Source organism: Acidovorax sp. GW460-11-11-14-LB4 (genome assembly GCF_059423685.1).
Window position 1 is genome coordinate 1 of record NZ_JBWKYJ010000013.1, and the last position, 54,116, is coordinate 54,116.

A 54,116-nucleotide genomic window follows, 5' to 3' on the forward strand; every position below is an offset into this window, starting at 1 on the left:
CACCGCCCCCTGCAGCACCGGCAGCCACGGCGCCCGCCGCTGCTCCGGTGGTTACAAGCCCTGCATTGCCCCCCGTGGCGCCCCCGATTTCCGTTGCTGCACCTGCGCCGGTTGCACCACCCACGCCCGCCACACCACCGGCTGCGCCAGTGGCAGCATCTGCAACCTCGGCTGCGCCCACTGCCCCGGCGCCTGAGCGCAAAGGCTGGCTGGACCGCCTCAAGGCGGGCCTGCGCAAGACCGGCAGCAGCATTGCCACCGTCTTCACCGGCACGCAGATTGACGACGCGCTGTATGAGGAGCTGGAAGAGGCCCTGCTGATGGCCGACACCGGCGTGAAAGCCACCACACACCTGCTGACGGACCTCAAGCGCCGCGTGAAGGACAGCAAGACCACCGACCCTGCGGCAGTCAAGGGCCTGCTGGCCGACGCGCTGGCCGACCTGCTGCGCCCGCTCGAAAAAGCCCTGGTGATTGGCGAGCACACCCCCACCGTGATCATGGTGGCTGGCGTGAACGGCGCGGGCAAGACCACCTCCATCGGCAAGCTCACCAAGCACCTGGCGGGTGAAGGCGCCGCCGTGCTGCTGGCCGCCGCCGACACCTTCCGCGCCGCTGCCCGCGAGCAGCTGGGCGTGTGGGCCGACCGCAACACGGTCGAGATCGTGAGCCAGGAAGGCGGCGACCCTGCCGCCGTGAGCTTTGATGCCGTAACCGCCGGCAAGGCGCGCGGCAAGGATGTGGTGCTGGTGGACACCGCCGGCCGCCTGCCCACACAGCTGCACCTGATGGAGGAGCTGAAAAAGATCCGCCGCGTGGTCACCAAGGCCGACGCCACGGCCCCGCACGAGGTGCTGCTGGTGATCGACGGCAACACCGGCCAGAACGCGCTGGCCCAGGTGCGTGCGTTTGACGATGCGCTGCAGCTCACCGGCCTGATCGTCACCAAACTGGACGGCACGGCCAAGGGCGGCGTGCTGGCCGCCATCGCGCAGGAACGCCCCATCCCGGTGTATTTCATCGGTGTGGGCGAAAAGCTCGAAGACCTGGAAACCTTCAATGCCCGCGAATTTGCCCAGGCCTTGCTGAGCTGAGCCTCACGATCTGCGTTCAACCATGGTGTGAAATGGCCCCATCCGGGGCCATTTACACGTTTACGGATCGCAGCGTTTCCTCCATCATGGGTTTCCCCTTGGAAAGCACGGAGGCCCATGTTCATTGAGCTGGTCAAAGGCGTTGCGCTGCTGCTGGCGCTGTGCTTTCTGCATGGGTTCAACATCCGGGTCTGGCGCCAGCACCCGTGGGTGGGCCAGGTTTTTTCGGGGCTGATCTTCGGCGGGATCTGCGTGGTGGGCATGCTCACCCCAGTGGTGCTGATGCCGGGCGTGATCTTTGACGCGCGCTCGGTGGTGCTGAGCATGGCCGGCCTGTTTGGCGGCCCACTGGTGGCGGGCATTGCGGCGCTGATGGCGGCCACCGGGCGCCTGTGGCTGGGGGGCGCGGGTGCCGAGGTGGGGCTGATGGTGATCGCGCTGTGCACGGCCATGGGGCTGGTGTACCGCGAGGGCCGCGCCCGGGGGCGGCTGGGGGTGGAGCCCGTCCCCCTCGCGCTGTTCGGGCTGCTGCTGCACACGGCGGTGATCGCACTGTTTCAGCTGCTGCCCGCCGAGGCCGTGCAGCGCATCAACCAGACGCTGGCCCTGCCCTATCTGCTGACCTTCACCCCCGCCACGGTGGTTCTGGGCCTGCTGCTGCACGATGTGGAGCAACGCATGGCCACCGAGCGTGCACTCACTGGCACGGCAGCCCGCCTGCATGCCATCACGCAGGCCATCCCCGATGTGCTGCTGGTGCTGGATGCCCAGGGCCGGTATGTCGAGGTGCTGTCCCCCAACGACTCCGCCCTGGTGGCCAGCGCCCCCGTGCTGGTGGGCCAGCGGCTGCACGATGTGCTGCCCGCCGAGCAGGCCGAACGGTTCATGCAGCTCATCCGGGACACGCTGCAGTCTGGCCAGACCCACAGCGTGGAGTATGAAATGCAGACCTTGTCCGGGCTGCGCCAGTTTGAGGGGCGCACCCAGCCCCTGGGCGTGCAGGTGGGCGGCCAGGCGGCTGTGGTGTTTCTGGCCCGAGACATCACCAAGCGCAAGCAGGCAGAAAGTGCTTTGCGAGAGTCCGAGCTGCGCTTTCGCTCGCTGCTGCGCAATATTCCGTCCATCTCAGTGCAGGGCTACCTGCAGGACGGCACCACCAGCTACTGGAACCAGGCGTCCGAACAACTGTACGGCTACACGGCCGAAGAAGCCCTGGGCGGCAACCTGCTCGACCTCATCATCCCGCCGCCCATGCGCGACGATGTGCGGGCGCACATGCAGCACATGTTCGCCACCGGCGAGGTGATCCCGGCGGGCGAGCTGCAACTGCAGCGCAAGGACGGCACGCCGGTGCATGTGTTCTCCAGCCACGCCTACATCCAGGTGCCGGGCCACCCGCCCGAGATGTTCTGCATCGACATCGACATCTCGGGCCGCAAGGCCGCCGAGGACGAGGCACGCTACCTGGCGTTCTACGACGCACTCACGCAACTGCCCAACCGCCGCCTGCTGGTGGACCGACTGCAGCAGGTGCTGGTCAACGGTGCGCGCTCGGGCCTCACCACGGCCGTGCTGTTTGTGGACCTGGACAACTTCAAGACCCTGAACGACACCCGGGGCCACGAGGTGGGCGACCTGCTGCTCAAGGACGTTGCCCAGCGCCTGCGCAGCTGTGTGCGCGAGCAGGACACCGTGGCCCGCCTCGGAGGTGACGAGTTTGTGGTGGTGCTGCAGAACCTGAGCAGTGACGCCCCCGAGGCCGCCGCGCAGGCGCGCACGCTGGGCGAGCTGATCCTGGCGCAATTGCGCCAGCCCTACGAGCTGGCGGGGCACGAACACCACTTCACCGCCAGCATCGGCGTGACCCTGCTCAATCACCAGCGCGACTCGGTGGACGAGGTGCTCAAGCAGGCCGACATGGCCATGTACCGTGCCAAGGACGCCGGGCGCAACACACTGCGCTTTTTTGACCCCGACATGCAGCAGGCCGTGAACCGCCGCGCCCGGCTGGAAACCGAGCTGCACAACGGCCTGCGGCGCGCGCAGTTCCTGCTGCTGTACCAGCCGCAGGTGGACAGCCAGGGGCGCGTGACCGGCGCAGAGGCCCTGGTGCGCTGGCAGCATCCGGTCCAGGGCATGGTGCCGCCGTCGGAGTTCATTCCGCTGGCGGAAGAATCGGGCCTCATCCTGCCACTGGGGCACTGGGTCATGGAAACCGCCCTGCGCCAGCAGGCCCGCTGGCAACAAGACCCGCAGTTTGCGCAGCTGAGCCTTGCCATCAACGTGAGCGCACGCCAGTTTCTGCAAGACGACTTTGTGGCCCAGGTGCTGGCGCTGGTGCAGCAGACCGGCGCCAACCCCGCGCAGATCAAACTGGAGCTGACCGAAAGCCTGCTGCTGGACAACGTGGACAGCGTGATCGCCACCATGCGCGCCCTCAAGGCCCATGGCCTGGGGTTTTCGCTGGACGACTTTGGCACGGGCTACTCGTCGCTCAGCTACCTCAAGCGCCTGCCACTGGACCAGATCAAGATCGACCAGGGCTTTGTGCGCGACGTGCTGCTGGACGCCAGCGACGCGGCCATCGCCCGCTCCATCATCGCGCTGGCAGGCAGCCTGGGCCTGTCCGTGATCGCCGAGGGGGTGGAGACCACCGCCCACTACCAATTTCTTTTGGCCCATGGCTGCCAGGCTTTTCAGGGCTACCTGTTTGGCCGCCCGCTGACGCTCGAAGACTTTGAAAGCCGGGTGCGGCAAGAGGTGTAGCTGGGGGGCGGAGACTGCCACCACGCCAGCCATCGGGTACCCGGCGAAAGGAAACAAGAAAAAGGGCAAGGCAACATTCAAGTTCTCTTTCCATGGCGTCGATATCTCTGTGTGGAAGCCCTGGAGGTGTCCCATGAAGATTGAATCGTCCGCCCTGCAGATGCAGGCCCAGCACGTTGCCAGCCGCGTGCACACCCAAAGCAGCCGCTTTGAAGCCTGGGTCGGCGAGCGCCGCCCCACCAGCGCCCCTGGCCTTACCCGAGCGAGCCCGGCCGTGCAAATTTCCAGCGCTGCACGCGTGGCCCGCGCCGCCCAGGAGGCCATCGACCCCACCCATGCCGCAGATGCCGCGCCCGGCAGCAGCCCCAGCGACGGCCTGACACCCCAGCTCGCCATGATCCGCGACCTGATTGCCCGCATGACGGGCGTGCAGGTGCGGGTGTACACCGGCCAGACGGATCCCGCACTCTCCCCACCCGCCAGCCGCCCCGCGACAACGCCGACCGCCGATGCAGGCCGTCCCCGTGCCGGGTGGGGCCTGCTGGTGGAGCAGCGCGAAGTGGTCGTAGAAACCGAAAGCACCCAGTTTGCCGCCCAGGGCATCGTGCGCACCGCCGACGGGCGGGAAATCCGCTTCAGCCTGCAGCTGGATATGCAGCGCAGCTACCGCCAGGAATCATCGTTCAGCCTGCGCCTGGGCGACGCTGTGGCGGTAGACCCGCTGGTCATCAACTTCGACGGCTCGGCCGCGCAGTTGCAGGACCTGCGCTTTGCGTTCGACCTGGACAGCGACGGCCAGACCGACAATGTGCCCCTGCTCTCAGGCAACCGGGGCTACCTGGCCCTGGACCTGAACCACAACAGCCGCATCGACAACGGCCGGGAGCTGTTCGGCCCCGGCACCGGCAACGGCTTTGCCGAACTGGCCGCCTATGACAGCGACGGCAACGGCTGGATTGACGAGGCGGACCCGGTCTTTCAGCAGCTGCAGGTGTGGACTCCATCGGCGGATGGCGCCGAGGGCGCCGAGGGCGCCGGCAGCCTGCGCACCTTGGCCGACGTGGGCGTGGGCGTGGGCGCACTCTCCACCAACGCCGTCGCCACCCCTTTTGCCCTGCGCGCCGCCGACAACGCCAGCCTGGGCACCGTGCGCTCCACCAGCGCCTACCTGCGGGAAAACGGCAGCGTGGGCACAGTGCAGCAGGTGGATCTGACCGTCTGACGGTATTGCAGCGCCAGCCCGTTACTATAATTTTTATAGCTTCACAGGCATGAAACACTAGCGCTTGATGGCAATTTAACTTAAAAAAAGTCCAACGGTATCAATGAGCAACCCGACGGGAACTCCGGGCTTAGCACTCAATCAGAGAGAGTGCTAATATCATGGCTTAGAGGAAAGGATTCCCGGAATGAACATTCAATCTGGAACCGCGACGATGTCTCTGGCGCCCGCCAATCCCTGGGCGCTGGTGCCCCCCTTGGGCAATCTGGACGCCTACATTTCGGCCGTCAACCGCCTGCCGCTGCTCACGCACGAAGAAGAGCAGACCTACGCACGCCAGCTCAAGGACAACAACGATCTGGACGCCGCCGGCCGGCTGGTGATGTCGCACCTGCGCCTCGTGGTTTCGATTGCACGCCAGTACCTGGGCTACGGACTGCCCCATGGCGACCTGATCCAGGAAGGCAATGTGGGCCTGATGAAGGCCGTCAAGCGCTTCGACCCCGACCAGGGCGTACGCCTGGTGAGCTACGCCATGCACTGGATCAAGGCCGAGATCCACGAATACATCCTGAAGAACTGGCGCATGGTCAAGGTGGCGACCACCAAAGCGCAGCGCAAGCTGTTCTTCAACCTGCGCTCCATGAAGCAGGGCTTCAAGGCCGATGCCTCAGCCGCCGATGCCGCCACGCACCGCGACACCCTGTCGGACCATGAGATCGACGCCGTGGCCGCGCAGCTCAATGTGAAGCGCGAAGAAGTCATCGAAATGGAAACCCGCATGGCGGGTGGCGACGTATTGCTGGACCCGGCCCCCGCCGACGATGGCGAGCAGGCGTTTGGCCCCATTGCCTACCTGGCCGATGCATCGCACGAGCCCACGGCCATGATCGAGTCGCGCCAACGTGACGCCCTGGCTACCGACGGCATTGCCAACGCACTGGCCAGCCTGGACGACCGCAGCCGCCGCATCGTGGAAGAGCGCTGGCTCAAGGTCAATGACGACGGCAGCGGCGGCATGACGCTGCACGACCTGGCGGCGGTGTACGGCGTGAGCGCCGAGCGCATTCGCCAGATCGAAGTGGCTGCCATGAAGAAGATGAAAAAGGCCCTGGCCGAATACGCCTGACCGGTCCGGGCAGCGGGGTTAATATCCCCTGCTGCAGAAGTTGCCTCGCGGGGCCCCAGTTCTGGGGCCCCGCGTCGTTTGGGCCCCCGAATATTCTTCAAGGAGATTGCACCCCATGCCCTCACGTCCCGCCTTTCCTGGCCGTGTTTCCCGCCGTGCTTCGCTGTTGATCGCGCTGGCTGCCGCATCCCCCTGGGCCCTGGCGCAAAGCGCCGGCAAGGCTGCTGCCACTGCGCCCGCGCCGCTGGCCTGGCCCACCAAGCCGCTGAAGATCATCGTGGGCTTTCCTGCGGGCTCGTCGCCGGACCTGACGGCACGCACGTTCTCGGAGCCCCTGTCCAAGGCCCTGGGCCAGCCCGTGATTGTGGACAACAAGGTGGGCGCAGGCGGCAACATTGGCGCCGACGCAGTGGCCAAGGCCCGTGACGATCACACCATCGGGCTGATGATCAACGGCAACATGACGATTGCCAAGCTGCTGAACCCGGCGGTTCCGTATGACCCGATCAAGGACCTGGCACCGCTGAGCCTGATCGGCACCTCACCGCTGATTCTGACTGCACCCGTCAACCAGCCCGGCGTGGCCGCCAACAGCAGTGCCCGCGACTTCTTCGTGGCAGCACGCAATGGTGGTGACAAGTGGAGCTACGGCACGCCAGGCGTGGGCACGGTGGGCCACATCGGCACCGAGCTGCTCAAGGCGCGCAGCAACATCAACCCCGTGCATGTGCCCTACCCTGGCTATCCGCAGGTGGCCAACGCGATGCTGGGCGGCCAGCTGCAGATGGCGCTGCTGCCCCCGGCGCTGGCGCAGGCCCAGGTGCGTGCGGGCAAGCTGCGCGCGATCGGAGTGACCTCCTCCGGGCGCAGCCCGCTGGCACCTGAGGTGCCGAGCTTGGCCGAGGCAGGCATCAGCAACTTCAACCTGGAAATCTGGAACGCCTTCGCAGCGCCTTCCACCATGCCCAAGCCCATCCAGGCCAAGCTGGCCGCTCTGATCAGCGAGATCGCCCGCAGCGAAGACGTGCGCAGCAAACTATTTCAGCAGGGGTGGCAGACGGTGGGATCGTCTCCCGAAGGCCTGGCCAACCGCATAAAGGCCGACACCAATCTGCTGGGCGGCGTGATTGCGATGCGGGGCATCAAGGCCGAATAAGGCCCGAGAGCACCAGAGCTAGTGCGGGGCCGCGCAGTGCCTCGCATAACGGCGGCCTGGCACAGGCCCCGGGTCACTCAGGGGCTGGGGGCTCAGCCCCCGGCCTCGGCCAACAACACCTTCACATCGGCCGCCAGGGCCTGTGCGCCGCTGCCATAGCGGTTGTAGACCCGCAGGCGCCCTGAGGGGTCGTACACGTAGCTACCTGCAGAGTGGTCCATGGTGTAGCTGGTGGGCGTCTTGCCATCGACTTTCTTGTAATAGATCTTGAAGTCCTTGGCGACGGCGGCCAGCTGCTCGGGTGTGCCGTACAGCGCCAAGAAGCTCGGGTCGAAGTTGGCCATGTAGGCCTTGAGCACTTCGGGCGTGTCGCGCTCCGGGTCCACCGTTACAAAAATGCCCTGCAGACGGCCTGCGTCCTTGCCCAGCATCTGCTTGACCTCGGCCAGCTCCTGCATCGACGTGGGACACACGTCGGGGCACTGGGTGTAGCCGAAGAACACCACCACCACTTTGCCGGCAAAGTCCTTGATGTGGCGTGGCTGGCCGTTGTGGTCGGTCAGTGGAATGTCGCGGGCGTACTCAGCGCCGGTGACGTCCACGCCGCGGAATTCGGCCTTTTTCTCGGAACACGCACTCAGGAGGCCTGTAGCGCATATGGATATTGCACCAGCCGCTATCAATTGAAGAGCTTTTCGTTTCTGCATGGAGATCATCACAGCACATAGTGGTCCACTAGCAGTGCAGCAAACAGCACGCTCAGGTGGATAAGGGAGAAGCGGAAGGTCTTGCGGGCCAGAGCGTCCGAATAATTGCGCCACAGCGCGAACGCGTACCCGCAGAAACCCAGACTGAGGAGCACGGCGGCAACCAGATAAATCCAGGAACTCATGCCGTAGATGAAAGGCATCATGCACCCGGCCAGCAGGATCAGCGTGTACAAGAACACCTGCAACCGCGTGAACTCGTTGCCGTGCGTGACCGGCAGCATGGGCAGGCCAGACTTGCGGTAGTCCTCCACCCGGTACAAGGCCAACGCCCAGAAATGCGGTGGCGTCCACAAAAAGATGATGAGGAAGAGGATAAGCGCCTCGGGCCCTACATCGTTGGTCATGGCCGCCCAACCCAGCACCGGTGGCATGGCCCCCGAGGCGCCGCCAATGACGATGTTCTGGGGCGTCAAGGGCTTGAGGATCACGGTGTAGACCACCGCGTAACCCACAAAGGTGGCAAAGGTGAGCCACATGGTCAGCGGGTTGATCCAGACATACAGCAGCAGGGAGCCGGCGGCACAGAGTACGGCCGAGAACAGCAGGGTCTGCGCGTTGGACAGCTCGCCCTTGGCCGTGGGCCGCCAGGCGGTGCGCTTCATTTTGGCGTCAATGCCTTGCTCGACGATGCAATTGAACGCGGCTGCAGCACCAGCCACCAGCCACACGCCCAGGCAGGCCAGCGCCATGTGGCCCAGTTGCGCAGCGTTGGGCAGGCCGGGCACAGCCAGCACCATGCCGATCAGCGCACAAAAGACGATGAGCTGCACCACGCGGGGCTTGGTCAGCGCATAAAACTGCTGGAACCGCGAGGGCGGCGCAGCAACGGCGGAGGGGGCAACACTCATGCAGATACTCTCGATGCGCCCGTGGGCGCGGAAAACTCTCGGGGCGCGGGCGCTGCGCGGCTGGACACCAGGGCCCAAGTCAACACCACCACCAAAGCTGCGGCACCGCCGGTATGCAGCACCGCCGCCACCAGCGGCCAGTCCAGCACCACGTTGGACAAACCCGTCACCAGTTGCAGCAAGGCCAGCCCGCCGATCCACCGCGCCTGCGTGGGCAACACGCCACTGCGATGAAAGCGCCAGGCCACCAGGCCCAGCGCCAGTAGCACCACATAGGCCATCAGGCGGTGCACGTAGTGAATGGCGGTGAGCGCTGCAAAGCTGATGTGGCTGCCGTCTTGCAACAGGCCCAGCTTGCGCCAGATCTGGAAGCCTTGCGCAAAGTCCATGGCTGGCCACCAGCTGCCCTGGCAGGTGGGGAAGGTAGTGCATGCCAGCACCGCGTAGTTGGTGCTGACCCAGCCACCCAGCACCACCTGCAGGGCCAGCAGCAGCGCGGTCACCACCAGCCCCCAGCGCAGCGCGGGGGACAGGGCCGCCGGTGAGCGCCCCTGGGCACTGTGGGTGTGTCGTACCGCCTGCACACACAACAGGGCCAGCAGCACCAGGCCACCGATCAGGTGGAGGGTGACGATGGCGGGAAAGAGCTTCATGGTCACCGTGAGCGCGCCAAACGCACCCTGCAGGCACACCCACAACAAGGTCACCGTAGGCCACCAGGGACTGAGCGGAGGCGCCTGCCCGCCATCGCGCTGGGCGCGCCGCAGCTGCACCCAGGAGGAGACAGTGATGACGATGATCAGCACCCCCACCCCCGTGGCGAGGTAACGGTGGATCATCTCGATCCAGGCCTTGCCGTGGGTCACCGGGCCGGTGGGCATGGCCTGCTGGGCGGCTGATATCTCGGCGCGGGCGCCCACCGGGCTGGCACTGCCATAGCAGCCGGGCCAGTCGGGACAACCGAGGCCCGAGTCGGTCAGGCGCGTGAAAGCGCCAAACAGCACCAGATCAAACGTGAGGAACAGCGTGAGCACCGTGAGCGCCTGCAGGCGCCGCATGGGAGAGCTGCGGCGGTTACGCGCCCACACCCAGACCAGCGGCCCCAGGGCGATCACCAGGCCGAGCAGCATCAGCTCGAGCACTGGAGCCAGGTCGTAAATCGGTTGGGTATCGGTCATGGCTTGACCGGCCGCCCCGGCTCATCCCACGAAGAAGAAGCGCGCAGCAGACGCTCCAGATCACGCTTGGCCTTAGCGGCGCCACCGGTGTCCATGGCGGCCGGAAAACGCATCATCCAGTTGCCCATCGGGTCCACCACATAGAGGTGGTCCGCCAGCTGCTGGCCCGGGGCAGGCTCCAGCCAGGCCTTGAGCGCGCCCGGGTCCACCCGCAACACGGTGGCCTGTTGCAGGGCGGGAGTGAGGGCGGCCGGAGGCAAAGCGTTGTCGTTGATCAGCCAGACCCAGTCCACACGGTCCTTTTCCTTGCCCAGGCTCTCGCGCAGCTGGCGCTGCAGGTACAGGTGCTTCTGGCAGGCCGGATCACAGTCGCCCCCCGCCACGCTCACCAGCAACCATTGGCCTTTGAGGGCCTCCAGCCGGGCGGCCCCACCATCGAGCGTGGAGGCCGTGAGCGCAGGCACTGTGCGCTGGGGATTGATCAACTCCCCGTAATTGCGCCGCCCCTCCGGACGGATCACGTAGTAAGTGAAGTACGAGGCAACCACCGGCGCCGCGCAGATCAGCAGCACGCCCAGCATCTTCCAGCGCCCATGGCGCGCACGCTGCACGGTGGCGACCGCATCCCCCGCCTCGGGCAAGGTGTGCACGGTCAGCCCCAGCGGGTGCTCTGCACGGGCGCCCGCCTGTGAATCAGGCGGCAGGCTGGCTGCGCGGGCGAATGAACCGTCGGACGATTTGGAACCAGACATAAAGGAGTGCTATCAGGCCGCAGAGCCCGAACCATTGAAATGCGTAACCGTAGTGTTTTTCGACGCCTGCGCCGACCACAGGCCAGTCGCGTTGCAGGCCATCGCCCGCGTCGCCTGCCGGACCTGTCTGCAACACCGTAAGGGGGGAGAGCGCCAGACCGGTTTCGGTACGGAACGCTGCCAAGTCGAGATTTTGCCGGATGCGGGAAGACCCCTGTGCGCTATTGCCCCCTTGGAACTCATACAGCCGCGAGGGCGCCAGGACCACGCGGCCTTGAACGCGCACCTCGGTATCAGCCGGCGTGGTCACGGAAGGCAGCTGGGTGCGGTCCTGAAAATTGCGCCCCACCCATCCGCGCTGCACCAGCACCACCCCAACACCCCCGCCAGAAAGCTGGAGTGGCGTGAGCACAAAAAACCCAGGGCGCCCCTGCATCTGCCGATTGTCCAGATATACCGTGTGCTCAGGCCACCAGCGCCCCTGCAGCACCACAGCACGGTGTACGAGGGCCTGTTGCGCCTCGGGTGTCTGGTTAGTCAGGTCTGTCAGCGTGCGTCCATCAATGGCCGGCAAGGTGGCGCGCGCATCCAGCATCGCCTGCAGTGATTCTTTCTGGGCGGCTCGCGACAATTGCCAGCGCCCTAAAGAGGCGGTGACCAGCATGCCCACCACCGCAGCCAGGGTAATGAGCCAAAAACGCAGGTCCACAGGACGACGAAGGGGGGTCACAGGATAATGCGCTCCATGAAATACCTCGTAGTGCTGGCGTTCCTCGCCATTTTGGCCAGCCTGGCATCGGCCCTGTTCTTCATGATGCGCAATGGGCGCGACGACAAGAGCAAGGGCAACCACATGGCCAAGGCGCTGGCGGTGCGTGTGGGGCTGTCCATCGTGCTGTTTTTGTGCATTCTGCTGGCCTGGCAGCTGGGATACATCCAGCCCACCGGGCTGCCCGCCACCCGTTGACCCAGGGGCTTGATCCGCCAACCGGAGAACCTGAGCCCATCAAAGGCCACCACTGGCCAGCACGCAGAGGGTGGAACAAAAAAAGCGCCGCGAGGCGCTTTTTTGATGGCTTCGGGGTCTGACTTACATCCAGTAGACCAGCACGTACAGGCCCAGCCACACCACGTCCACAAAGTGCCAGTACCAGGCAGCCCCTTCAAAGCCAAAGTGCTTGTCGGCCGTGAAGTGGCCTTTTTGCAAGCGCAGCGTGATCACCAGCAGCATCAGCATACCCAGGAACACGTGGAAGCCGTGGAACCCGGTAAGCATGAAGAACGTGGAGCCGAACACACCCGAGCTGAGCTTGAGGTTCAGGTCGGTGTACAGGTGGTAGTACTCATAACCTTGCACCAGCAGGAACACGAAACCCAGCAGCACCGTGGCCCACATGAAGCCGATGGTCTTGCCACGCTGGTTTTCACGCAGGGCGTGGTGGGCAATGGTCAGCGTCACGCCGGAGGTCAGCAGCAGCGCTGTGTTGATCGTGGGCAGCCAGAAGGGGCCCACCGTCTGGAAGGGCTCGATGATGCCGGCCGGCGAAGCGGTGGCGCCAGCGGCGAGGCTGGGCCAGACGGCCTTGAAATCGGGCCAGAGCAGCGCATTGTCCAGGCTGCCCAAAGCAGGCACCGAGTGGGAGCGTGCCCACCACAGGGCTGTGAAGAACGCGCCGAAGAACATCACCTCGGAGAAGATGAACCAGCTCATGCTCCAGCGGTACGACAGATCGATCTTGTGACCGTACAGGCCACCTTCGCTCTCACGCACTGCGTCGCCGAACCACTGGTACAGCGTGAACAGCCACCACACCAGCCCCACGGCCAGAGAATATTTACCCCAGTCGTGGCCATTGATCCACTGGCCTGCGCCGAGGATCACAAAGAACAGACCGGCCGCGGCCATCACCGGGTGGCGGGACTCGGCGGGCACATAGTAGTACGGGGTTCCGCCGTGGGTTGATGCACTCATTTCAGCTCCTGATTCTCAAAATCTTTGTTTTCAGTATTTGTTCGCACGAACCAGCCAACACACACTCACACAATCCAGTTCACCAGCCCGATCAGACCAATGACGAGCAAGAAAACCGCGATCAATCCCACCACGATGATGTGAATCGGATTGAGCTTTTCGACATCTTGCTGGTACTCGCTGCCTTTGCGCAAGCCAATCAGCGACCATGCCACTGCACGCACTGTGCGCAGCAACGAGCCCTTGCGTTGCGAGGGCTTGACGTCTGCCGATGGCTCCAGGGGCGCACTCATGACCCGGCTCCTTGCATGCCTGCAGAGCTGGGCGCGGGCAGCACCACCGCCGCCGTCGATTCGGGAGCTGCCGGTGTCTTGCCGCCCACCTCGAAGAAGGTGTACGACAGCGTGATCGTGGTGACGTCTTTGGACAATTTCGGATCAATCACGAACGCCACGGGCCAGGTTTTCTTTTCACCCGGCTCCAGGGTGTACTGATTGAAGCAAAAACATTCCAGCTTGTTGAAATGCGCAGCGGCCTGCCGGGGCGCGTAACTGGGGATGGCCTGAGCGGCCATGCGACGGTTCTGCACGTTCTGGAACTCGTACATCACCGTCGTCAGTTCACCAGGGTGCACCTGCACAGAACGCTGCGCTGGCTTGAAGTCCCAGGGACCACGCGAGTTCGCGTCGAACTCCACGGTGATGGTGCGCGCCTTGTCCACCTGGGTGTTGGCGGGTACGCGTACATCCTTGCCAGCCACACCGTTGCCAGGCACCTGCCGCTCGGACAGCGACAGGATGTTGATGCCCGTCATCTCGCAGATGTGCTTGTAGATCGGGATCAGCACGTAGCCGAAGGCGAACATGCCGGCCGCAATCACGACCAGCTTGCCGACCATCTTGGCGTTTTCGCGGTGCAGGCTCATGGGGTGGGCCAGTGGCTTCAGCGGGACAGCAACACCACCTTGACCATGAACCCGACAAAGAACACCACCGCCACGGACGCCAGAATCAGCGCCAGCCGCAGGTTGCTCTTTTTTTGCTCGGGGGTCATGGACATGGTGTTCAGCCAATCACGCGGGTTGCAGTGGCGTCCAGTTTGGGAGGATTCTCAAACGTGTGGAAAGGCGCGGGGGAAGGAACTTCCCACTCCAGGCCCTCGGCACCGTCCCATGGCTTGGCGGGGGCCTTGGCGCCGTTGCCACGCATGGCAGGCACAACGACCGCCAGGAAGAAGTACACCTGCATCAGACCGAAGCCAAACGCACCCACCGAGGCAATCGCGTTGAAGTCAGCAAACTGCATGGGGTAGTCGGCATAACGACGGGGCATGCCAGCCAGGCCCAGGAAGTGCATCGGGAAGAAGGTGATGTTGAAGGTGATCAGCGAACCCCAGAAATGGATCTGGCCACGGGTTTCGGAATACATCACGCCGGTCCACTTGGGCAGCCAGTAGTACACGCCAGCAAACATGGAGAACAACGAACCTGCCACCAGCACGTAGTGGAAGTGGGCCACCACGTAGTAGGTGTCCTGCAGCTGGATGTCGATGGGCGCCATGGCCAGGATCAGGCCGGTGAAACCGCCCATGGTGAACACGAAGATGAAGCCCACGGCAAAAAGCATGGGGGTTTCAAACGTCATAGAGCCGCGCCACATCGTGGCGATCCAGTTGAAGATCTTCACGGCCGTGGGCACGGAGATCAACATCGTGGCGTACATGAAGAACAGCTGGCCAGTCACAGGCATGCCGGTCGTGAACATGTGGTGGGCCCACACGATGAACGACAGGATCGCGATGGACGAGGTGGCGTACACCATGGAGGCATAGCCAAACAGCTTCTTGCGGCTGAACGCGGGCACGATCTGGCTGATGATGCCGAAGGCCGGCAAGATCATGATGTACACCTCGGGGTGCCCGAAGAACCAGAAGATGTGCTGGTACATCACCGGGTCACCACCACCGGCGGGGTTGAAGAAGCTGGTGCCGAAGTGGCGGTCCGTCAGCGTCATGGTGATGGCACCGGCCAGCACAGGCATCACAGCGATCAGCAGGTAAGCGGTGATGAGCCAAGTCCAGGCGAACATGGGCATCTTCATCAGCGTCATGCCGGGGGCGCGCATGTTCAGGATGGTCACGATGATGTTGATCGAGCCCATGATGGACGAGGCACCCAGGATGTGCATCGCGAAAATGCCGGCATCCATGGAAGGGCCCATCTGCAGCGTCAGCGGTGCGTACAGCGTCCAGCCCGCAGCGGGAGCGCCACCGGGCATGAAGAACGAGCTGACCAGCATCAACGCGGCAGGAATCATCAGCCAGAAGCTGAAGTTGTTCATGCGCGCAAAGGCCATGTCGGACGCGCCGATCTGGAGCGGGATCATCCAGTTCGCAAAGCCCACGAAGGCCGGCATGATCGCGCCGAACACCATGATGAGGCCGTGCATGGTGGTGAGCTGGTTGAACAGCTCGGGGTTCACCAGTTGCAGGCCGGGCTGGAACAGCTCGGCGCGGATCAGCAGGGCCAGGATGCCACCGACCATCAGCATGGTAAACGAGAACAGCAGGTACAGCGTACCGATGTCTTTGTGGTTGGTGGCAAACACCCAGCGGCGCCAGCCGGTGGGGCCATGGTGGTCGTGGCCGTCGTGTGCGTGGTCGCCAGCGTGCCCGTGGTTGTCGAGTACTGCGCTCATGGTGAATTCCTCAATACGATGGGGCGATGATTACTTGCCACGCTGGGCCACAACTTCAGCTGGCTGCACCAGCTGGCCGGTCTTGTTGGACCAGTTGTTCTTGGTATAGGTGACCACGGCGGCGATGTCGGTGTCGCTCAGCTGTGCCCATGCAGGCATGGCGCCGTTGTTCTGACCCTTGAGCAGCACCTGGATCTGCTTTGCATGATCGGCATCCAGCACCACGGCAGCGCCATCGAGTGGCTTGATGGGGCCAGCGCCCTTGCCATTGGCCTGGTGGCAGGCAGCACAGTTGGCCGCATACACCTTCTCGCCGCGCTTTAGGATGTCGTCCAGTGCCCACACCTTCGTGGGGTCGTCCAGCTTGGCTGCGGCCTTCTTCTTTTGTTCGGCCACCCAGGCGGTGTAGTCCTCGGCGGACACGACCTTCACGTGGATGGGCATGTAGGCGTGCTCCTTGCCGCACAGCTCGGCGCACTGGCCGTAGTAGTCGCCGATCTTCTCGGCGCGGAACCAAGTGTCACGCACGAAACCAGGGATCGCGTCCTGCTTGATGCCGAAGGCAGGCACCATGAAGGCGTGGATCACGTCGTTGGCCGTAGTGATGATGCGGATCTTCTTGTTGACCGGCACCACCATGGGGTTGTCCACCTTGAGCAGGTAGTTGGCGGGGGCGTCCTTGACGTTGCCGCTGTCGGACATCACGCGGTGGCTGCTGTCCAGCGTGGAGATAAACGCCAGGCCTTCGCCTTCGCCCGTGATGTAGTCATAACCCCACTTCCACTGGTAGCCCGTGGTCTTGATAGTGAGGTCGGCGTTGGTGGTGTCCTTCTGGGCCACCAGCACCTTGGTGGCGGGCAAGGCCATCAGGATCACGATGATGAAAGGAACAATGGTCCACACCACTTCAACCGTCACCGACTCGTGGAAGTTGGCAGCCTTCGCGCCTTTGGAGCGGCGATGCTTCCAGATCGAGTAGAACATCACGGAGAACACTGCAACAAAGATCACCGTGCAGATGATCAGCATCATCCAGTGCAGAAAGTGCTGCTCTTCTGCGATCTTAGTGACGGGCGGCGCCAGGTTCAGCTGGTTGACTGCAGGGCCGCCAGGCAGGTCCTGAACGGCATGGGCTGCGGAGCCCACCCATGCACCGGCAATCAGCAGCAGAGAAGCCAGCTTGTTGGAAATGCTCTTCATAGTTCTCACTTACTTCTAAGCCTCAATTTAACCAATCCCTTTCGCGCGCCTGCGTGGGGTCAGGCAGCGCGCAAGGCCATGCGGATCTCCGATGCCAAGGCCGGTCGGAGCTCTGGGCGCACATAGCGCCCCACCTCCACCGAACGGCCCTGCGCAGACAGCGTGATCAGCGAATGGTCTCCCGTCTTGGGCTCTACGCGAACCCGGCTCCGGTCAAACTCCGCGCGCTCCAGCCTGCCTGCTGTCTCCAGCTCCACCACAAGGCGTGAGCCCTGCAATGAAATCCTCTCGCCATCCGCCGCATGGCGACCGTACATGGCGAATGCAATCCCTACTGCCACGATTTCGAGCCAGGCGAAGGGCATCACCAGGTGGGCGCCGAGCATCCAGAAGAATGTCGCGATCCCCAGGGACACCACACACAGCGACAGGTACATCCAGCCCAATTGCGTCGGCGTGACCGAACAATTGCGAACCAGACGCCAGTCAATGCGCTGACCCGACACCGTGGCAAAACGAAAAACCAAGCCCGTCACCGTGAGTGCTCACAAGACTGCCGGCTGCAGCACACGTTGCGCCTTGGGCACAACAGGCACAGCCTGCCAAATTGCGCGGGAAGATGCCCGAAATCTCAATAACCAAGAATTGTAGCGTGCCTTGTTCCAAGTCATTGACACGCCGTTACAGGTTAGTTCTCAGTGCCGCCCTTGCGCAACATGGCACGCATGTCCTGCAGCGACACCGCGCTGCTGGAACTGACGCGCACCCGGGGTGCAGGCTTGAAGGCATGGCCATAGATGATTTCAAAAGTCAGTGCCAACTGACCATTCTGGCCCGGATCGGCCAGACGCTCAGACAGCACTTGGTAGAGCTTGTCGCGCCAGCGCCGTCCGCGCAATGAGGGAAAGCGATCAGGGTGCAAATTGACACCCAGCTCGCGCAGCTCCTGAACCAACCGCTCGGGCGTGGCAAATGTGAGCGTGATGCGCTCCATGTCCATGACCGGCTCTGCAAAACCTGCGTGCACCAGCATGTCGCCCCAGTCGTGCATGTCGGTAAAGGCATGGCCCGCAGGCGGCCAGCCCAAGACGGCGTACACGCCATGAAGTTCGCGCAGCGTGTCCGGTCCGAGACACGAGAACATCAGATAACCGTCCACCGCCAGGGCGCGATGCCAGCGGCCAATCAGGTCTTGCGGGTCGGCCGCCATGTGCAGCGCCATGTTGGACCACAACATCTGCACACTGGCATCGGCCGGAGGCCCCATTTGCAGGGCCCCAGCACCCCAGCGGGCGGGGTTCCACCAGGGCTTGGCCAATGCCTGCCTCGCAACGGGTTCGCAATGCGCGCTGGTTTCGTACACCTGGCAGCGCGCCTGCGGGTAGCGAGCACTCACCAGGGCATGCGCCTGCAGACCGCCACGCACTGGGTCCCAGTGGCACCAAGACTCTGGGGCCTGGCGAATCCACTGCAGTCGGTCCTCCATGCGGCGCGCCACTTCTTCGTGCAGCCAGGGGGATGCAGCCGGGGCTGCGGCATGCCAGCGGGCGGCGGCAACAGGATCAATGGTGGGGGGACGCTCGGAGGACATGGGCGGTGCAGAAGGACGCGCGAGTATATTGATTCATGCTCTTTTTGGGTTTGCCAGGGATTTCACGCCGCCTCCACGCCTGGGCGGACAAAGTGCCCAGCCAGTGCGCCGTGTGCCACGCATGGCCATCGCAGCGTGTCTGCAGCGCCTGCGTGATGCGGTTCGCCCAGCCCGCCACGCGTTGCCGGCGATGTGCACTTCGGGTGCCCGCAGGGGTTGACGTTTGCGGCGCCTGCCTGCAGAACCCGCCCAGCTTCGACGCCTGCATTGCCGCCGTGGACTACGCCTACCCCTGGACCGACGCCCTGACGCAGTTCAAGTTTCGCGGCGATCCGGGGTGGGCCAGGGCCTTGGTCACCCTCATGCGCAGCACGCCCTGGATGGAGCCGGCGCTGGACGCGGCCGACCGGGTACTGGCGGTGCCCCTGTCCACCGAGCGCCTGCGCGAGCGGGGCTTCAACCAGGCGGCCCTGCTGGCGAGGCAGCTGGCTGGTGCCAAGGCAGACTGCCACACACTGTTGCGCCTGCACGCCACCGAGGCACAAAGCGGCCTGCCCAGGGCGCAGCGGCTGCGCAACCTGCGTGGCGCCTTCGCCGTTGAACCCGCCCACGCAGCCAGCCTGCGCGGCCAGCGGGTGGTACTGATCGACGACGTGATGACCACGGGCGCCACCCTGCATGCTGCTACGTTGGCACTGCGCGAGGCGGGTGTCGCGCACGTCACAGCCGCTGTGCTGTCGCGCACGGAGCTGGACTGAAAAGCACCAGACAGGTAGCGAACAGGAACCGAGGAGGTAGCGCACACCTACCAAAGGGATACTTTTGATTACGAGCGGTTGCTCAACTCACAGGTCCAACGATGACAATGGCGGTCATGTTCCATATCGTCCTCGTCGAACCCGAGATCCCGCCCAACACCGGTAATGTGATTCGCCTGGCGGCCAACACCGGGTGTTCGCTGCATCTGATCGAGCCTCTGGGGTTCTCGATGGAAGACCGCCAGATGCGGCGGGCAGGGCTGGATTACCACGAATACGCCAGCGTGCAGGTCCATGCGGGCTGGACGGCCTTTCTGCGAGACACCCAGCCGGACCCGACCCGCATGTTTGCGATGACCACGCATGGCTCACAACCCGTGCACTCCACGTGCTTCCTGCCCGGCGACTGGATGGTGTTTGGCGCTGAAACGCGGGGACTCCCCCCCGAGTTGCGCGAAAGCTTCCCCCCGGCGCAGCGCCTGCGCCTGCCCATGGTGCCGGGTCAGCGCAGCCTCAATTTGTCCAACGCGGTGGCGGTGACCGTGTTCGAGGCCTGGCGCCAGAACAGCTTTGCCATGCCCGACGGGCAGGTCATGGTCGAGCCCGAAGGCACGATCATCAGCGGGTTCGCGCAGCTCAACTGAGCTGGCCGGACTTTTCCGCCATGGCACGGGGCACATGTTCGGTCAGGAAGTCCAGAAACACCCGCGTGCGCGCGGGCAGCATGCGGCCCGAGGGCAGCGCCGCATAGATCGTGTAGCGCGAAAAGATCCAGCCGGGCAGGATGTGGACCAGTTCGCCGCGGGCCAGGTGCTCCTCGGCCAGCAGGCGCGACGTGACAGCCACGCCCGCCCCGTCCACAGCGGCACGCATCAGCAGCTCGGTGCTGACGGACTGCAACACCGCCGGTGCGTCCACTTCTTCATCCGGCACGTCTGCCCGCAGCGACTGCAGACGCAGCTTGCGGCCGGGCCCCGACTGCAGGCGCACAGGCGCGCTCGAGTCGCGCAGATAGTCATGGTGCACCAGGTCTTGCGGCTCACGCGGAATGCCCCGGCGCTCCAGGTAGTCGGGGGACGCCACCACAATCGCCTCCCCCTGCACCAGGGGGCGCGCGACGATGTTGGCGTCAAAGTCCTCGCCCGCAACCATGATGGTCACATCGAACTCATCCACACGGCTGGAGGCATAGGCGTCCATGCTGATGTCCAGCATGAGCTTGGGGTAGTAGGCATGCCACACCGCCACCATGGGTGCCAGAAAGTTGGTGGCGAGCACTGGTGCCGCCACGATGCGGATGGTGCCGCGCAGATCTCGCGTGCTGGCAGCGGCAGCGGCCTCGGCATCATCGATCTCGTGCAGGATGGCGCGCACCCGCTGCAGGTACGACTCCCCCGCGTCGGTGAGCGCCAGCTTGCGGGTGGTGCGCTGCAGCAGGCGCGTGCCCAGGTGCTGCTCCAGCTCGGCCACCATGCGGGTGACCACGGGGGGCGACATGTCCATGGCGCGGGCGGCGGCGGCAAAGCCGCCCTCCTCCACCACGCGCTCGAAAATTTTCATGGCTTGCAGGCGGTCCATGGTTCAGACCTCCTGCCCGCTGGTGGCCCGGCTCAGGCCGGGGCGCCGAAGTTGCGCGCCAGCGATTCGGCCACGCACACCGGCTTGTCGCTGCCCTCGCGCTCCACCGTCACCAGCCAGGTCATCTGCATGCCATCGGGCGCCACGGGCTCGGCAGCCTGCAGCGTGAGGCGCGCGCGCAAGCGGCTGCCCACCGGCACCGGCGCCGTGAAGCGCACCTTGTTGAGCCCGTAGTTCACGCCCATGCGTGCCCCCTCGATGGTGAGGCCCACTTCGAAGAACTTGGGAATCAGCGACAGCGTGAGAAACCCGTGCGCAATGGGTGCGCCAAACGGCCCAGCCTTGGCACGCTCCGGGTCCACGTGGATCCACTGGTGGTCGCCCGTGGCCTCGGCGAACAGGTTGACCTGTTCCTGCGTGATGGTGATCCAGTCGGTCACAGCGACCTCTTGACCTACGCAGGCGCTGACTTCGGAATAAGAGCGGAAGATTTTCATCGTTGCAATGTAGCCCCGCGCTCCGGCGCGCCTTGTCTGCCGGGTGACAGGTGTTTTCCCGGGGGAGTGGATGTACGTCGTGCTTCACGCTGTCCTTCAAGAATTGAGCCAAGTGCAGATCCCTTGCCACTGCTCCAGGTCGCGCGCAACGCGGCCAGGGGCCACGTCAAACAGCGTGAGTCCGTGCGCTGCCAGGTGGATGTAGTTTTGCGTGTCGCGCAGATAGCCCAGCACCGGAAACCCCAGGCTGTCCACAAAGTGGTGCAGCTGCTCGGCCGCCTTGGTGCGCGCATCCACCCGCATGCCGACGATGCCCACGGGCACCCCGGCGGCGTGGCGGTGCTCGGCCAGCTGGTCCAGAAAGGCCCGCGTGGCAAAGATGTCGAACACGCTGGGCTGCAGCGGCACGATGACCTTGTCGGCCAGCTTGAGCACGTCGTTCAGGCGCCAGCCGTGCAGGCCGGCAGGCGTGTCCAGCACCGCGTGCGTCGTGCCCTTGGGCGGGCGGCTGATCACGTCCGAGCTGGTGTCCCAGCTGCCGATGGGGCGTGCAGCGGGCGGGCGCAGGCCCAGCCATAGCCGGGCGGACTGCTGCCGGTCGGTGTCGCCCAGGATCACGGGATGCCCCTGGCTGGCAAAGTAGCCCGCGATGTTGGTGGACAGCGTGGACTTGCCCACGCCGCCCTTCGGGTTGGCGACAACAACTACTGGCATGACAAGCTCCTTGGAATCTGCAGGTCCATGAAAATACAAGCCAAATCAGCCTCAAGCGCAATATCTATATACGCTAGCAGCTATCAAATCAGAAGCACCCTCTGACACCCCAGCGGTGCCGCAGCCGCCTCAGGCGTGCTGACCGCCGCGCTTGACGAAGAACAGCCCCGCCCCCACCGCCATCAGCAAACCGCCGAACACGCGGTTCTGCGCCCGCACGGCCCGCGCACTGCGCATCAGACGGCGCAGGGCACTGGCCCCCGCAGCGTAGCCGTGCATGACCACCACGTCCACCGTCACGGTAGTGGCGGCCATCACCAGCAGCTGCGTCCACAGCGGGCGCGTGTCGGTCATGAACTGGGGCAACACGGCCACCATGAAGATGATGCCCTTGGGGTTGGTGGCGTTGGTCAGAAAGCCGGAGAGGCAGCGTTTTTGCCAAGTGCCCGCCGACTCGGTCTCATCCCCTTGCACCGGCGATTTGTCGCCAGCCCGCCACTGGCAGAAGCCCACATAGATCAGGTAACAAGCGCCCAGCACCTTGACGATGCTGAATGCCACCTCGGACGCCAGCAGCAGCGAGCCCACGCCCGCCCCGGCGATCAGCAAAATCAGCAGCAGCCCCAGCTGCAGGCCCAGGATGGTGGCGCCCGTCTTGCGCACACCGAACGACAGACCATGGCTCATCGACAACACAGCCCCCGAGCCCGGCGACACCGCAATCAGGCAAGACGCCGCAAAAAAAGCCAGCCAAGTCTGCAAATCCATGGGTCACCGTGCCTGTGTGCGAAGAAGGGCCCGCATCTTAGCAACGCGGGGCTCCATGCACCATGATCTGCATAAAAACAGGCTCAGGCGCTAGATAATCATGCCTTAATAGCTATCAAATAAATAGCGCCACAGATCCAACCCACGGCACCCAACCCAACGCCTTGCAGCGGTGCCAGAATCTGCCACACCCGCCCCGCTCCCCGGGGGCGCGGTGTTCTGCCTCCCCACGACGACCCCCAAGCGCACGCCCATCCATGGAACACGCCCCCACCTGGCTCACCTACGGTTTCCTGTACCTCACCGCTGCCGTGCTGGCCGTGCCCATTGCCAAGGCGCTGGGCCTGGGCGCCATCATTGGCTACCTGGCGGCGGGCATCGCCATCGGGCCCTGGGGCCTGGGGCTGGTCAGCAACGTACAGGACATCCTGCACTTTGCCGAGTTTGGCGTGGTGCTCATGCTGTTCCTGGTCGGGCTGGAACTGCAACCCAGCCGCCTGTGGGCGCTGCGCCGCCCCATCTTCGGCACCGGCACCGCCCAGGTGCTGGGCTGCGCGGCTGTGCTATTTGCGCTGGGTGCGCTGGCGGGCCTGCCCTGGCGCGTGAGCCTGGTGGGCGCTTTAGGCCTGGCGCTGTCGTCCACGGCGATTGCGCTGCAGGTGCTGGCCGAGCGCAACCTGATGCGCACCAGCAGCGGCCAGGCAGGTTTTTCGATCCTGCTGTTCCAGGACGTGGCCGCCATCCCCATCCTGGCCCTGCTGCCCGTGCTGGGCGCCGCCGCTGGCGAAGGCGCGGGCCACACGCCGGGCGAGATGGTGCTGGAGGTGCTGAAGATCGTCGGCGTGATCGCCGCCATCATCCTCGGCGGGCGCCTGCTGCTGCGCCCCGTGCTGCGCTGGATCGCCAAGAGCAACACCCCCGAGATCTTCACCGCTGCCGCGCTGCTGTTGGTGGTGGGCATCGCCTACCTGATGGTGCTGGTGGGCTTGTCGATGGCGCTGGGCGCCTTTCTCGCCGGCGTGCTCCTGGCCGACAGCGAATACCGCCGCGAGCTGGAGGCCGACATCGAGCCCTTCAAGGGCCTGCTGCTCGGGCTGTTCTTCATCGCCGTGGGCATGAGCATCGACTTCGGCGTGATCCTGCGCTCGCCCGGCCTCATGGCCGCCATCCTGGTCGGTTTTCTGGCGGCCAAGGCCGTGGTCATCTACGCCCTGGCCAAGGTGGTGGAGATTCCCTACCAGGAGCGCCCTGTCTTCACCCTGCTGCTGGCCCAGGGCGGCGAGTTTGCGTTTGTGGTGTTCCAGGCCGCGGCCGGCGCCAACGTGTTCCCGGCCGAGACTGCCTCGCTGCTGATCGGGGCCGTGGCGCTGTCGATGCTGATCAGCCCGCTGCTGCTGGTGCTGCTGGACCGCGTGCTGCTGCGCCGCTATGCCCAGCTCAAGACCGCCACGCCCCAGGCCGAGGAAATCTCCGAGCCGCAAGAGGCACCCATCATCATCGCGGGCTTCGGCCGCTATGGGCAGATCGTCTCGCGCGTGCTGCTGGCCCAGGGCATCCCCACCACCGTGCTGGACCACAGCGTGGACATGCTGGAAGTGGCGCGCACCTTCGGCTACCGCGTGTTCTACGGCGACGCCACGCGGCTCGACCTGCTGCGCATCGCCGGGGCCGAACATGCGCGCATCCTGGTGGTGGCCGTGGACGATGCCGAGCAGTCCCTGCAGATCGCCAAGCTGGCGCGCGAACACTTCCCGCACCTGCAGGTCGTGGCCCGCGCGCGCGATGTGACGCACTGGAACAAGCTGCGCGACCTGGGCGTGACGCTGGTCCAGCGTGAGCTGTTCGAGTCCAGCCTGCAAAGCGCCCACACCGTGCTGGAGCTGATGGGCCTGCCACCCGCGCAAGCCACCGCCATCACCCAGCGTTTTCGCACCCACAACATCGCCCTGGCCGACCGCATGTACCCGCACCACAAGGACCGCGCCAAGTTCATCGCCGTGGCGCGCGAAGGCCGCAACCAGTTTGCGGAACAGATGGCGCGTGAGCGGCAGGAGAGTGCGGCGCTGGGCGAGGAAAGTGGCGCGTATCCGGGGTATGGCGGCGTGGCAGACGGGGCTGACGGCGACACGGCCACCAGCTCCAGGGAGCTTGAAAAGAAAGGCCACTAACGGTTGCTTGCCCACCGCTGGTAGCTACGTAGTCGATAGCAAATCCGAAACTGGAGGGGTAGTGCCCCCGTCTTCACGAGACGCCGTGAACCGCACCATGGAGCTGCGCGCAAAACAGTTATCGCGTCACTTTGTTGACACGACCAGTCACGCGCCAGTATCTAGGCAAGGGCTCATGGCATCGCCCTGTGGCGATCCCGAAAAATGACCACGCTTCAGTGCAGCTCCCACCATTGCTGAGCCTTGGCTCGGTCAAATGCCGGAAGAATCGCCTTTTTGATCGGAGCACCTGCCAAAGCAGGAAACTTCGCGCGGAAGGCCGGCTCGTCGACATCGAACCTGTCGGTAATGGCGATATCGAATGTGCCACCGGAAGCACCGGCAACAGCTTGGTCGATCAAAGGAATCGACGGCCCGGCCTTGAATTCGTTGCCCTGGCGTTCTCGAACCGTCGCCGCGATGTGCCCCAGATAGAACACTCCGTTGCCGCTGACTTCAAGAGGGGAATGCATGGGCGCGAAGAACATGGCGTTGATGGGAAAAGAACTCGCCAAACTCGTGAGTCCCCGAATTTCATATTGCCCGGGATCCAGTGCCAGCCTCAACAGGTAACTGTTTCCAGACTCGGCTGAGCCGGCTTCTTGCCTGGCTTTTTCGTCCATCGTGAAGTTCAGGCGGTCAGCCGCTTCTTTCGCCCCTGGTTTCTCGACATGAACCACCAGTAGCTTTGGCTGATGGGAGGTTCGGTAGGAATTTTTGATCGTGGCGGTGAGGAGAAAGATGGGTTTGCTTTTTTCGGTCAGCCGCTCTGTATCGTCCTGAAACGCCATATTTGTCCGGGTGGCACATCCGCTGAGAACAAAAGCGAGCGTAAAAACTAAGAGCAACAGAAATCGATTTTTCATGGTTTGAGGTAGCGTCATGGAAAGATTCCCGCCACGGCCGCACGCACGGCTGGCAATGTAGCGGAGCGGCGAGCTTACGGTTTACGAACGCTGGAAATACCCGGAAGACAGCATTTTTTTCTGAGCGGCGAACCAATGCCCCTCTCTTGGGTCATTTCCCAGCGCCTGCTCAACGCCCCGACGGATGACCACCCGGGTGTCAAACCGTACAAAACGATCAAGGCATTCAGGCGCGCTGTTGGCGTTGGTGCACGAGCAGCAATCCTCTGGATCCAGCAGGCGGTTATCCCAAACCCTTGTGAAAAGAGCGGCGCAAAACCCAGCTGCCAAACGCTGGACACCAGTCCACTGAATTCGGAAAAGACTGACATATCGCAGTCCTCACATCGCGACTCAAAAGAACGATAATAATTCTCAATACAATTCAGCACTGCCAGCCAGCGTCCCGAAAAGCCACGCGAGCCAGCGCCTTCAGCGTTTGTCCGCCTTTCTCTCCATCGGGACCTCCATGTCTTCTCTGCCTTCGCGCGCGGCGCTTTCACCGCGTTCCTCGCATACCTGCCTTTGTTCCATCCCGTCCTGTTTCGCCACCTTTAGTCCCAGGGCCGGGCTGTTTGCCCTGACCCCGCTGGCCCTGTGCCTTGCCCAGGCCGCCATGGCGCAGCAGGCCAGCACACCGGCCGCCGACACGGCAGTGACCGCGCCCCAGCTCCAAGAAGTCCGCATCAACGCCAGCACCGAAAAAGACATGGGCTTTGCACCCGTGGAGGCCCAAACCGCCAGCAAGGCGCCCATGCGGCGGCTGGAGACGCCGCAGTCCGTCAGCGTGGTCACGCGAGAGCAGATGGAATCGCGGCAGATCACCAATGTGCAGCAAGCGCTGCAGACCGTGGCGGGGGTCAGCCCGGTCAACTTTGGGCGCCGGGGGTTTGACGACCTGAATATCCGGGGCTTTCGCTCCACCGAGTCCATCCTGGTCGATGGCCTGGTGCAAAGCCCGGGCATGTGGGCCAAGCTGCAGCCTTATGGCTACGAGCGCTTCGAGGTGCTCAAGGGCTCGGCCTCGGTGCTCTATGGCCAGGTGCAGCCGGGCGGCATCGTCAACGCGGTGAGCAAGCGGCCCAAGAAGGAGGCGATCAACGAGGTGGGTGTGGAAGTGGGCAGCTTCGGCCAGCGCACGCTGCAGGCCGACATCAACCGGCCACTGTCCGAATCGGGCAAGACGGCGCTTCGCATCAATGCGCAGGTGTCCAACGCCGACGACCCCACGCAGTTCGTCTACCGCAAGGACCGGTGGTTTGCGCCCTCCCTGTCCATCGACCTGGGCGCGCAGACCGACCTGGTGCTGTTTGCCACCTACAGCCAGAGCGAGTGGATGCGCCAGCAGGGCATCACGCCTTACGGCACGGTGCTGCCCAACCGCAATGGCACGTTGTCACGCACGATGTTCACGGGCGATCCGAGCTTCGGTGTGTATGACGTGGAAAGCACCACGGTGGGCTACACGCTGGAGCACAAGATGTCGGAGGCCATAACCTTCCGCCAGAACGTGCGCTACGAGACCGAGAAGGGCACAGGCAACTTTGTCTCCAACCAGGCGCTGCAGGCCAACCAGCGGCTGCAGAACCGCCAGGCCTCGCGCCAGTACATGGACTACGACCTGCTGGCCACCGACACCTCGCTGCTGTCGCGCTTTGAAGCGCTGGGCGTAAAGCACCAGCTGGTGACGGGCCTGGATGTGCGCAGCGGCACCAGCCTGCTGGCCAGCCGCACCTGCCGCATCGGCGCGCTGGACTTGTTTGCGCCCGTGTACGGCATGCAGGCCACCTGCCCCGAGGCGCTGACCAGCGATGCGCCTTCCAAGCTCACCGTGGCGGGCCTGTATGCGCAGGACCAGATCAAGTTTGGCCAGGGCTGGACGGCCCTGGTAGGCCTGCGCCGCGATTGGTCCACCAACGACACCAACAACCGCGTGGCCAACACGCAGACGCGCCAGAAGGACAACGCCACCACGCTGTCGGCCGGCCTGGTGTACGAGTTCAAGCCGGGCTGGGCTGCGTATGGCAGCTATGGCGAGTCCTTCCTGCCCCAGTCGGGCCTGACGTTTGGTGGATCGAACTTCGTGCCCGAAACCGGCAAGCAGTGGGAGGCGGGCGTGAAGTACGAGGCCCCCGGTGGCCAGATCACCGGCGCGCTCGCCGTGTTCGACCTGGTGCGCCAGAACGTGACCACCGCCGACCCGGTGAACACGGGCTTCAGCGTGCAGACCGGCGAGCAGCGCGCACGCGGGCTGGAGCTGGAGCTGGGCGCCGACCTGAAGAACGGCTGGAAGATCACCAGCGCCTACACCTACACACAAAGCAAGGTCACGCGCGATAACAACGCGGCGATTGTGGGCCTGCCGCTCAACCTCACGCCGCGCCACACCCTCACGGCCTGGGCCACCTACAAACTGCCGCAGTACCAGCGGGTGACGCTGGGCCTGGGCGGACGTTATGTGAGCGAGCAGATCGGCTCGTACCCCTTCACGCTGCCGTCGTACTTTGTGGCCGATGCGTCCGTCAGCTACGTGGGCGAGAACTACCGCGTGACGGCGGGCGTGAAGAACGTGTTCAACAAGGCGTACTACGACGGCGCGATCAACGCCAACGTGGTCTCGCCCTCGCTGCCGCGCAACTTCAGCCTGGGTGTGACGTACTTCTTCTGACGCAGCGCCCCCACCCCGCCGCCCACACGCCATGACCAGCCAGCGCACGCTCAACCGCCTCTTCACCCTGCACTCCTGGGCGGGCATCGTCACGGGGCTGCTGATGTTCATCGTGTGCTTTTCGGGCGCGGTGGTGGTGTTCAAGAACGAGATCGACCTCTGGGCCAACCCTTCACTGGCAAAGCTGCCACGCTCTGAAAAGCCGGCCTCGCTCGACGCGGTGCTCACGCAGCTGCAGACCCGCTACCCAAGCGCGACGGTGGAGACCATCGCGCTGCCCGATGCCGTCAACCCCAGCTACTTCGCGTTCGTGCGCGAGCGCGGAGCCCCGGCCAACACGCGCACCAAGGTGGCCTTGCGCTCCGACACCGGCACGGTGGTGGGCCCGGTGGACAGCCAGCTCGGCCAGTACCTGCGCATGCTGCATGTGTTTTTGTTCTTCGGGCCGCGCTGGATCGTGGGGTTCCTCGGCGCGGCGATGCTGGTGCTGATTGCCACCGGCATCGTCATCCACCGCAAGATCCTGGCCGAGCTGTTCACCCAGCGCTGGGGCCGCAGCTTTCGCGTGGTGATGTCGGACCTGCACAAGTCCGCCGGCATCTGGGGGCTGGGCTTTCACATCCTGATCGCCACCACCGGCGCGTGGATGGGCCTGGCGCCGCTGTTCGAGCAGGGCTACAAGTTCATCACAACCCCTGCCGCAATGGCGCCCTCTCAGCCCGCGCGCAAGGCCGAGGGCAGCGAGCCTGCCCCCATGCAGTCGCTGGATGCGATGTATGCCACCGCGCAGCAGGCCGTGCCGGGGCTGGAGGCGCGCTATGTGTCGCTGCGCCGCTGGGGCACGGGCACCGCCGAGGCGGGTTTCACCGGCAACCTGAGCGGCCACCTGGCCAGCACCGCGCGGGTGGACATCCATGCCGTCACGGGCGTTCCCAAGAAGGTGCACGACCCACGCACGGCGGGCTTCTGGTCGCTGGTCAACAGCCTGATGGAGCCGCTGCACTTTGGCGACTTTGGCGGGCTGACGCTCAAGTGGCTGTATTTTTTTCTGGGCATGACCCCGGCGTTTTTGTCGATCTCGGGCACGCTGATCTGGCTGGATGCGCGCCAGCAGCGCAGGCGCGAGGCCGACGCGGCGCATCCGGCGTCCGCAGGCAACGCCATCGCGGCGGGCTGACGGGCACCCCCCCCCACCTTCCACACCACACCCACCATGCAACGTTTCTTTCTGGCCCTGCATGCCACCGTGCCCGCCGCGCTCCTCGTGGCGGTGTTCGTACACCTGTGGGGACCTGCGGGCTTGGCCCCGCTGGCGCAGCGGCCCGTGTGGACCGTGTGGGTGCTCATTGCCGTGTGGCTGCTGATGTCGGCCCTGGCCGCGTGGGCGCTGCGCACGCTGGCGCTATGGCGGGTGGCGCTGGGCAGCACTGGGGCACTGTTGGCGGTGGCAGCGCTCACCGGCCTGGCACTCGGTAGCGCCCTGGCACCTGCCATGGCCCTGGGCCTTGTGGTCACGGGTCTGGCCTGTGCGGGCGTGGCGGCGTTCATGGGCCCGCAGCGGGTGCAGCAGGTTCATCGGCGCCGGGGGAGTCGCCCGTCCATTGCTGCTATAGCGGCGGCACCACGGCATGTGGTGTCCCACACGGGCCGCCCCTGGCCCCTGGCACCGCTGGCGCACCTGCCCTTCTGGCTTTGCGCGGCGCTGGCGGTGGAGTCATTCCGTCTGGCGCACATCGTGGCGGTTGAGCCCGCTCGATCGGCCGGCATGCTGGGCCTGCTGCTGTCGTTTTTTGTCGGGTTGCCTGCGGCCACGGTGCGCACCTGGGCGCCTCGCACCAGCGCCCTGCTGTGGCTGCTGGCAGGGCTGGCCTGTGCCGGCCTGGCAGCCAAGGCTGGGCTGCGGCAAGGTTGGGTGGCCGCCATGCTCTGCACGGCAGCAGCCTGCAGCAGCGTGCGGCCGCTGCACCACCGGCTGGGGGCCCGGGGCCTGGGCCATCGCAGCCGCACCCGTCACACCCCGCGCCACCCACAGCCCTCGGAGACCGCATGAACGAACTGCTGGGCATTGCCGCCGCCTTGGCCTCGCTGGTGGCACTGGCCTGCTGGGCCCGCACAGTGCCCACCCGTGCGTGGGGCGATGACACACCCACGGGTGCGGCGCGATGGTGCGCCAAGGCGGTGGCGCTGGGCACCTTGCTGTTGCAGACCACCACCGCCAGCCTGGCTGCTGGCTGGGTCGCCGGTGTGGCCCTGGTGCTGGCCGCATGGATGGTGCTGGGCTGGTTGCTGGTGCTGGCCATGAACCTGTGGCCCCAGGCCAGCCAGCGCTGGGCACTGCGGCTGGGGTGGCTGGGCCTGGGCGGATGTGTGCTGGCGCTGGTGGCCTGCGCATTGGGCGAGGGCCTGCTGCGCTGAGTGGACGCAGGCGAGTGCTACACCGGGACCTGACGGGGCCTACCGGGCATACACAACGCCCATCTGCACATTTCTTGCTCAAAATGCACTCAAGCGCTAATGATTCATGCCTCATTAGCTATCAAATAGATAGCGATTAACCCCCCATGGAATCGCCAGCGGCCACGGCACAATCGTCGCCATGGATTCGCTGATCATCAACGCCCCCTGGGTGCACACCCTGCGCTTTGTGCTGGAAGTGGCCGCCACCGTGGCTTTCGCACTGTCGGGCGTGATGGCCGCCGCGCGCAAGCGGCTGGATGCTGTGGGGGTGTGCGTGGTGGCCTTTGTGGCTGCGTTCGGCGGCGGCACGCTGCGCGACCTGTTGCTGGACCAGCGGCCCTTTTTCTGGATTCGCCACACCGAGTTTGTGTGGGGCATTCTGGCGCTGTGCATTGGCGCCATGCTGTTCATGCGCCAGCGGCACTTTGAGCCCACCGAACGCGCCATGCTGCTGCCCGATGCCATCGGCCTGGGCCTGTTTGCCGCTGTGGGCGTGGACATTGCCACCGCCATTGGCATGCCACCCATCATCAGCGTGATGATGGGCGTGACCACCGGAGTGTTTGGCGGTGTGCTGCGCGACGTGCTGTGCAACGAGGTGCCCCAGGCCTTCAGCGACCACCGGCCCTATGCGCTGTGCGCGTTTGCGGGCGGCTGGGCCGACGTGGCCCTGCGCCAGATGCAGGCTCCCGACTGGGCACCGCTGGTGGTCTGCGTGCTGCTCACCGCCGGGCTGCGCGGGCTGGCGGTGTGGCGCAACTGGGAGCTGCCTGCGTGGCGGGTGTGATGGGGGCATCGGCCCCCTCCCGCGCAGGGCTGGCACGCCTGTGACAGCATCGGGTGCCCGAGGCCCGCACACTGGCCTCCGTCCGATTGCAGGAGACACACAACAATGACCACCGCACCCACGCCCGCACACCTGCGTGCCACGGCCCTTATCGACAGCGACGCACCTTCGATCCAGGCCTTTGCTGCCCAACACGCGCACGGCGCCACCGACCGCGAACGCGCGGTGGCCCTGTACCTGGCCGTGCGCGATGGTTTCCGCTACGACCCCTACCGCATCGACCTGTCGCCCCAGGGTATGACGGCCAGCACCGTGCTGGCCAACGGCTACGGCTGGTGCGTGCCCAAGGCCGCGCTGCTGACGGCCGTGTGCCGTGCGGCGGGCATCCCGGCGCGCATGGGGTTTGCCGATGTGCGCAACCACCTGAGCACCGAGCGCATGCGCGAGACCATGAAGACCGACCTCTTCATCTGGCATGGCTACACCGACATCTGGCTGGACGGCGCCTGGCGCAAGGCCACACCCGCCTTCAACATCGAGCTGTGCGAGCGCTTTGGCCTGCTGCCGCTGGAGTTCGACGGCGAGAACGATTCCATCTACCACCCGTTCGACCAATCGGGTGCACGCCACATGGAATACGTGCACCAGCGCGGCGCGTTTGACGACATGCCGCTCGCGCAGATCGTGGCTGACTTTCGCACGGTGTACGGCGGCTGGCTGCAGGGGGACGCCACCCGCAGCAGCCTGCAGGACGCCAGTTTTGCCAACGACATAGACAAGGAAGCCCGCTGATGACGCACGCCCCCGAGAACGCCACCACCGCCCCCATCCCCGCAGGTTTTGCGCCGCTGGTGGCCGGGGGCCCTTACATCCAGCACAACGGCCCGCTGTATGTGCTGCACCAGGGCAATGTGGTGAAGTTCGGCTTTCGCGTGGAGCCGCGCCACACCAATCCCATGGGCAACCTGCACGGCGGCATGATGGCCACCTTTTGCGACATGCTGGTACCCCTGTCGGTGCACCGCAAAAGCGACCAGGTGTCAAACCGCTTCCTGCCCACCATCAGCCTGCAGATTGACTACCTGGCCCCCGCCCCGCTGGGCGCCTGGGTGGAGGGCGAGGCCGAGCCGCTGCGCATCACACGCTCGCTGGTGTTTGCGCAAGGGCTGGTCACAGCTGATGGCGTGCCCTGCGCGCGGGTGAGCGGGGTGTTCAAGATCGGGCCCGTGGCGCCCCGCGACGCCGTGGAGTGAGCGGCACTGGGCATCACGCCCAAGGCCCCAAGCCTCCAGCTGCGCGCCCCCGGCGCGCAAGCCTGACCCGTACCGCTCAGGCTGCGCCCAGCGCGCCCACCACATGCTCCACAAACCGCGCCAGCTTGGGCAGTTGCCGCCGGTCGGGCGCATACACCAGGTGCATCGGGCGCGGCACGGGCAGGCAGTGCTGCATCACCGGCACCAGCGCGCCACTGGCCAGGTCGTCAGCCAGTAGCACCTCGGGTTGCATGATCAGGCCCAGGCCGCGCAACGCCGCCTGGCGCAGGCCATCGCCCTGGTTGCACACAAAGCGCGCGTTCTCGGGCCAGAAGAAATCCTCGTTGCCGTCGCGCAAAGTCCATTCCACCCGGCGCTGCCACACCGAGTGGCTGAGGCACTGGTGGCGCGCCAGGTCGGCCGCGCGTTGGGGCGTGCCGTGGCGCTGCAGGTACGCGGGTGCTGCGGCAATCACCATGCGATAGGGGCGCAGCGGGCGCGCCACCAGGCCCTCGTTCACCACCTGGCCAATGCGCACGGCCACGTCAAAGCCCTCGCCTGCCAGGTCCACCACGCTGTCGGTGAGCTGCAGGTCCACACGCACCTGGTCGTGGCGCTGCAGAAAGTCGGCCACCAGCGGCGCGATCACGTGGTTGCCCAGCGTGAAGGGCGCGCTCACCCGCAGCAGGCCCTGCGGCACGGCGCGGCTGCGCTCCACGGCGGACTCAGCCCAGCGCACCTGCTCCAGCACGCGTTTGCTGTCGTCGTAGAACGCGGCGCCCACCTCGGTCAGGCTGTTCTGGCGCGTGCTGCGCTGGAACAGGCGTGCGCCCAGGTGGGTCTCCAGCTGCTGGATGTGCTTGCCCACCATCACGGCGGAGATCTGCAGCTGGCGCGCGGCAGCGGCAAAGCTGCCGGCCTCCGCCACGGCCACCATGACTTCCATATTGCGCAGCCTGTCCATGGCAACTCCCTCAATTCCTAATCAATGGTTAGCACAAGCATAACTTGTATGTACTTTATATTCCGATTGATTAGCAAAAGAATCGGGCTGTCAGTTCCTCATCAACCCTTTTTGACACCCAAGGAAAACACCATGTCCAAGATTCTTCTCATCGGCGCGAGCGGCACCATCGGCCAGGCCGTGCTGGCCAACCTGGGCACACGCCACGACGTGATCACCGTGGGCCGCAGCAGCGGCACGCACCGTGCGGACTTCTCGCAGCCAGGCGCGGTTGCCCAACTGTTCGAGGCGGTGGGCAAGGTCGATGCCATCGTGAGCACCGCAGGCAACCTGCACTTTGGCCCGCTGGCCGAAATGACGACCGAGCAGTTCAACCTGGGCCTGCAGGACAAATTGCTGGGCCAGGTGCAGCTGGCGCTGGTCGGCCAGAAGTATCTGAACGATGGCGGCTCCATCACGCTGACGGCGGGCATCCTGTCGATTGAGCCCATCCGCAACGGCGCCAGCGCCACGGCCGTGAACGCGGCCATCGAAGGTTTTGTGGCTGCCGCCGCCATCGAGCTGCCGCGCGGCCTGCGCATCAACGCCATCAGCCCCACGGTACTGACCGAGTCGATGGGCAGCTACGGGCCGTTCTTCCCGGGGTTCGAGCCGGTGCCCGCCGCACGCGCGGCGCTGGCCTACCAGCGCAGCGTGGAAGGCGCGCAGACGGGGCGTGTGTACCGGGTGCAGTGATCCCGCCGACCCGAATGTGAAACGAAAATAGCTGCTACCGCCCGATGCATGAGCGGTAGCAGCTATCAATCTGGTAGCTACAAAAAATCTTGGTAGCGCTTAGTCCAGGCTCGCCCCAGACTCCTTCACGACCTTGCCCCACTTGACGGACTCGGCCTGGATGAAGGCAGCAAACTGTTCGGGCGTTTCGCTGTACGTCTCGGCGCCCTGCTCGTTGATCTTCTTCTTGACCTCAGCCTGGTTCAGCACCTTCACCAGTGCGGTGTTGAGCTTGGCCAGCACCGGCGCAGGCGTGCCGGCGGGCGCAAACATGCCAAACCACGAGGTGGCTTCATAGCCGGGCACGCCGGCTTCGGCGATAGTCGGCACGTTGGGCAGCTCGGGCGAGCGCTTGGCCGTGGTCACGGCAATGGGCACCAGCTTGCCACTGCGCACATGCTGGATAGCCGAGGGCATGTTGTCGAACATGATGCCGATCTGGTTGCCCAGCAGGTCGGTGACGGCCGGGGCGCTGCCCTTGTAGGGCACGTGCACCATGTCCACCTTGGCCAGGCTCTTGAACAGCTCGCCCGACAGGTGGATGGAGCTGCCGTTGCCCGACGAGCCAAAGTTGACCTTGCCGGGGTTGGCCTTGGCGTAGGCGATCAGTTCCTTCACGCTCTTGTAGGGCTGAGCGGGGTTGGCCACCAGCAGGTTGGGCACATTGGCCACGCGGGTCAGCGGTGCAAAGTCCTTGATGGGGTCGAACGGCATCTTCTTGTACAGGCTGGCGTTGATGGCGTGCGTGCCCACCGTGCCCATGAAGAGTGTGTAGCCATCTGCCGGGGCCTTGGCCGCCATGGCGCCGCCGATGTTGCCGCCCGCACCTGCGCGGTTGTCCACGATGACGGACTGGCCCAGCTCGGCGGTCAGCGCCTGGCCGATGATGCGGGCCAGGATGTCGGTGGTGCCGCCTGCCGCAAAGGGCACGACGATGGTGACGGGCTTGCTCGGATAAGCCTGGGCGAGCGCAGCGCTGCTGCCCAGCAGGCCGATACCAGCGAGGGCGGTGACTGCAGCGGCCGACAGCGCGAAGCGGCGGGTGGTGTGGATGGAATGGGTCATGGTTTGTCTCCTTCAAGAAGGTGGATGAATGAATGGGTCGGTGCCACCAGGGCCGCGTGGGCCCGCGTCTGGCCGCGCCGTGGCCTCAACCGGGCGCCGAGGCCTCCGGACGAGAACGGGGGGTGCCCCTTGCGGGGCGGCAAGGAAGATCAGTTCAGGTTGCTAGACAGGCGCCACTCCCAGCGTGGTGCCTCCGCACACGTACAACACCTGCCCGGTCACGAAACCGTTGTCGGGCGAGAGGAAAAACAGCGCTGCGCGCGCCACGTCATCGGGCGTGCCCATGCGGCCCACGGCAATGCTGTTCAGGATGCGCTGCGTTTGCGGCGCACCGTCGGGGTTGCTCTGGCGGAAGAGTTCGGTGGCGATGGGCCCAGGGCCGATGGCGTTGACGGTGATGCCGTCACGCCCCAGCTCCATGGCCAGCGTGCGTGTCATGCCGATCATTCCAGCCTTGGTGGCGGAGTAGACGATGCGCTCGCCCTTGCCCAAAGCGGCGCGCGACGACATGTTGACGATGCGGCCCTGCCCGCTGCCGCGCAGCGTGGGCAGAAAGGCTTGCACCAGCAGCATGGGTGCACGCAGGTGCAGCCCTACCACGTCATCCAGTTGGGCTGTGGTCGCCGTGTCGATGGTGCCAGGGCGCGTGGCGCCCGCGTTGTTCACCAGTGCGGTGACGTTGTGCTTGGCCGCAATCTCGGCCGCGCGTTCGCGGGTCGAGGCTTCGTCGGTCAGGTCGCCCTGGTACGAGGTGAGTTGCGGGTGGCTCCAGGTGGGCAGCACGTAGTCCAGGTTGACCACGGCGTGGCCCTGGGACAGAACGGCTTCGGCAATCGCGCGGCCGATGCCGTTGCTGGCACCCGTGATGACAGTGACCGGTGTCGGGTTGCGCTCGATCACTGTCACACGCGCTCCAGGATCACGGCAATGCCCTGGCCCACGCCGATGCACATGGTGCACAGCGCGTACTGGCCGGCGTGTTCGTGCAGGCGGTTCACAGCGGTGGTGACCAGGCGCGCGCCGCTGGCGCCCAGCGGGTGGCCCAGCGCGATGGCGCCGCCCCAAGCGTTCACGCGGGCATCGTCGTCCTTGAGGCCCAGCGCGCGCAGCACGGCCAGGCCTTGCGCGGCAAAGGCTTCGTTCAGTTCGATCACGTCCATGTGGTCGATGGTCAGGCCCGTCTGCGCCAGCACCTTCAGGGTGGCAGGCGTGGGGCCAAAGCCCATGATGCGCGGCGCCACACCGGCCACGGCCATGCCCACCACGCGGGCGCGGGGCTTGAGGCCATATTTGGCAGCATTGGCCTCGTCGGCCAGCAGCAACGCGCAGGCGCCGTCATTCACGCCGCTGGCGTTGCCCGCCGTCACCGTGCCATCGGGCCGCACCACGCCCTTGAGCTTGGCCAGCGCTTCCAGGCTGGTCTCACGCGGGTGCTCGTCCTGGCTCACGATGATCGCGTCGCCCTTCTTTTGCGGGATGTGCACCGGCACGATCTCGCGCGCCAGATGGCCGGCCTTGATGGCGGCCACGGCGTTGAGCTGGCTGCGCAGGGCCATCTGGTCCTGGGCTTCGCGCTCAATCTTGAAGTCGGTGGCCACGTTCTCGGCGGTTTCGGGCATGGAGTCCACACCGTACTTTTCCTTCATCAGCTTGTTGACAAAGCGCCAGCCAATCGTCGTGTCATACACCGCGTTGTTACGGCTGAAGGCCGACTCTGCCTTGGGCATGACGAAGGGGGCGCGGCTCATGCTCTCCACACCGCCCGCGATCATCAGACCTGCCTCGCCCGCCTTGATCGCGCGCGCTGCGGTGCCCACGGCATCGAGCCCCGAACCGCACAGGCGGTTGATAGTGGCGCCGGCCACATCGATGGGCAGGCCCGCCAGCAGGCTGCTCATGTGGGCCACGTTGCGGTTGTCTTCACCAGCCTGGTTGGCGCAGCCGTAGAGCACGTCGGTCACGGCCGCCCAGTCCACGCCGGGGTTGCGCTCCATCAGCGCCTTGATGGGGATGGCACCCAGGTCGTCGGTGCGCACGCTGGAGAGCGCGCCGCCGTAGCGGCCAAAGGGGGTGCGGATGGCGTCGCAGATGAAGGCTTGGCGTTGTGTGCTCATGGTTTTGTCTCCTCGTTGCTTGGGGGGTGGATTCGTTCAGGCGGCAGAGCGGATGGGCAGGCCCACCAGTTGCTCCAGCTCAGCGTGCGACAGGCCGGGCACGGTGTCGATGAGCTGCAGCCCGGTGGGCGTGCAGGCCAGTGTGCACAGATCGGTGTAGATGCGCTTCACGCACGCGACACCGGTGAGCGGGTAGGTGCACTGCGTCACGATCTTGCTCGCGCCCTGCTTGGTCAGCAGATCCATCATCACCCAGGTCTGCTTGGCGCCGATGGCCAGGTCCATCGCGCCGCCCACGGCGGGGATGGCGCCGGGCTCGCCCGTGCTCCAGTTGGCCAGGTCGCCCGTGGCGCTGACCTGGAACGCGCCCAGCACGCAGATGTCGAGGTGCCCGCCGCGCATCATCGCGAAGCTGTCGGCGTGGTGGAAGTACGCGCCGCCGGGCAGCAAGGTCACGGGCTGCTTGCCCGCGTTGATCAGGTCGTAGTCCTCCAGCCCTGCAGCGGGCGCAGGGCCCATGCCCAGGATGCCGTTTTCGCTTTGCAGGATGACTTCGCGGCCTGCCGGGATGTGGTTGGCGACCAGGGTCGGCTGGCCGATGCCCAGGTTGACGTAGGCGCCGTCGTGGATGTCTTGCGCCACGCGTTTCGCCAGCTCGTCTTTACTACGCTTTTGATAGCTGCTCATGCTTTTTCTTTCTGCGCTTGGTGGCGATATCACGCGGATTTCTTGAATCCGCCCGCCTGCGTGGCCGTGCGGTCGATCTTCACCACGTGCGTCACATAAATGCCCGGGGTGACGATGGCTTCCGGGTCCAGCGCGCCCAGCTCCACCACCTCGTGCACGGTGGCAATCGTGGTCTTGGCAGCCGTGGCCATCACGGGGCCAAAGTTGCGCGCCGACATGCGGTAGGTGAGGTTGCCCCAGCGGTCGCCCTTCTCGGCCTTGACCAGGGCCACATCGCCATGGATGGGGTATTCGAGCACGTAGTGTTTGCCATTGATCTCGCGTGTTTCCTTGCCCGCAGCCAGTTCGGTGCCATAGGCCGTGGGGCAGAAAAAGGCGCCGATGCCCGCGCCCGCAGCGCGCAGGCGCTCGGCCAGATTGCCCTGGGGCACCAGTTCCAGCTCCAGCTTGCCACTGCGATACAGGTCATCGAACACATAGCTGTCCACCTGGCGCGGAAAGCTGCAGATGATCTTGCGCACCTGCCCGGCCTTGAGCAGCGCGGCCAGACCCTGGTCCGCATTGCCTGCGTTGTTGTTGACCACTGTGAGGTCACGTGCCCCCTGGGCGATGAGGCCATCGATCAGCTCACCCGGAATGCCGGCCGTGCCGAACCCACCAATCAACACCGTGGCACCATCCTTCACCCCCGCAAGGGCCTGGGCCACCGAGTCCGCCAGTTTGTTGATCATTGCAACGCTTTCTTGGTTTCTCTGTTGTCTCTTTGAAATTTGTTCGTATATAGAACAAATGTTCGCTTAAAGAATTATAGTTGGCATACGTATGAATTCCCAAACCCCTGAAGCCAAAGACCCCAAACCGAGCGACAGCTATGTGCAGTCGTTCGCGCGCGGGCTGGAGGTGATCCGCTCGTTCAGCGCGGCCACGCCGCAGCAAACCTTGAGCGAAGTCGCCGCGCAGACAGGACTCACGCGCGCCGGTGCGCGCCGCATCCTGCTCACGCTGCAGACGCTGGGTTATGTGGAGACAGACGGCAAGCTGTTTCGCCTGAGCCCGCGCATACTGGACCTGGGGTTTGCGTACCTCTCGTCGCTGCCCATCTGGAACCTGGCCGAGCCGGTGATGGAAGACTTGGTGGAAGAGGTGCGCGAGTCGTCATCGGCCGCCGTGCTCGACGGCCTGGATATCGTCTATGTGCTGCGCGTGCCCACGCATAAGATCATGCGCACCACGCTGGGCGTGGGCTCACGCCTGCCCGCGTGCTGGACGTCCATGGGCCGCATGCTACTGGCCGGGTTGCCGGACGACGAACTGCAGGCCCGGCTGCAAGGCCACCCCACGCAGCGCTTTACCGAACACACCACCACGGATGGGGATGCACTGCTGGCTCACATCCGTCAGGCGCGGCAGCAGGGCTGGTGCCTGGTGAATCAGGAACTGGAAGAGGGTTTGATATCGATTGCTGCGCCGCTGACCAACCGCACGGGGCAGACGGTGGCGGCGCTCAACATCAGCGGTCAGGCCAATCGCACGAGTGCGGCGGTGATGCAGGAGAGCCTGCTGCCCGCACTGCTGAGCGCGGCCCGGACCATTTCGCGCATGATGGGAGCGCCGAGGGGGTGACAGATAACGGCTGTCGGCAACCGGCACCAGAGATCACCCACCGCAACGAGCGGCCGGTGCTAAAGCTCCGATTACCGTCTTACGTGGATAGGGCGAGAACCGGAGCCGCAACACCCGTCACTCGCCACGGTGGATGAAATCAGTTCTTGCGAAAGCCGAGCACCAGCACCACGCCGCCGAGAACCATCGCGCCCAGGCTCAACCATTGGGGGATATTCACGGATTCCTTTTCTTTCACGGTCAACTCCAGCGGACCGATCTTGGCCTGGGTGGTGTCCTTGGTAAAGCTGAACCCCCCGGTCAGAAACCCGGCAAGGCCCACCACCAACAACAGCACACCAACGATTCGCATTGCATTCATGACACTTCTCCCGATGCCGGGTTTGGAGGACTGCAGCAAAGTGGACCCGGCTCCCGACCCTTGCGCCAGCCCAATGTAGGTGCGCCGGCGCACAGCCTGCGTAGGACGCCGCCCCGGCGCGATGTAGCGGCCGGGCGCAATCCGCATCACCTCCCCCGCCTCCCCTCTGACGCCAGGCCCTTGCCCTGCGTGCTACCCTCACGTCCCATGTTCAGCCCCTCCCAAGCCGATGTGCGCCGCTTTCTGTGTGGTGTGCACGCCAAGACCCAGAGCGGCGCCCCCATGGAAGCCATCGAGACGCTGGCCAGCCTGTGGATCGCCGAGCACCCCGAGTACCACGCCGACCTGTCCGACGCCGATGCTGCCGTGGCCCGCAACTACGACGAAACACCGGGCCAGACCAATCCGTTTCTGCACCTGTCGATGCACCTGTCGATCAGCGAGCAATGCAGCATCGACCAGCCCCGTGGCATCCGCCAGGCGGTGGAGCTGCTGACGGCGCGGCTCGACTCGCTGCACGATGCCCACCACGCCGCCATGGACTGCCTGGGCGAGATGCTGTGGGAAAGCCAGCGCTCCGGCCGACCGCCTGATGGCAACGCCTACATCGCCGCCGTACAACGCCGCGCCACGCGCGATTGATCCAGTAAGCCCCTGAAAAAGCGACAAAGGCCAGTGCCCCATGGGCACTGGCCTTTGTTTTTTGTGGTGAAAGCCTTCAGGGACGATCAAGCCGTTTCGTAGTGCGCCTGGCGCTCTTCCATCGCCTTCCAGCCGATCACTTCCTTGAAGTCGGCCATGCTGGTCTGTCCGCAGGGCAAGCCGTCCACATCGCCCGTGCGGCGGGCCGACAGCGTGGCCAGGTTCTTCTGCAAGGCGTGCACCGTGCTCATCAGCGTGACCACCGGATAAGTCGCAAAAGCCGCCACCTCTTCGATCTGCGACCGCGTCAGGCGCGACATCCACAGCCCTTGCATGAGCTGCAGCGACAGGCGGCGGCCCGAGGCATTGCGCAAGCGCACCAGGTCTTCATAGCCCTTGAAAGTGCGCGAGATAGGCTGGATCAGGTCCGCCCCCGCCTCTGCAAAGCGCGCGGCGCGCTCGATGGCCTCCTCGGGATCGGCCACATCGGTGCGTGCGACGATGAGGAAGTCCGGGTCCTGGCGGGCATCCACCGCCGCCTTGATGCGCGCCACGGCATCGGGGATGGACACCACAGGAGTTACCGCCGCCGCCGCCGGGCAGCGCTTGGGGCTGATCTGGTCTTCGATCGAGATCGCGGCCACGCCCGCCTTCTCGAACTCGCGCACCGTGCGGGCCACGTTGATGACATTGCCGTAGCCGGTGTCGGCATCGGCAAACACAGGCTTTTTCACCACGTTGACGATGTGGTGCACCACACCCACGTTTTCGCTGAGTGTGTAGACCTCCATGTCTGGCTGGCCCAGCAGCGATGCCGAGATGCCAAACCCCGTGGTGAAGATGCCGTCAAAGTCCGACTGGTCCACCAGCAGGGCCGAGAGGGCGTCCTGCGCACCGGCCATCCAGAAGGTGGGGCCCGACTGGATGCGCGCACGCAGCTGTTGTCGCAAGCTTGTTGTCATGGCGGGTGTCCTCAACGTTTCACGGGGTCGATGTAGCTGCCCATGGACACGAACTTCTGGTCCTTGAGCTCCATCAGCGCCACACCCGTCTGGCCGCGCCGCGCATAGCCACCGGCACTGACGGGCTGGAAGGTGATCTTGGGGCCGATCTTCTGGTCAAAGTCCTTCATGCCATCCAGCTCCGCCACCACCTTGGTGCGGCTCGGTTCGGCGCCAGTGCGCTTCAACGCCTCGACCGTCACAGCGGCCGACGAATAGCCCATGAGCGCCATCGAGGTGGGCGCCGACTTGGGATACAGCTTGGTGTAGCGCTGGAAGAACGACTGGATGGCTGGGTTGTTGCCGTCCACCGCGTCGTAGTACGAGGCCACATAAAGCTTGGACTGCGTCTTGCCCAGCAGCTCGATGAACTTGGGGTCGTTGAGTCCACCCGCACCAAACACCGTGGGCTTCCAGCCCAGCTTTTCGGCACCGCGGAAGAACTGCACCGCCTCCTGGCCCAGCGCGTAGACGATGACCACGTCCGGCTCGGCCTGCTTGAGCTTGAAGACCTGCGAGGTCAGGTCGGTCGCGAAGCGCTCGAAGGTCTGCGCCTCCACCAGCTTCATGCCGTGCTTTTCCATGCGCTGCACCGCAATGTCGTAGGCCGGTTTGCCCCAGCCGTCGTTCTGGTAGAGCATTGCGATCTTCTTGGCCTTGAGCACCTCCACCGCATGGTCGATGTAGGCCGCCGTCTCGGTGGACTGGGGCGACGGCAGCACGTACAGCAGATCACGTGGCGGGTTGGAGGTCAGGTCGGAGATGCTCAGCGCGCCAATGGTGGGCACCTTCTTGGTGGAGCTGTATTCGTAGGCGCTGATGTTGGTGGCATGGCCGATGTTGCCCACCATGGCAAACACCTTGTCGCGCTCGACCAGGAGCTTGGCGTTGGCCACCGACTTGGCGGGCTTGAGTTCGTCGTCATAGGTGATGAGCTTGATCTTGCGGCCATTGACGCCGCCCTGTTCGTTGACCATGTCGAAGTAGGTGCGCATGCCTTCGTCCACAGCCTTGCCCATGTAGGCCAGCGTGCCGGACAACGGCTGTGATGAGCCCAGCACGATCTCCTGGGTCAGCACGCCCTCTTCCTTGTTTTCGAAGGCATGCGCGCCCAGGGTGGCGGCCATCAGACTGGCAGCTGCAGCGGCCAGCAGGGTGCGGCGGGGAGTGAGGTGGGTCATGGTTTGTCTCCTGTGTTTATCGGTGGGAAGGGAACATGGGGAAGGAACTTGCAAAGCCGAACCTGCGGTCAGCCGCCCAGGTAGGCACGGCGGATGTCTTCGTTGCCTGCCAGCTCCGAAGCAGGGCCTTGCATCACGACACGGCCGGTCTCGATGACATAGCCTTCATCGGAGATGTCGAGCGCGATGTCTGCGTCCTGTTCCACGATCAGCAGCGTGAGGTTTTCGCGGTCGCGGATGTCGCGCAGCGTCTCGAAGATCGCGTCTTTCAGGATGGGTGCCACGCCCATGGAGGGCTCGTCCAGCATCAGCAAGCGCGGCTTGGCCAGCAGGCCCCTGGCAATAGCCAGCATCTGCTGCTCGCCGCCAGACAAGGTGCCGGCACGCGATGTGATGCGCTCCTTGAGCCTGGGGAAATAGCCCAACACACGGTCAATATCGTCACGCACCTCGGCGGCGGGACGCGTGTAGCCGCCCAGCACCAGGTTGTCGCGCACAGTGAGTTGCGCAAACACCATGCGGCCTTGCGGTACATGGGCAATGCCTCGCCGCACCAGCGCTTCGGCGGGCACGTTGGCGATGGACTGGCCGTCAAAAATGGCTTGCCCGTCACTGACGGGCAGCAGCCCCGAGAGTGCACGCATCAGCGTGGTCTTGCCCGCGCCGTTGGCGCCCAGCACACACACGATGCGGGCCTGCGGTACGCGCAGGCTCACCCCGTGCAGCGCGCGGATCTTGCCGTAGCCCGCGCTCAGGTTGTCCACGCTCAGCAGTGCGGGCGCACTGGATGGTTCAACGCCGTTTGCCACTCTTGCCTCCTCCGAGATACGCCTCAACCACGGCGGGATGGTTTTCGATCTCCCTGGGGGAGCCCTGCGCCAGGAAGGCGCCGTTGTGCATCACGGTGATCGTGTCCGAGATGGACATCACCAGCGGCATGCTGTGCTCGATGAGCAGCAGGGTCGCTTGCGTGCTGGCCTGCAGCCGCTTGAGTGTTTCGCCCAGGGCATCGATCTCACGGTTGTTCATGCCCGCTGCAGGCTCGTCCAGCAGCATCAGGCGCGGCTCCAGCGCCATGGCACGGGCCAGCTCCACCAGCTTCTGCGTGCCGTAGGGCAAGTCACGCACCACCGCATGGGCATGGGCTTGAAGGTTGAGCTTCTCCAGCACGGCCTCCACACGCTCACGTTCCTCGCGCTCCTCACGGCGCTGGCGTGGCAGGCCCAGCAGGGCCTCGACCAGCGTGGCGCGCATGGCCATCGACCGTGCAATCAGCACGTTGTCAAACACGGTCAGTTCAGCAAACAGTTCCAGGTTTTGGAAGGTACGGGCAATGCCCAGGCGCGCCACCTGGTGCGCCTTGCAGCCCAGCAGTTCCACGTCACCTGCGGCCGTGCGATACCGCATGGAGCCTTGCTGGGGCGTGTAGAAGCGGCTGATGCAATTGAGCATCGTCGTCTTGCCAGCGCCATTGGGCCCGATCAATGCGTGCACCGTACCGGGCATCACGTCGAAGCTCACGTCCTGCACGGCCACAATGCCGCCGAACGCCATGCGCACGCCCTGAATGCTGAGCAATGGGGTTGCCCGACCGGGTGCTGCCGACACAGTTGCCTGCAACGGCAATGTCTTGTCGTCCAATACCCTCATCGCACACCCCCGCTCTGCGCTGCATCAGCACCCGGCAGGCGCTTGCGCTTGAAGAGGCTGGCCAGCCCGTCGGGCAGGAACATCAGCGCCAGGATCATGGCCACGCCGTACAGCGCGCGCTGGAACTGATCAAACCCCAGGTAGGTGAGCAACTGCGGCGCACCGATGACGAACACCGCGCCCAGCACCGAGCCCAGGATGGAGCCCAGACCGCCCACGATGACCATCGAGACGAAGCTGATCGACACCATGATGCTGAACAGCGATGGGTCAATGAAGCGCACCAGCGGGGCATACAACGCACCCGACAGTCCGGTGTAGAAAGCACAGACGCCAAACGCCACCAGCTTGAGCGCCGTGGTGTTCAAGCCCAGAGCGCGAGCAGCTGTCTCGCTGCCCTTGATGGCCAGAAAGCCACGCCCAAACCGGCTGCGCGCGAGGTTGCGCGCCACCCACAGCGCACCCGCCAGCACCACAGCGGTGAACACGTGGTACGCGCGCTCGCCCAGCGCCCAGCCGAACAGCGTGGGGCCGGGCGCGCCCATGCCGTTCTCGCCGCCCGACATGTCGCCGCTGGACTTGGCGATCTCCACCGAGATCATCACGAAACCCAGCGTGGCAATCGCCAGAAACACCTCTTCCAACCGCAGGACGGGGAGCGCCAGCAACAAGCCCACCACGGTGGCGATGCTGGCCGCGATGAACATCGACAGCACCAGCGGCACACCAAAGTGCGTGGTCAAGATGGCCGAGCCATAAGCACCGATGCCGAAGAACACGGCACCCGCCATGGAGATCAGGTTGGTGTAGCCCGTGAGGATGTTGGTGCCAAACGAGGCCAGCGTGTAGATGATGACAAGCGTGAAGATGTACAGCACGTAGCCACCGGGCACAAGCGGCGCCAGCACGAAGGCCAGCACGAACAGCAGCGGGCCGAGCCAGGGGTATGCGTCAAAGACTTTGGTCATGGCGGCTCCTTAGACCTTCTTGATCTGGGCGCGGGCCAGCAGACCGTGGGGGCGCAGGATCAGGATGACCAGCATCACGATGAAGGGCACTGCGTCCTTCCAGGCCGAGGACACATAGGCGCCCGTGAGGTTCGACGACACACCGATGATCACGCCGCCCAACAGCGCGCCCGGCATGCTGCCAATGCCGCCCAATACCGCAGCGGCGAACGCGAAGTGCAGGGCATGCTGCATCATCGAAAAGTGCACGAAAGTCAGCGGCGCAATCAGCAAACCCGCCGTGGCGGCGATCACGTGCGACAGCGCCCAGGCCAGCGCATAGATGCGCTTGATCGGAATGCCCATGAGGCGCGCAGCCGTGGGGTTTTCCATGGTGGCCTGCATGGCGATGCCCAGCCGCGTGAAGCGAAAGAACGCAAACAGCAAACCTGCCAGCGTGGCGCATACGGCCACGATGCCCAGGTCGATGCCCGAGACGATCACACCGCCGATGTCGATGGGGGCAGCCGGGAAGATGCTGGGCAGCTCCTGCGTGTCCTTGCCCCATACCCAGATGGCCAGGTCGCCAAACACCAGGAAAAGGCCCAGTGTGCAGATCGCAGACGACAGCAGTGCCTTGCCGATGAAGCGGCGGATGATGAACCGTTCGATCGCCATGCCCAGCGCCGCGCCAAACAACAGCGTGAGCGGCACCACCGCCCACAGCGGCAGGCCCAGCTTGAACAGTGTGTAGGCCACAAAGGCCGAGAGCATGGCCGCTTCGCCATGCGCGAAGTTGAGGATGCCCGTCGCCTTGAACACCATTACGATGCCCAGGGCGATGAGCCCGTAGATGGCGCCCAGGGCGACGCCGCTCACAATCATCTGCAACATGGTGCGCTCCTGCCCGTCATGTCGCCGCAGCTGCAGCACGCTCGCGCGCCAGCCGGGCTTTGAGATACGGCGTGAACCCGCCCGCCTCGATGGTGGCGCGCTCGGTGGACGACCAGGGCTCGAACGGCAGCGCCTGGCCCGTGCGCTCGTTGACGACCACACCGCGCTCCCAGTCCACGCGCAGCGTGTCCCAGCGCTGCGTGGCGGCACGGATGCCCGGGCAGGTGATCAGCGGGAAGCCCATGCTGATCTCCCCCCGAAAGAAGCCGGGCGAGAAAGACTCGGCGATCACGCCGGCCACCCCGAGGTGGCGCATGGCGCGCATGGCCGGGTAATGCGGGTGGCCATAGCCAAAGTTCTGGCCGCCCACCAGCACATCACCTTTGGAGACGGATTGGGCAAAGCCAGGGTCGTAACTGGTCATGGTGACCGCCGCCAGTTCATTGATGTCGGTGATCTTGATGTTCTTGATGCCAACAATCAGGTCGATGTCGTAGTCGTCTTCGGTGAAGACCCAGGCCGCGCGGCCATGCAAGGTGGGCAATGTCATGCTGCGCTCCCTTCTGCGTTGGCGAGGTAGGGACGGGGGTCGGTGATGCAGCCTTCCAGGGCCGATGCCGCCACCACGGCAGCGTTGCAGATGAAGATTTCGGAGTCCGCACTGCCCATGCGGCCGGGCGTGTTGAGCGTGCCGGTGGACACAGCGCGCTGGCCATCGGTCATGGTGGCAATGCGGCCATAGCAATAGTCACAGCTCGACGAGCTGATGAACGCGCCTGCATCCACCAGGGTAGAGATCAGGCCTTCGCTGGCGGCCTGCGACATGATGGCCTGGGAGGTGGGCACCACATGCAGCTGGAAGCCCGGCTTGATCTTGCGGCCCTTGAGCACCTGGGCGGCAACGCGCAGGTCCTCCAGGCGGCCGCTGGCGCAGCTGCCAAGGTAACCCATGTGCACTTCCAGGCCTGCGTATTCGGTCAGGTCCCGGGTATTGGCGGGGCTGGGTGGCACCACCACGATGGGCGCCAGGTCGCTCACATCCACGGTCACCACACGGTCGTAGTGCGCATCGGCATCGGGGTAGACCGGGTCCAGGGCGATCTTGGAGCGGCCCTTGGCGTGTTCCAGCGTCTTGGCATCGGGGGCAATCAGCATCGTGGTCGCGCCCAGGAACATGGCCTGGCCGCAGATCGTCTGGCGGCCCTCAATGCTCATGGCGTCGATCACGGGGCCGCACAGCTCCACCACCTTGAAGCGGCAGGACGATGGCCCCATCACCCGCACCAGGTGGTGGAAGATGTCACGCGCCATCACACCGGGCTGCACCGTGCCGGTGACTTCGATCTTGACCGTGCCCGGCACCACGAGCGCCATGCGCTCGGAGACAAAGGTCTCCAGCACACTCTTGCGCGCTCCAATGGCCAACGTGCCGAACGCACCCAGCTGGCTCACATGCCCGTCGAAATGCACCGCAAACGCACCCGGCGTGGCGTAGCCCAGCTCGGCCGACACCTGGTGGCCAATGCCCTCGCGCTCGTGCACGGGCACGCCCTGCTCCTTGCCCCAGGCGCGGGTGACCTTGTGCAGCTCTTCCTCCTTGGGGGCGGCGGCCGGGACCATGTGGTCAATGAACAGCACAAAGCGCTCGGGGCTGGGCACCTTGTCCACACCGAACTCCTCCTTGGCCTCCTTGAAGAACACATCCGTGTAGCCCGGAAAGTCATAGGCAATCACGAAATCCGGCCTGGCCAGGATCTCGTCGCCCGCCCGGACTGCAGGCACCCCTGCAACCCGGGCGAGGATCTTTTCAGTCATCGTGTAAGACATGTGGCTTCACCCAGTTATCCACTATGTGGAAGTTGAAAAATCGTTTGATTACTTATTAAAAAATCAAACGACAGCTCAATCGCCTGGGTAAACCCTAGATTGCCCACTATGTGGATACAAACTACAAAGACAACATGAATAAAAACACCATAACAGTCCCATCAGAGACAAATAAACCGCCACATAGTGGAAATTCGAAAACAGGGACTCAAAGCATCGAACGTGTCGTGCAGATGCTCCGTATCGTGGCGTCTCGTGGCAAAGGTGGCATGCGCATCGGCGAGATCGCCGCCACCAGCGGCCTGCCGCAGTCCACTTGCTTTCGCATGCTTCACCGGCTGGAGGCCGAAGGCCTGGTGGACCGGGATGCCCACACACGCAAGTACTACCTGGGCCCGCTGCTGTACGAGCTGGGATTGCTCGCGCGCCCCCGCTACCGGCTGTCGGAGCTGTGCGACAGCGCGCTGCAAAAGCTGGCCGAAGTCACCCAGGACACCATCTACCTGAGCGAGCGCAGCGGCCTGGAGGCCGTGTGCACCCACCGCGCACTGGGCGACTACCCCATCAAATCGCTGGCGCTGGACGTGGGCATTCGCCGCCCGCTGGGCGTGGGTGCGGGCGGGCTGGCGATCCTGTGCGCATTGCCTCCCGACGAGGCCGAATCCATCATCGATGCCAACGCGCCCAAGTACGAGAAGTACGGATTCGTCACAGCCCCCTACCTGCGCGAGGCGATCAAGGTGGGACGCGAGAAGGGCTATGCGTTTCTGGACAGCGTGGTCACACCAGGTACAGCAGCCATCGGTATCGCTTTTCCGCCAGACAACCCGATCGCCGCCATCAGCGTGGCAGCGATCTCGGGGCGGCTGGAGTCGCACCGGCGCGACGAGGTGGCCCGGCTCATGCGCCCGCAGATCCGCGCCATCTGCGAGGCCATGACCAACCAGGCGGTGCTGGCAGATCGCTGACCGCCCATCAACTACAACACCCGAAACGCCATCACCGCCACCAGCGTGGGCGGCAAGGCCCCCAGCAGCAGGCCCAGTGGGTTGATGACACCGTCCGAGAACTTCTCCTTCAGGATGGACGCCCCGGCCGGGTTGGGCGCATTGGCAATCACCGTCAGGCCGCCCCCCGTGACGGCGCCCGCCACCAGGGCCACCTTGAACTCGTCACTCAGGCCTTCGACCAGCGAGGCCAGATAGGTCAGCGCAGCGTTGTCGGTGAACGCGGTAAGCGCCGCCGCCCCAAAGAACACAGCGTTGGCGTCCATCTTCATGAGCACGGGCTGCAACCACCATTGCTGCAGGCCGCCCAGCACCACCAGACCGGCCAGGAAAAACGCCACCAGCAGTGCCTCGCGCAAGATCAGCGGGCTTTGGTAGCGCTGGTAGCCGGTAGTGAACCCCATAAAAAACAGGAACAGGCCCAGGAAAACAGCCGGATGGTGGGCAAACACGACCACCAGCACCAGGAAGGCAAGGTGCACGCCCGTCACGGTCCAGGGCACAGGGAACTCGGCGGCGGGAATCTTGCGGCCCATGTGGCCCAGCTGGTTGCGGAAGATCAGCATCGCGATGGCTGCATTGATGAGCACGGCCACTGCTGCCTTCCAGCCGAAGTTGGACAGCATGAACCAGATGTCCCAGTTCCACTTGGCAGCCACCATCAGCACGGGCGGCGCCGCAAAGGAAGTGAGCGTTCCACCAATCGAGATGTTCACGAACAGCACACCGATGGTCGAATACTTGAGTCGGCTGGAGATGGGGTGGGAGAACAGCGTGTCCCGCAGCATCAACGCGGCCAGCGTCATCGCCGCAGGTTCGGTGATGAACGACCCGAGCAGCGGCACGAACGCCAGCACCACAAAATACATGGCCATGCCGCGCTGTACCGGCAACAAAGCGGCAAGCGCCCGGACAAGGGCCCCAGACAGCTCCAGGATAGGCCGCGTGGCGGCGATCACCATGATCGCGAACACGAACAGTGGCTCGGTGAAATTGCGCGAGTCCAAGTAGGCGGTGGCCTCCTGCTTGCCGCTGATGGAGAACATGAACAGCATGAGCACCATCGCCCAGAAGCCGAACACGACCTCTACCTCGCCCAGCAGATGCCAGATGCCCGCGTGCTGGGGCTGCGTGTGCGCAAGGTGCTCGAAATACTTGGTGGAGAAGGTGTGAAGAATGGCCAGGCCGAACAGGACGGCACCAACCACCTGGATCAGGGTGGGGGAGGAGTTCATGGGTCGCAGAAAAGCCGCGCGGCGGCCCGACCAGCGCATGAACCTGCCGAGCCACCATGGCGCCGACACCCAAACAACATTTTAACTGGCGATACCGGAGAGCTCTGTAGGCGCAGGGCTTGAGGTACTCGCGAAAGGACGGTTGGCTGGCACACACAACCATGCATGGCACTCGGGAGTCTCACTTTCCAGACAATGCGGACACCTATCTGGAGGCTTTCATGTCGACGCACATCCATACGCCCACACAACCTTTGCCTCCGCCCTCCTCTGCCCCCATCCCGCCGGCAGTGGCCTGGCTGGGATACGGCGGCCTGCTGCCGTTCCTGGCGCTGGCAACCGTGGGCCTGTGGGCGCCCAGTACACCGTGGTGGAGCGAGGCGCTGCTGGCCTACGGCGCAGTGATTCTGAGTTTTGTGGGTGCGCTGCACTGGGGCTTTGCCATGGCACAAAGCGGGCTGAGCGCCCCAGAGCGCACGCGCTGCTTTGTATGGAGCGTGGTGCCATCGTTGATGGCCTGGCCTGCCACGCTATTGCCTGCCGCCGCGGGGGCCGTGCTGCTGGTCGCGGGCTTTGCAGCCCACCTGGTGCAAGACCACCGGCTGGCTGCGCGCACCTTGCTTCCCACGTGGTACTTGCCGCTGCGATGGCGCCTGACGGTCACGGCTTGTACATGTCTGGCGTTGGGGGCATGGGCCGCCAGCCGTTGACGATTCAACCGGCCAGCAAAAAGCCCGCCGAAGCGGGCTTTTTTTGTTGTCGTCAGCCAGCCTGCTAATCAACGGAAGCGCGACTGGGGCACCGTGTGCAGGTCGCCGTCCAGGCCGCTCACGTAATTGGCCAAGGCCTTCAGTTCAGCGTTGGTGAACTGCTTAGCCACACCGCCCATGATGGCGTTGCCACGACCCACGTTGGCGTTCTTCTCAACCTTGTAGGCCTTGAGCGCCACAAACAGGTAGTCGGCATGCTGGCCGGCGATCTTGGGATAAGAGGGGTCGATGGGCTTGGCGAAGTTGTCGCCGTGGCAGGAAACGCAAGCGCCCTTCTTCAGCAGCTCGGCCACTTGCACGCTGGGTTCACGCGAGGGCTTGGCGGGCAGTTCGGCACCGGTCTTGCCGTGTTGTTCGTAGTAGGCCGACACGTCAGCGATGTCCTTCTCGGACAACGACTCGGCGATGCCGCGCATGGTGGGGTGCTTGCGCTCGCCCTTTTGGTAGGCGACCAGCGCTGCCGCAATGTACTTGGCGCTCTGGCCCGAGATCATGGGCACCTTGTGGATCTCAGGAAAGCTGGCCTGGTAGCCAACGATGCCGTGGCAACCAATGCACATGGCAATCTTTTGCTTGCCGGCTTCCACGTCGCCCTTGGCTTCCTGGGCGTGGGACAAGGCGGTCACGGAAGCGACAGCCAGGGCAAATAGCGTGGTCAACGTTTTGTTCATTTTGCGCGCACAATCTCGTGGAAGTTCAGCTCTGGGCTCTGATCAGCCGTCGATTATAGCCAGCGCCCTGTCAAGCCCATTCATCAACGATCCGGTGTTTTCCCCCATGAAATTCCAAGGCTCCCAGAACTACGTCGCCACCCAAGACCTGATGCTCGCCGTGAATGCTGCCATCACGCTGCAACGGCCGCTGCTGATCAAGGGCGAGCCCGGCACGGGCAAGACGATGCTGGCCGAGGAAGTGGCGCAGGCGCTGGACATGCCCCTGCTGCAGTGGCACATCAAGTCCACCACCAAGGCCCAACAGGGCCTGTATGAATATGACGCCGTGAGTCGCTTGCGGGACAGCCAGCTCAACGACGGCGACAGTGCAGAGCGCGTGAAGAACATCCGCAACTACATCATCCAGGGCGTGCTGTGGCAGGCCTTCACGGCCGACCGCCCCGTGGCGCTGCTGATCGACGAGATCGACAAGGCCGACATCGAATTCCCGAACGACCTGCTGCGCGAAATCGACCGCATGGAGTTCTACTGCTACGAAACGCGCGAACTCATCAAGGCCAAGCACCGCCCGCTGGTGTTCATCACGTCGAACAACGAAAAGGAGCTGCCCGATGCGTTCCTGCGCCGCTGCTTCTTCCACTTCATCAAGTTCCCCGAGGCCGACACGATGCGGCAGATCATCAACGTGCACTTCCCCACGCTCAAGAGCGAGCTGCTCAGCGTGGCGATGAAGACGTTTTATGACGTGCGCAACCTGCCGGGCCTGAAAAAGAAGCCTTCGACCAGCGAACTGATCGACTGGCTCAAGCTGCTGGTGGCCGAAGACATTCCACTCACCGCCCTGCAAAGCGCCGACAACAAGGTGGCCGTGCCCCCGTTGGTGGGGGCGCTTCTCAAGAACGAACAGGACGTGAGCCTGTTTGAAAAGCTGGTGTTCATGAACCAGAGGAACCGCTGAGTGAACAACGGCAACAGCAACGACGACACCCGCCAGCTGCTGGCCCACGGCGTAGCCGATGCCGTAGGCTTTGTGGGGGGCGCCCTGCTGGGCTTCTGGCTGGGCCAGCTGTTGGGGCTCGATATCTTCGCGACCGGCTACGGCACCGGCAGCCTGGTGGGCATCGCCCTGGTGGGCATCGGTGGCGGCCTGGGCCTGCATGCGGCGCGGCGCTGGCAGAACAGCCGCCGCAGCCAACCGTCCAAGGATTGATGATTAGGGGATAGAGACCCATGGCTTTTGTAGAACCTGTCACGCTGCGCGATCGCGGAGTCCGCCTGGAGCCGCTGGCGCTGGCCCATGAAGAAGGTCTGCGGGCCGCAGCCGCCGATGGCCAGCTGTGGAAGCTGCGCATCACCTCAGTGCCCGAGCCGCAGGACACCCGCGCGTACATCGAAGCCGCGCTCAAGATGCGCGAGGACGGCAACCGCTTTGCCTTTGCCGTGGTGGAAGACGCCACCGGCAAAGTGCTGGGCTCCACCAGCTACCACGACATCGTGCCGGCTGTGAAACGCGTGGAAATTGGCTACACCTGGTACTGCCAAAGCGTGCAACGCACCCACGTCAACACCACCGCCAAGCTGCTGATGATGGGCCACGCCTTCGACACGCTGGGCTGCCATGTGGTGGGCTGGCGCACCGACAACTACAACTTTGCGTCACAACGCGCCATCGAGCGCCTGGGCGCCAAGAAAGACGGCGTGCTGCGCGGCCACGCGCTGCGCCGCGACGGCACC

59 protein-coding genes (1 of these 59 running past the window's edge) are annotated in these 54,116 nt (G+C 64.7%); 24 read left to right on the forward strand and 35 right to left on the reverse strand.

What is annotated here, in order from left to right; translation table 11 throughout:
- From ftsY to AC07X4_RS07355, 5 genes are all read left to right on the forward strand, one after another.
- Window positions 1-1,094: signal recognition particle-docking protein FtsY (ftsY, locus tag AC07X4_RS07335; RefSeq protein WP_494739682.1), on the forward strand; the 1,094-nt coding region annotated here is incomplete at its 5' end.
- A 117-nt stretch (window positions 1,095-1,211) separates the two neighbouring features.
- Window positions 1,212-3,860: an EAL domain-containing protein gene (locus AC07X4_RS07340; protein ID WP_494739683.1), complete on the forward strand. Its 2,649-nt coding sequence runs from the start codon at window positions 1,212-1,214 to the stop codon at window positions 3,858-3,860.
- A gap of 133 nt (window positions 3,861-3,993) precedes the next feature.
- The gene (locus AC07X4_RS07345; RefSeq protein WP_494739684.1) at window positions 3,994-5,082 is read left to right on the forward strand and encodes an SPM autocatalytic domain-containing protein; all 1,089 of its coding nucleotides are present in this window, start codon (window positions 3,994-3,996) and stop codon (window positions 5,080-5,082) included.
- 187 nt (window positions 5,083-5,269) lie between these two features.
- A complete protein-coding gene (gene rpoH / locus AC07X4_RS07350) occupies window positions 5,270-6,211 on the forward strand; it encodes an RNA polymerase sigma factor RpoH (RefSeq protein ID WP_056065967.1) in 942 nt (313 codons plus the stop codon).
- Window positions 6,212-6,326: 115 nt separating this feature from the next.
- Window positions 6,327-7,367 carry a Bug family tripartite tricarboxylate transporter substrate binding protein gene (locus AC07X4_RS07355; protein WP_108498682.1) on the forward strand — a complete coding sequence of 347 codons (1,041 nt, stop codon included), beginning with the start codon at window positions 6,327-6,329 and terminating at the stop codon, window positions 7,365-7,367.
- A 92-nt stretch (window positions 7,368-7,459) separates the two neighbouring features.
- On the opposite strand, the gene AC07X4_RS07360 is transcribed toward AC07X4_RS07355, so the two are convergent.
- From AC07X4_RS07360 to AC07X4_RS07380, 5 genes are read right to left on the reverse strand one after another with little or no spacing between them, the layout of a single operon-like run.
- Window positions 7,460-8,074 carry an SCO family protein gene (locus tag AC07X4_RS07360; protein WP_494739685.1) on the reverse strand — a complete coding sequence of 205 codons (615 nt, stop codon included), beginning with the start codon at window positions 8,072-8,074 and terminating at the stop codon, window positions 7,460-7,462.
- Window positions 8,075-8,082: 8 nt separating this feature from the next.
- Window positions 8,083-8,985 (reverse strand): heme o synthase, encoded by a 903-nt coding sequence (cyoE, locus tag AC07X4_RS07365; protein ID WP_056065972.1) that lies wholly within the window; start codon window positions 8,983-8,985, stop codon window positions 8,083-8,085.
- Window positions 8,982-10,163, reverse strand: a complete 1,182-nt coding sequence (locus AC07X4_RS07370; RefSeq protein ID WP_494739686.1) for a COX15/CtaA family protein — start codon at window positions 10,161-10,163, stop codon at window positions 8,982-8,984. The genes cyoE and AC07X4_RS07370 overlap by 4 nt, the downstream gene beginning before the upstream one ends.
- Window positions 10,160-10,915: an SCO family protein gene (locus AC07X4_RS07375; protein ID WP_494739687.1), complete on the reverse strand. Its 756-nt coding sequence runs from the start codon at window positions 10,913-10,915 to the stop codon at window positions 10,160-10,162. Before AC07X4_RS07375 ends, AC07X4_RS07370 begins: the two co-directional genes overlap by 4 nt.
- The gene (locus AC07X4_RS07380; RefSeq protein WP_494739688.1) at window positions 10,857-11,645 is read right to left on the reverse strand and encodes an SURF1 family protein; all 789 of its coding nucleotides are present in this window, start codon (window positions 11,643-11,645) and stop codon (window positions 10,857-10,859) included. Before AC07X4_RS07380 ends, AC07X4_RS07375 begins: the two co-directional genes overlap by 59 nt.
- Before the next feature lie 15 nt (window positions 11,646-11,660).
- Here AC07X4_RS07380 and AC07X4_RS07385 point away from each other — a divergent pair, with 15 nt between their 5' ends.
- Complete coding sequence (locus AC07X4_RS07385) at window positions 11,661-11,882, forward strand: twin transmembrane helix small protein (protein ID WP_056746810.1); 222 nt, start codon at window positions 11,661-11,663, stop codon at window positions 11,880-11,882.
- Between the two features lie 123 nt (window positions 11,883-12,005).
- Here the strand turns inward: AC07X4_RS07385 and AC07X4_RS07390 are convergent, their stop codons facing one another.
- From AC07X4_RS07390 to AC07X4_RS07425, 8 genes are all read right to left on the reverse strand, one after another.
- Window positions 12,006-12,887: a cytochrome c oxidase subunit 3 gene (locus AC07X4_RS07390; protein WP_056065990.1), complete on the reverse strand. Its 882-nt coding sequence runs from the start codon at window positions 12,885-12,887 to the stop codon at window positions 12,006-12,008.
- A gap of 65 nt (window positions 12,888-12,952) precedes the next feature.
- Complete coding sequence (locus AC07X4_RS07395) at window positions 12,953-13,180, reverse strand: DUF2970 domain-containing protein (RefSeq protein WP_056065993.1); 228 nt, start codon at window positions 13,178-13,180, stop codon at window positions 12,953-12,955.
- Window positions 13,177-13,812, reverse strand: a complete 636-nt coding sequence (locus AC07X4_RS07400) for a cytochrome c oxidase assembly protein (RefSeq protein WP_494739689.1) — start codon at window positions 13,810-13,812, stop codon at window positions 13,177-13,179. The genes AC07X4_RS07395 and AC07X4_RS07400 overlap by 4 nt, the downstream gene beginning before the upstream one ends.
- Window positions 13,813-13,829: 17 nt before the next feature.
- On the reverse strand, window positions 13,830-13,940 hold the full coding sequence (locus AC07X4_RS07405; protein ID WP_225581085.1) for a cytochrome oxidase small assembly protein: 111 nt from the start codon (window positions 13,938-13,940) through the stop codon (window positions 13,830-13,832).
- 11 nt (window positions 13,941-13,951) lie between these two features.
- Window positions 13,952-15,583, reverse strand: coding sequence for a cytochrome c oxidase subunit I (gene ctaD, locus AC07X4_RS07410; RefSeq protein ID WP_056066001.1), 1,632 nt, complete (start codon window positions 15,581-15,583; stop codon window positions 13,952-13,954).
- 30 nt (window positions 15,584-15,613) lie between these two features.
- The gene (coxB, locus tag AC07X4_RS07415; RefSeq protein WP_056746812.1) at window positions 15,614-16,783 is read right to left on the reverse strand and encodes a cytochrome c oxidase subunit II; all 1,170 of its coding nucleotides are present in this window, start codon (window positions 16,781-16,783) and stop codon (window positions 15,614-15,616) included.
- A gap of 59 nt (window positions 16,784-16,842) precedes the next feature.
- Window positions 16,843-17,319 (reverse strand): DUF2244 domain-containing protein, encoded by a 477-nt coding sequence (locus AC07X4_RS07420; RefSeq protein WP_056066007.1) that lies wholly within the window; start codon window positions 17,317-17,319, stop codon window positions 16,843-16,845.
- A 152-nt stretch (window positions 17,320-17,471) separates the two neighbouring features.
- The gene (locus tag AC07X4_RS07425) at window positions 17,472-18,374 is read right to left on the reverse strand and encodes a methyltransferase domain-containing protein (RefSeq protein ID WP_494739690.1); all 903 of its coding nucleotides are present in this window, start codon (window positions 18,372-18,374) and stop codon (window positions 17,472-17,474) included.
- Window positions 18,375-18,409: 35 nt separating this feature from the next.
- On the opposite strand from AC07X4_RS07425, the gene AC07X4_RS07430 reads away from it, so the two are divergent.
- Together AC07X4_RS07430 and AC07X4_RS07435 are read left to right on the forward strand one after the other, a co-directional pair.
- Window positions 18,410-19,132 carry a phosphoribosyltransferase family protein gene (locus tag AC07X4_RS07430; RefSeq protein ID WP_494739691.1) on the forward strand — a complete coding sequence of 241 codons (723 nt, stop codon included), beginning with the start codon at window positions 18,410-18,412 and terminating at the stop codon, window positions 19,130-19,132.
- A 116-nt stretch (window positions 19,133-19,248) separates the two neighbouring features.
- Window positions 19,249-19,776, forward strand: coding sequence for a tRNA (cytidine(34)-2'-O)-methyltransferase (locus AC07X4_RS07435; protein ID WP_056066014.1), 528 nt, complete (start codon window positions 19,249-19,251; stop codon window positions 19,774-19,776).
- On the opposite strand, the gene AC07X4_RS07440 is transcribed toward AC07X4_RS07435, so the two are convergent.
- The 4 genes from AC07X4_RS07440 to AC07X4_RS07455 all read right to left on the reverse strand — a co-directional run bounded on the left by AC07X4_RS07440 (window position 19,769) and on the right by AC07X4_RS07455 (window position 22,689).
- Window positions 19,769-20,710 (reverse strand): LysR family transcriptional regulator, encoded by a 942-nt coding sequence (locus tag AC07X4_RS07440; protein ID WP_121942124.1) that lies wholly within the window; start codon window positions 20,708-20,710, stop codon window positions 19,769-19,771. The genes AC07X4_RS07435 and AC07X4_RS07440 overlap by 8 nt on opposite strands.
- A 32-nt stretch (window positions 20,711-20,742) precedes the next feature.
- Window positions 20,743-21,207 (reverse strand): MaoC family dehydratase, encoded by a 465-nt coding sequence (locus AC07X4_RS07445; RefSeq protein ID WP_015015512.1) that lies wholly within the window; start codon window positions 21,205-21,207, stop codon window positions 20,743-20,745.
- 96 nt (window positions 21,208-21,303) lie between these two features.
- Complete coding sequence (locus AC07X4_RS07450) at window positions 21,304-21,921, reverse strand: nucleotide-binding protein (RefSeq protein ID WP_015015513.1); 618 nt, start codon at window positions 21,919-21,921, stop codon at window positions 21,304-21,306.
- 129 nt (window positions 21,922-22,050) lie between these two features.
- Window positions 22,051-22,689, reverse strand: a complete 639-nt coding sequence (locus AC07X4_RS07455) for a LysE family translocator (RefSeq protein ID WP_494739692.1) — start codon at window positions 22,687-22,689, stop codon at window positions 22,051-22,053.
- Window positions 22,690-22,946: 257 nt separating this feature from the next.
- Here AC07X4_RS07455 and kefC point away from each other — a divergent pair, with 257 nt between their 5' ends.
- Window positions 22,947-24,857, forward strand: a complete 1,911-nt coding sequence (gene kefC, locus AC07X4_RS07460; protein WP_494739693.1) for a glutathione-regulated potassium-efflux system protein KefC — start codon at window positions 22,947-22,949, stop codon at window positions 24,855-24,857.
- Window positions 24,858-25,072: 215 nt separating this feature from the next.
- Here kefC and AC07X4_RS07465 read toward each other — a convergent pair whose 3' ends face one another.
- Window positions 25,073-25,780, reverse strand: coding sequence for a YgdI/YgdR family lipoprotein (locus AC07X4_RS07465; protein ID WP_494739694.1), 708 nt, complete (start codon window positions 25,778-25,780; stop codon window positions 25,073-25,075).
- 637 nt (window positions 25,781-26,417) lie between these two features.
- Here AC07X4_RS07465 and AC07X4_RS07470 point away from each other — a divergent pair.
- From AC07X4_RS07470 to AC07X4_RS07500, 7 genes are all read left to right on the forward strand, one after another.
- The gene (locus AC07X4_RS07470; RefSeq protein ID WP_494739695.1) at window positions 26,418-28,469 is read left to right on the forward strand and encodes a TonB-dependent siderophore receptor; all 2,052 of its coding nucleotides are present in this window, start codon (window positions 26,418-26,420) and stop codon (window positions 28,467-28,469) included.
- 31 nt (window positions 28,470-28,500) lie between these two features.
- Window positions 28,501-29,646, forward strand: a complete 1,146-nt coding sequence (locus tag AC07X4_RS07475; protein ID WP_494739696.1) for a PepSY-associated TM helix domain-containing protein — start codon at window positions 28,501-28,503, stop codon at window positions 29,644-29,646.
- A gap of 36 nt (window positions 29,647-29,682) precedes the next feature.
- Window positions 29,683-30,519: a hypothetical protein gene (locus tag AC07X4_RS07480; protein WP_494739697.1), complete on the forward strand. Its 837-nt coding sequence runs from the start codon at window positions 29,683-29,685 to the stop codon at window positions 30,517-30,519.
- The gene (locus AC07X4_RS07485) at window positions 30,516-30,884 is read left to right on the forward strand and encodes a hypothetical protein (protein WP_436077664.1); all 369 of its coding nucleotides are present in this window, start codon (window positions 30,516-30,518) and stop codon (window positions 30,882-30,884) included. Before AC07X4_RS07480 ends, AC07X4_RS07485 begins: the two co-directional genes overlap by 4 nt.
- A 181-nt stretch (window positions 30,885-31,065) precedes the next feature.
- A complete protein-coding gene (locus AC07X4_RS07490; RefSeq protein ID WP_056746822.1) occupies window positions 31,066-31,713 on the forward strand; it encodes a trimeric intracellular cation channel family protein in 648 nt (215 codons plus the stop codon).
- 105 nt (window positions 31,714-31,818) lie between these two features.
- Window positions 31,819-32,505: a transglutaminase-like domain-containing protein gene (locus AC07X4_RS07495; RefSeq protein WP_494739698.1), complete on the forward strand. Its 687-nt coding sequence runs from the start codon at window positions 31,819-31,821 to the stop codon at window positions 32,503-32,505.
- Window positions 32,505-32,966, forward strand: coding sequence for a PaaI family thioesterase (locus AC07X4_RS07500; protein ID WP_056066051.1), 462 nt, complete (start codon window positions 32,505-32,507; stop codon window positions 32,964-32,966). Before AC07X4_RS07495 ends, AC07X4_RS07500 begins: the two co-directional genes overlap by 1 nt.
- 76 nt (window positions 32,967-33,042) lie before the next feature.
- On the opposite strand, the gene AC07X4_RS07505 is transcribed toward AC07X4_RS07500, so the two are convergent.
- The gene (locus AC07X4_RS07505; protein WP_494739699.1) at window positions 33,043-33,930 is read right to left on the reverse strand and encodes a LysR substrate-binding domain-containing protein; all 888 of its coding nucleotides are present in this window, start codon (window positions 33,928-33,930) and stop codon (window positions 33,043-33,045) included.
- A gap of 132 nt (window positions 33,931-34,062) precedes the next feature.
- Between AC07X4_RS07505 and AC07X4_RS07510 the strand changes: the two genes are divergently transcribed.
- Window positions 34,063-34,665: a short chain dehydrogenase gene (locus AC07X4_RS07510; RefSeq protein ID WP_436077660.1), complete on the forward strand. Its 603-nt coding sequence runs from the start codon at window positions 34,063-34,065 to the stop codon at window positions 34,663-34,665.
- Window positions 34,666-34,764: 99 nt separating this feature from the next.
- Here AC07X4_RS07510 and AC07X4_RS07515 read toward each other — a convergent pair whose 3' ends face one another.
- The 5 genes from AC07X4_RS07515 to AC07X4_RS07535 all read right to left on the reverse strand — a co-directional run bounded on the left by AC07X4_RS07515 (window position 34,765) and on the right by AC07X4_RS07535 (window position 39,301).
- The gene (locus AC07X4_RS07515; protein WP_436077659.1) at window positions 34,765-35,769 is read right to left on the reverse strand and encodes a Bug family tripartite tricarboxylate transporter substrate binding protein; all 1,005 of its coding nucleotides are present in this window, start codon (window positions 35,767-35,769) and stop codon (window positions 34,765-34,767) included.
- A gap of 162 nt (window positions 35,770-35,931) precedes the next feature.
- The gene (locus tag AC07X4_RS07520) at window positions 35,932-36,675 is read right to left on the reverse strand and encodes an SDR family NAD(P)-dependent oxidoreductase (RefSeq protein ID WP_110960154.1); all 744 of its coding nucleotides are present in this window, start codon (window positions 36,673-36,675) and stop codon (window positions 35,932-35,934) included.
- Window positions 36,672-37,883, reverse strand: a complete 1,212-nt coding sequence (gene pcaF, locus AC07X4_RS07525; protein WP_494739700.1) for a 3-oxoadipyl-CoA thiolase — start codon at window positions 37,881-37,883, stop codon at window positions 36,672-36,674. The genes AC07X4_RS07520 and pcaF overlap by 4 nt, the downstream gene beginning before the upstream one ends.
- A 36-nt stretch (window positions 37,884-37,919) precedes the next feature.
- Entirely contained in the window at window positions 37,920-38,570 is a 651-nt protein-coding gene (locus tag AC07X4_RS07530; RefSeq protein WP_494739701.1) for a 3-oxoacid CoA-transferase subunit B, read from the reverse strand.
- Window positions 38,571-38,599: 29 nt separating this feature from the next.
- A complete protein-coding gene (locus AC07X4_RS07535) occupies window positions 38,600-39,301 on the reverse strand; it encodes a 3-oxoacid CoA-transferase subunit A (RefSeq protein ID WP_099729378.1) in 702 nt (233 codons plus the stop codon).
- 91 nt (window positions 39,302-39,392) lie between these two features.
- On the opposite strand from AC07X4_RS07535, the gene AC07X4_RS07540 reads away from it, so the two are divergent.
- Window positions 39,393-40,193, forward strand: a complete 801-nt coding sequence (locus tag AC07X4_RS07540) for an IclR family transcriptional regulator domain-containing protein (protein ID WP_494739702.1) — start codon at window positions 39,393-39,395, stop codon at window positions 40,191-40,193.
- 139 nt (window positions 40,194-40,332) lie between these two features.
- On the opposite strand, the gene AC07X4_RS07545 is transcribed toward AC07X4_RS07540, so the two are convergent.
- Window positions 40,333-40,554: a hypothetical protein gene (locus AC07X4_RS07545; RefSeq protein ID WP_199170782.1), complete on the reverse strand. Its 222-nt coding sequence runs from the start codon at window positions 40,552-40,554 to the stop codon at window positions 40,333-40,335.
- Window positions 40,555-40,761: 207 nt separating this feature from the next.
- Here AC07X4_RS07545 and AC07X4_RS07550 point away from each other — a divergent pair, with 207 nt between their 5' ends.
- Window positions 40,762-41,196 (forward strand): DUF1841 family protein, encoded by a 435-nt coding sequence (locus AC07X4_RS07550; RefSeq protein WP_056066079.1) that lies wholly within the window; start codon window positions 40,762-40,764, stop codon window positions 41,194-41,196.
- An 86-nt stretch (window positions 41,197-41,282) separates the two neighbouring features.
- On the opposite strand, the gene AC07X4_RS07555 is transcribed toward AC07X4_RS07550, so the two are convergent.
- The 8 genes from AC07X4_RS07555 to AC07X4_RS07590 all read right to left on the reverse strand — a co-directional run bounded on the left by AC07X4_RS07555 (window position 41,283) and on the right by AC07X4_RS07590 (window position 48,684).
- Window positions 41,283-42,158, reverse strand: a complete 876-nt coding sequence (locus AC07X4_RS07555) for an isocitrate lyase/PEP mutase family protein (protein WP_494739703.1) — start codon at window positions 42,156-42,158, stop codon at window positions 41,283-41,285.
- A gap of 11 nt (window positions 42,159-42,169) precedes the next feature.
- Window positions 42,170-43,378: an ABC transporter substrate-binding protein gene (locus tag AC07X4_RS07560; protein WP_494739704.1), complete on the reverse strand. Its 1,209-nt coding sequence runs from the start codon at window positions 43,376-43,378 to the stop codon at window positions 42,170-42,172.
- A gap of 68 nt (window positions 43,379-43,446) precedes the next feature.
- The gene (locus AC07X4_RS07565; RefSeq protein ID WP_056066088.1) at window positions 43,447-44,187 is read right to left on the reverse strand and encodes an ABC transporter ATP-binding protein; all 741 of its coding nucleotides are present in this window, start codon (window positions 44,185-44,187) and stop codon (window positions 43,447-43,449) included.
- Window positions 44,171-44,956, reverse strand: a complete 786-nt coding sequence (locus AC07X4_RS07570; RefSeq protein ID WP_235509412.1) for an ABC transporter ATP-binding protein — start codon at window positions 44,954-44,956, stop codon at window positions 44,171-44,173. The genes AC07X4_RS07565 and AC07X4_RS07570 overlap by 17 nt, the downstream gene beginning before the upstream one ends.
- 68 nt (window positions 44,957-45,024) lie before the next feature.
- Window positions 45,025-45,996, reverse strand: a complete 972-nt coding sequence (locus AC07X4_RS07575; protein WP_494739705.1) for a branched-chain amino acid ABC transporter permease — start codon at window positions 45,994-45,996, stop codon at window positions 45,025-45,027.
- Between the two features lie 9 nt (window positions 45,997-46,005).
- Entirely contained in the window at window positions 46,006-46,869 is an 864-nt protein-coding gene (locus AC07X4_RS07580) for a branched-chain amino acid ABC transporter permease (protein WP_056066095.1), read from the reverse strand.
- A 16-nt stretch (window positions 46,870-46,885) separates the two neighbouring features.
- Window positions 46,886-47,419 (reverse strand): 3-isopropylmalate dehydratase small subunit, encoded by a 534-nt coding sequence (locus AC07X4_RS07585; RefSeq protein WP_056746835.1) that lies wholly within the window; start codon window positions 47,417-47,419, stop codon window positions 46,886-46,888.
- Window positions 47,416-48,684 (reverse strand): 3-isopropylmalate dehydratase large subunit, encoded by a 1,269-nt coding sequence (locus tag AC07X4_RS07590; RefSeq protein WP_494739706.1) that lies wholly within the window; start codon window positions 48,682-48,684, stop codon window positions 47,416-47,418. Before AC07X4_RS07590 ends, AC07X4_RS07585 begins: the two co-directional genes overlap by 4 nt.
- Before the next feature lie 146 nt (window positions 48,685-48,830).
- Here AC07X4_RS07590 and AC07X4_RS07595 point away from each other — a divergent pair, with 146 nt between their 5' ends.
- Window positions 48,831-49,664 carry an IclR family transcriptional regulator gene (locus AC07X4_RS07595; RefSeq protein WP_395453062.1) on the forward strand — a complete coding sequence of 278 codons (834 nt, stop codon included), beginning with the start codon at window positions 48,831-48,833 and terminating at the stop codon, window positions 49,662-49,664.
- An 11-nt stretch (window positions 49,665-49,675) separates the two neighbouring features.
- On the opposite strand, the gene AC07X4_RS07600 is transcribed toward AC07X4_RS07595, so the two are convergent.
- Window positions 49,676-50,938: a putative Na+/H+ antiporter gene (locus tag AC07X4_RS07600; protein ID WP_494739707.1), complete on the reverse strand. Its 1,263-nt coding sequence runs from the start codon at window positions 50,936-50,938 to the stop codon at window positions 49,676-49,678.
- 221 nt (window positions 50,939-51,159) lie between these two features.
- Between AC07X4_RS07600 and AC07X4_RS07605 the strand changes: the two genes are divergently transcribed.
- Window positions 51,160-51,648, forward strand: a complete 489-nt coding sequence (locus AC07X4_RS07605; protein WP_440596872.1) for a DUF3429 domain-containing protein — start codon at window positions 51,160-51,162, stop codon at window positions 51,646-51,648.
- A gap of 68 nt (window positions 51,649-51,716) precedes the next feature.
- Here the strand turns inward: AC07X4_RS07605 and AC07X4_RS07610 are convergent, their stop codons facing one another.
- Window positions 51,717-52,379 carry a c-type cytochrome gene (locus AC07X4_RS07610; protein ID WP_056746840.1) on the reverse strand — a complete coding sequence of 221 codons (663 nt, stop codon included), beginning with the start codon at window positions 52,377-52,379 and terminating at the stop codon, window positions 51,717-51,719.
- 106 nt (window positions 52,380-52,485) lie between these two features.
- On the opposite strand from AC07X4_RS07610, the gene AC07X4_RS07615 reads away from it, so the two are divergent.
- The 3 genes in view from AC07X4_RS07615 to AC07X4_RS07625 are tightly spaced (at most 20 nt apart) and all read left to right on the forward strand, a layout consistent with a single transcriptional unit that may run on beyond the window.
- Window positions 52,486-53,340 carry an AAA family ATPase gene (locus AC07X4_RS07615; protein ID WP_055401588.1) on the forward strand — a complete coding sequence of 285 codons (855 nt, stop codon included), beginning with the start codon at window positions 52,486-52,488 and terminating at the stop codon, window positions 53,338-53,340.
- Window positions 53,341-53,592 (forward strand): hypothetical protein, encoded by a 252-nt coding sequence (locus AC07X4_RS07620; protein ID WP_494739708.1) that lies wholly within the window; start codon window positions 53,341-53,343, stop codon window positions 53,590-53,592.
- A gap of 20 nt (window positions 53,593-53,612) precedes the next feature.
- A protein-coding gene (locus AC07X4_RS07625; RefSeq protein WP_288851557.1) for a GNAT family N-acetyltransferase crosses the window boundary here: on the forward strand, window positions 53,613-54,116 show its 5' portion. It continues 93 nt past the right edge of the window; the window shows 504 of its 597 coding nt (coding positions 1-504); its start codon is at window positions 53,613-53,615; the stop codon falls past the right edge of the window.

What these genes read in the sequence shown, in the direction of transcription:
- AC07X4_RS07555 (WP_494739703.1), bottom strand. Translation starts at nt 42,158, where the DNA reads ATGACAACAAGCTTGCGACAACAGCTGCGTGCGCGCATCCAGTCGGGC.
- kefC (WP_494739693.1), top strand. Translation starts at nt 22,947, where the DNA reads ATGGAACACGCCCCCACCTGGCTCACCTACGGTTTCCTGTACCTCACC.
- AC07X4_RS07345 (WP_494739684.1), top strand. Translation starts at nt 3,994, where the DNA reads ATGAAGATTGAATCGTCCGCCCTGCAGATGCAGGCCCAGCACGTTGCC.
- AC07X4_RS07615 (WP_055401588.1), top strand. Translation starts at nt 52,486, where the DNA reads ATGAAATTCCAAGGCTCCCAGAACTACGTCGCCACCCAAGACCTGATG.
- AC07X4_RS07485 (WP_436077664.1), top strand. Translation starts at nt 30,516, where the DNA reads ATGAACGAACTGCTGGGCATTGCCGCCGCCTTGGCCTCGCTGGTGGCA.
- AC07X4_RS07435 (WP_056066014.1), top strand. Translation starts at nt 19,249, where the DNA reads ATGTTCCATATCGTCCTCGTCGAACCCGAGATCCCGCCCAACACCGGT.
- AC07X4_RS07390 (WP_056065990.1), bottom strand. Translation starts at nt 12,887, where the DNA reads ATGAGTGCATCAACCCACGGCGGAACCCCGTACTACTATGTGCCCGCC.
- AC07X4_RS07375 (WP_494739687.1), bottom strand. Translation starts at nt 10,915, where the DNA reads ATGTCTGGTTCCAAATCGTCCGACGGTTCATTCGCCCGCGCAGCCAGC.
- rpoH (WP_056065967.1), top strand. Translation starts at nt 5,270, where the DNA reads ATGAACATTCAATCTGGAACCGCGACGATGTCTCTGGCGCCCGCCAAT.
- AC07X4_RS07505 (WP_494739699.1), bottom strand. Translation starts at nt 33,930, where the DNA reads ATGGACAGGCTGCGCAATATGGAAGTCATGGTGGCCGTGGCGGAGGCC.
- AC07X4_RS07515 (WP_436077659.1), bottom strand. Translation starts at nt 35,769, where the DNA reads ATGACCCATTCCATCCACACCACCCGCCGCTTCGCGCTGTCGGCCGCT.
- AC07X4_RS07430 (WP_494739691.1), top strand. Translation starts at nt 18,410, where the DNA reads ATGCTCTTTTTGGGTTTGCCAGGGATTTCACGCCGCCTCCACGCCTGG.
- AC07X4_RS07510 (WP_436077660.1), top strand. Translation starts at nt 34,063, where the DNA reads ATGTCCAAGATTCTTCTCATCGGCGCGAGCGGCACCATCGGCCAGGCC.
- pcaF (WP_494739700.1), bottom strand. Translation starts at nt 37,883, where the DNA reads ATGAGCACACAACGCCAAGCCTTCATCTGCGACGCCATCCGCACCCCC.
- AC07X4_RS07575 (WP_494739705.1), bottom strand. Translation starts at nt 45,996, where the DNA reads ATGACCAAAGTCTTTGACGCATACCCCTGGCTCGGCCCGCTGCTGTTC.
- AC07X4_RS07465 (WP_494739694.1), bottom strand. Translation starts at nt 25,780, where the DNA reads ATGACGCTACCTCAAACCATGAAAAATCGATTTCTGTTGCTCTTAGTT.
- AC07X4_RS07550 (WP_056066079.1), top strand. Translation starts at nt 40,762, where the DNA reads ATGTTCAGCCCCTCCCAAGCCGATGTGCGCCGCTTTCTGTGTGGTGTG.
- AC07X4_RS07385 (WP_056746810.1), top strand. Translation starts at nt 11,661, where the DNA reads ATGAAATACCTCGTAGTGCTGGCGTTCCTCGCCATTTTGGCCAGCCTG.
- AC07X4_RS07595 (WP_395453062.1), top strand. Translation starts at nt 48,831, where the DNA reads ATGAATAAAAACACCATAACAGTCCCATCAGAGACAAATAAACCGCCA.
- AC07X4_RS07535 (WP_099729378.1), bottom strand. Translation starts at nt 39,301, where the DNA reads ATGATCAACAAACTGGCGGACTCGGTGGCCCAGGCCCTTGCGGGGGTG.
- AC07X4_RS07360 (WP_494739685.1), bottom strand. Translation starts at nt 8,074, where the DNA reads ATGCAGAAACGAAAAGCTCTTCAATTGATAGCGGCTGGTGCAATATCC.
- AC07X4_RS07440 (WP_121942124.1), bottom strand. Translation starts at nt 20,710, where the DNA reads ATGGACCGCCTGCAAGCCATGAAAATTTTCGAGCGCGTGGTGGAGGAG.
- AC07X4_RS07605 (WP_440596872.1), top strand. Translation starts at nt 51,160, where the DNA reads ATGTCGACGCACATCCATACGCCCACACAACCTTTGCCTCCGCCCTCC.
- AC07X4_RS07405 (WP_225581085.1), bottom strand. Translation starts at nt 13,940, where the DNA reads ATGACCCCCGAGCAAAAAAAGAGCAACCTGCGGCTGGCGCTGATTCTG.
- AC07X4_RS07545 (WP_199170782.1), bottom strand. Translation starts at nt 40,554, where the DNA reads ATGAATGCAATGCGAATCGTTGGTGTGCTGTTGTTGGTGGTGGGCCTT.
- AC07X4_RS07370 (WP_494739686.1), bottom strand. Translation starts at nt 10,163, where the DNA reads ATGACCGATACCCAACCGATTTACGACCTGGCTCCAGTGCTCGAGCTG.
- AC07X4_RS07445 (WP_015015512.1), bottom strand. Translation starts at nt 21,207, where the DNA reads ATGAAAATCTTCCGCTCTTATTCCGAAGTCAGCGCCTGCGTAGGTCAA.
- AC07X4_RS07395 (WP_056065993.1), bottom strand. Translation starts at nt 13,180, where the DNA reads ATGAGTGCGCCCCTGGAGCCATCGGCAGACGTCAAGCCCTCGCAACGC.
- AC07X4_RS07475 (WP_494739696.1), top strand. Translation starts at nt 28,501, where the DNA reads ATGACCAGCCAGCGCACGCTCAACCGCCTCTTCACCCTGCACTCCTGG.
- AC07X4_RS07600 (WP_494739707.1), bottom strand. Translation starts at nt 50,938, where the DNA reads ATGAACTCCTCCCCCACCCTGATCCAGGTGGTTGGTGCCGTCCTGTTC.
- AC07X4_RS07500 (WP_056066051.1), top strand. Translation starts at nt 32,505, where the DNA reads ATGACGCACGCCCCCGAGAACGCCACCACCGCCCCCATCCCCGCAGGT.
- AC07X4_RS07455 (WP_494739692.1), bottom strand. Translation starts at nt 22,689, where the DNA reads ATGGATTTGCAGACTTGGCTGGCTTTTTTTGCGGCGTCTTGCCTGATT.
- AC07X4_RS07355 (WP_108498682.1), top strand. Translation starts at nt 6,327, where the DNA reads ATGCCCTCACGTCCCGCCTTTCCTGGCCGTGTTTCCCGCCGTGCTTCG.
- AC07X4_RS07470 (WP_494739695.1), top strand. Translation starts at nt 26,418, where the DNA reads ATGGCGCAGCAGGCCAGCACACCGGCCGCCGACACGGCAGTGACCGCG.
- AC07X4_RS07495 (WP_494739698.1), top strand. Translation starts at nt 31,819, where the DNA reads ATGACCACCGCACCCACGCCCGCACACCTGCGTGCCACGGCCCTTATC.
- AC07X4_RS07490 (WP_056746822.1), top strand. Translation starts at nt 31,066, where the DNA reads ATGGATTCGCTGATCATCAACGCCCCCTGGGTGCACACCCTGCGCTTT.
- AC07X4_RS07580 (WP_056066095.1), bottom strand. Translation starts at nt 46,869, where the DNA reads ATGTTGCAGATGATTGTGAGCGGCGTCGCCCTGGGCGCCATCTACGGG.
- AC07X4_RS07480 (WP_494739697.1), top strand. Translation starts at nt 29,683, where the DNA reads ATGCAACGTTTCTTTCTGGCCCTGCATGCCACCGTGCCCGCCGCGCTC.
- AC07X4_RS07530 (WP_494739701.1), bottom strand. Translation starts at nt 38,570, where the DNA reads ATGAGCAGCTATCAAAAGCGTAGTAAAGACGAGCTGGCGAAACGCGTG.
- AC07X4_RS07425 (WP_494739690.1), bottom strand. Translation starts at nt 18,374, where the DNA reads ATGTCCTCCGAGCGTCCCCCCACCATTGATCCTGTTGCCGCCGCCCGC.
- ctaD (WP_056066001.1), bottom strand. Translation starts at nt 15,583, where the DNA reads ATGAGCGCAGTACTCGACAACCACGGGCACGCTGGCGACCACGCACAC.
- AC07X4_RS07585 (WP_056746835.1), bottom strand. Translation starts at nt 47,419, where the DNA reads ATGACATTGCCCACCTTGCATGGCCGCGCGGCCTGGGTCTTCACCGAA.
- AC07X4_RS07450 (WP_015015513.1), bottom strand. Translation starts at nt 21,921, where the DNA reads ATGCCAGTAGTTGTTGTCGCCAACCCGAAGGGCGGCGTGGGCAAGTCC.
- cyoE (WP_056065972.1), bottom strand. Translation starts at nt 8,985, where the DNA reads ATGAGTGTTGCCCCCTCCGCCGTTGCTGCGCCGCCCTCGCGGTTCCAG.
- AC07X4_RS07400 (WP_494739689.1), bottom strand. Translation starts at nt 13,812, where the DNA reads ATGAGCCTGCACCGCGAAAACGCCAAGATGGTCGGCAAGCTGGTCGTG.
- AC07X4_RS07540 (WP_494739702.1), top strand. Translation starts at nt 39,393, where the DNA reads ATGAATTCCCAAACCCCTGAAGCCAAAGACCCCAAACCGAGCGACAGC.
- AC07X4_RS07560 (WP_494739704.1), bottom strand. Translation starts at nt 43,378, where the DNA reads ATGACCCACCTCACTCCCCGCCGCACCCTGCTGGCCGCTGCAGCTGCC.
- AC07X4_RS07610 (WP_056746840.1), bottom strand. Translation starts at nt 52,379, where the DNA reads ATGAACAAAACGTTGACCACGCTATTTGCCCTGGCTGTCGCTTCCGTG.
- coxB (WP_056746812.1), bottom strand. Translation starts at nt 16,783, where the DNA reads ATGAAGAGCATTTCCAACAAGCTGGCTTCTCTGCTGCTGATTGCCGGT.
- AC07X4_RS07590 (WP_494739706.1), bottom strand. Translation starts at nt 48,684, where the DNA reads ATGACTGAAAAGATCCTCGCCCGGGTTGCAGGGGTGCCTGCAGTCCGG.
- AC07X4_RS07340 (WP_494739683.1), top strand. Translation starts at nt 1,212, where the DNA reads ATGTTCATTGAGCTGGTCAAAGGCGTTGCGCTGCTGCTGGCGCTGTGC.